This is a genomic window from Nocardioides marmoraquaticus, assembly GCF_054777915.1.
In genome coordinates this window covers 1-55,227 of sequence record NZ_BAAHAA010000005.1, presented here as the reverse complement: position 1 = coordinate 55,227, position 55,227 = coordinate 1, and the positions used below count along the sequence as shown (strand labels likewise).

Genomic DNA, 55,227 nt, shown 5'->3' with positions numbered 1-55,227 from the left:
TCGGGTCGATGCGGACCTCGCACAGCGCGGCGTTCTCGAGCCGCGGGAAGGTCCGGCGGTAGTCGCCGACCCGAAGACCCAGCAGGTCGCAGAGCGCCAGCCGCAGCAGCGTGTTGTGGGCGACCACGAGCACGCGCCGTCCTGGTCGCTCGGCGGCGATCCGGTGCAGGCACGCGGCTCCGCGCGCGGCGGCGTCGGCGGGGGGCTCGGCGCCCGGGAAGGGGTGGGCGGCGGGGTCGTCCCGGAAGCGGGCCAGCGCCTCGGGGTCGAGGTGCTCCAGCTCGGCCGCCGAACGTCCCTCCGCCTCCCCGAAGCCGACCTCGCGCAGGTCGTGCGCCACGTGCGCGACCAGGCCGGTGACGGCCTCGACGGGCGCGGCTGTCTCGCGGGCGCGGCGCACGGGCGAGACGACGAGGTGGTCGAGCCCTGCCCCGGCGGCCCAGCGAGCCAGGGCGTCGGCCTGGTCGTGGCCGCGGTCGGTGAGGTCGACGTCGCTCTCGGCGCCGGCGTAGCGGTTCTCGGCGTGCCACACGGTCTCGCCGTGGCGCACCAGGAACATCGTGGTCGCGTCAGGCACGAGGGCCCCTCTCGGTCGGCAGGCGGTCGGGGTCGAGCCAGCCGCCCTCGACCAGGGCGCTGACGAAGTGGTCGTACGCCGGCGCCAGGGCCGCACCGCGCCCGACGCCACGCTCCGGGTCGGGCTCGAGGCGCTGCTCGTGGCGCACCATCCGGGCTGCCGTGGTGGTGAGCCCACCGGGCTCGGCGGCCGCCAGGACGGCCATGCCGAAAGCCGCGTCCGTGGTCGACGTCAGCACCGCCGGGCGCCCGAGCACGTCGGCGCGCAGCTGGTTGAGCCAGGCGTTGCGTGTCGCCCCGCCGCTGAGGGTGACCTCGCCGCTGGTGTCGGCGCCCAGCCCGGCGAGGACGTCGTAGGCCAGTCGCTCGACGAGGGCGAGGCCGAGGCACACCGACGCGAACCGCTCGAGCTCGTCGCGGGGGGCGGGGCCGGTGGACGGCGCCGTGTCGCTGAGGAAGGGGAAGCGCTCGCCGCGTCCCACCAGCGGGTAGGTCGCCCGCTCGAGCCGGGGGTCGCCCTCGCGCAGCAGCCGCTGCGTGAGGGAGTCAAGGTCGGCGTCGGGCAGCAGCTCGCCCAGGACGCCGGCGCCGCTGGTGGACGCACCGCCCGGCAACCAGCCACCGTCCGGGTGTCGGTGGCAGTAGACGGCACCGGCGGGGTCGCGGACCAGCTCGGCGGTGGCCCCCTTGAGCACGAGCGTGGTGCCGAGCGCCGAGCTCCAGCTGCCGTGGGACAGCGCGCCGGTGGCGACCTGGGCCGCGCACCCGTCGGTCATGCCGGCGCGCACCTCCGCCCCGGCGGGGAGCCCGGTCTCGCGCGCTGCCGGCCCCGAGACCGTGCCGAGCACCGTGCCGGGGAGCACGACGTCGGGCAGCACCCGCCGCGGGACGCCCAGCCGGTCGAGCACGTCGCCGGACCAGTCGGCCGCCCGGAGGTCGACGCCGGTCTTGAGCGCCTGCGAGGTGTCGGTCGCGACCGGCCGACCGACGAGCCGTCCGGACAGGTGGTCGCCCTGGTGGACGACCGTGTCGGTGGCACCGACGTGGCCGTGGCGCAGCAGCCACAGCACCCGGGGCAGCGCCCAGGTCGGCGCGATGGCGTGGCCGAGCGAGGCCCAGAGCTCGCGGCCGACCGCGTCGGCCTCGTCGGCGAGGTCGGCGGCGCGGCGGTCGTCGTACATCAGCGCCGGTCCGCGAGCGCCGCCGTCGGCGGCCTGCACCAGGATCGTGCCGGAGGTGGAGTCGATCGCCACCGCGACGACCTCGGCGTCGCCCGCCTGGTCGGTGGCGGCGCGCGTCGCCGACGTCAGCGCCTCCCACCACGCCCTGGGGTCCTGCTCGTGGCGGCCGTCGTCGGTGCGGTGGGAGCGCAGCGCCGCCGAGCCGGTGCCGACGACGGTGCCGTCGGCCAGCGCGACGACGGCTCGGACGCCGGAGGTCCCGACGTCGACGCCGCACGTGGCCTGTGCCATAACGTGGCCCCCTACTGTTATAAATCACATCTGTCATGTGATTTCTAACACGACGTGAGCGCCGTCACAAGAGTCCGTCGGCACGGAGCTCTCCCCAGGACGGGCGGGCGAGCCGGAGGAGCTCCGCGTCAGAGCGCGGCGACGCGCACGTCGTCGCAGGCCTCGCGCAGCTCGGCGAGGTCGGCGGCGTCGATGCCCTCGTCGACCACGACGGTGTCGAAGTCGGCGACCCGGCACAGCACGTGGGGAGCGGGCCGACCGAACTTGGCGTGGTCGACCAGGAGGACGTTGTGCGCGCTGTGGGCCATGAAGGCCTGCCGCACCGTCACCGTCGGCTCGGAGCGGTGCAGCAACCGCCCCCCGCTGATCGCGGTCGTGGAGGTGAAGAAGACGTCGGCGTGCAGCCGCTCGATCGCGGCCAGGGTGTGCATGCCGAGGCAGCACTCCTGCTGCCGGTGCACGGCGCCGCCGAGCAGGATCACCTCGGTGCCGGGAAGGTCGCCGAGCTGGTCGACCGCGGTGAGGAAGTTCGTCGCGACCACCATCGGTGGACGCTGCCGCAGGTGCTCGACCATCGCCAGGACCGTGGTGCTGTCGTCGAGGAAGACGGTCTGTCCGGGGGAGGTCATCGTCGCAGCCTCGCGGGCCACCGCCGCCTTCTCCCGCTGCATGCTGCCCTGGCGCTGCGCGACGCCCGCCTCGACGAGGGCACCGGGGTTGGCGGTCGCTCCCCCCCGGATCTTGACCAGCCAGCCCTCGGCCTGCAGTGCATCGAGGTCGCGGTGCATCGTCATCACGCTGACGTCGTGCTCCTGCGCCAGGTCCTCCATCGCGGCGTACCCCTCGCGCAGCACGCGCTCGCGGACCGACCGGCGGCGTGCCGCCGGCCCACGCGCCTCCCCGCCCGTCGCGACCACGCGCCGGACTCTAGTCCCCGCCGCTACTCCTCGCCCGGCACCCAGAAGCCGCGGCCGCCGTACCAGTCGCTGAGCTGGCCCCACGACAACCGCTGGTCGCCGTACGTCGAGCCGTAGCCGCCGCCCCGGCCCCCGAGGTAGCTGCCGACCACGGCCGCGCCGAGGTCGTCGAGCTCGGGCGCGATCACGCGGCCCTCGACGCGCGAGGCGAGGTCGTCGAGGAACCGGGCGAGGCCGGGGTCGTCGCCGAGCCGGAAGATCGTGGTCTGGGCGCCGAGCCGGCGCGAGGCGTCGAGCTCGCGCACGGTCCACGCGATGGTGCGGGGGTGGGGCGGGTAGTCGAACCACGGCTCGCCGTCGGGCTCGAGGTGCGAGGTGGGCTCGCCGTCGGTCACGACCAGCAGCACCGGCTGCGCCGCAGGGTGGCGGCGGAAGAACCGGTTGGCGAGCAGCAGCGCGTGGTGGAGGTTGGTGCCCTTCTGCATGCTGCCGTCGAGCGCCGTCAGCTGCTCGATCTGCTGCACCTGGGCGACCCGGCCGAAGCCGATCAGCTGCATCGCGTCGTTGCGGAACCGCGTCGAGACCAGCTGGTGCAGCGCCAGGGCGGTGCGCTTCATCGGCACCCAGCGGTCGGCCAGCACCATCGAGAACGACGTGTCGACGAGCAGCGCCACCGCCGCCTGGGTGCGGGCCTCGGTCTCCTGCACCTCGACGTCGCCGATGCGCAGCCGCACGCCGGACGCGGCCGACCCGCCCTCCGAGACCGTGCGCAGCACGGCGTTGGTCACGGTGCGGGTGACGTCCCACGGCTCGGTGTCGCCGAAGGCCCACTCGCGGGTGGCGCCGGTGGGCTCGCCGGCCGCGCCCGCCCGCCGTACGTCGCGCTGGCCCTGGCGGCCCGACAGCCGGTCGGCGGCGTCCTTGAGCAGTGCCTTGCCGAGCTGGCGCATCGCCTTGGGCGAGAGCCGCAGCTGGCCGTCGGAGGCGCGGGTCATCAGGCCCGACTCCGTCAACGCCCGCTCGAGCGACGACAGCGTGCGGGCGTCGACCCCGGCCTGCTCGCCGAGCTGTCGCTCGAGCGCGTCGAGGTCGACGTCGTCGAGCCGCGCGCCGCGGTAGGACTGCGAGAGCTGCTCGGAGAGCGCGTCGAGCTCGGCGAGGTCCTGCAGCAGGCCGGTGCCCTCGCCGAGTCCGAGGCCCTCGTCGCCGTCGAAGTCCTGCGAGCCGCTCCAGTCCTCCCCCGGCCGCAGCGCCTGCAGGTGGCTGTCGAGCTGGGCGAGCTGGTCCTGCAGCCCCGGCCCGCCGAAGGCCTGCTGGGCGAGCGCGTCGAGCTCGGCGCGCTGCTCGGCGGTCATGCTGTTGCGCATCCGCTGCGCCGCCGCCGCGCGCTGCGCCAGGGCGTCCATCAGCTCGTCGAGGTCCTGCGGCTGCTCGGGGAAGTGCTGGCCGTGCTTCGCCATGAAGTCGTCGAAGTCGGCTTGCGTGTCCTCGCCCAGCCGCCGCTTCTCGAGCAGCTGGTTGAGGTCGGCCAGCATGTCCTGCACGGCCTGGCGGTCCTCGTCGGTGGCGCCCTCGAGCGCCTGCTTCATGCCCTCGAAGCGCTGGTCGAGCAGCTCGCGGCCGAGCAGCTCCTTCACCTCGTCGTACGCCGCCTGCGCCTCGGCGCTCTGCCAGTCGTAGTCGGCGAGGTCGCGCACGGCGGCCGCGGGGCTCGGGGGCACCGAGCCCATCCGCATCTCGCGGAACGCACGGTCGGCGTCGTCCATGTCGACGTCGCGGGCGAGCTGGCCGCGCTCGGCCAGCACCGCGCGCTCGAGCAGCTCGCGGACCTGCTCGAGGGTGCCGTCGAGGGAGTGCTTCTCGAGCAGCTCGCGCCGCTTCTGCGACACCTGCCGGGCGAGGTCGTCGAGGCCGCGCTGGTCGCGGCCACCGCGCCGGAGGAACTCGCGCATCGCCCGCTCGGGCGAGACCCCGCCCATCACGTCGTCGCCGATCTCCTGCAGCGCCTCGGCCAGGTCGACCGGGGGCGCCAACGGGTCGCCGCCGGTGTAGCGGCCGTAGCGGCTGCGCTGGCGTCCGGCCCGCCCGACGCCGCCGGCGCTGCGGTGGCGGCGCGAGCCGTCGTCGGCCCCGGGGCTCACGCGTGCCCCACGCGGCGTACCTCGATCCCGCCGTGCATCGACGCGGGCAGGTGGCCGACTGGGTCGACCGACGCCACCAGGGCGTCGACGTCCTCGGGGAGCATCGCGGAGTCGACGGCGACGGAGTACTCGACGGCGACGCTGTCGTCACCGGCGTCACCGTCGCCGCCGCCGGTGCTCTCGACGGCACCCTCGACCCGCACCATCGCGCCGTGGAGCGGTCGCCCACGCTCGATCGCGCCGCGCCACACCTGCCCGACGACCGTGGCGGCGACCGCCATGTGCACCACGTGGGTGCCGGTCTCCTCGCAACGCACGCTGATCCCCTCGGGGATCAGCTCGTGCGCCATGACGGAGCCGCCGGGCTCCATCAGCGAGCCGGCGCTCATCACCACCACGTAGCGCTCAGCCATAGACGGTGCCTTCGGCGTCGGAGTCCTTCCCGATGCGCTGGGCCAGGAAGAGACCCTCCAGTGCGAGCTCGATGGCACCCGCACGCCTGCCGTCGTCGTGGGCGTCGAGCCGGGCGAACAGGTCGTCGTAGAGCTCGGACTCGCCCAGCGGCGGCAGGCCGGCGAGCACGTCGCGCGCCGGCACCTGCGGTCCGGTCACCACCATCGCGCCGCCCTCGACCGCCTCGACGAGCAGGGCGAGGTCGAGCCCGCCGAGGTGGGCCCGCACCGTCTCGGCGGTGGCGCGACGCAGCAGGTGCTCGAGCACCTGCTCCTCGCGACCCTCCTCGCCGCTCTCGAACTCGACCTTGCCGCCGAGCACCTCCACGGCCGTCTCGAGGTCGACCACCCGGGCGACCGCGGTGTCCTCGCCCTGCGAGGTGGCGCGGTGCAGCGCGGCAGCCGCGATGGTCTCGGCTCCGGCGATCGCGAAGCGGGCCGAGACCCCGGACCGCTGGTCGACCGAGCTCGACGCCCGCAGCGCCCGGGTGAAGCGAGCCAGCACCTCGACGAGGTGGTCGGGCACGTCGGCGACGAGGTCGGCCTCCTGGCGGACCACCGCGACCTCGTCGTCGAGCTCGAGCGGGTAGTGCGTGCGGATCTCGGCGCCGAAGCGGTCCTTCAGCGGGGTGATGATGCGCCCGCGGTTGGTGTAGTCCTCCGGGTTGGCGCTCGCGACGACGAGGGTGTCGAGCGGCAGCCGCAGCACGTAGCCGCGCACCTGGATGTCGCGCTCCTCCATCACGTTGAGCATCGCGACCTGGATCCGCTCCGCCAGGTCGGGCAGCTCGTTGATGGCGACGATGCCGCGGTGCGAACGCGGGATCAGGCCGAAGTGGATGGTCTCGGGGTCGCCGAGGCTGCGGCCCTCCGCGACCTTCATGGGGTCGACGTCGCCGATGAGGTCGGCGACGCTGGTGTCGGGGGTGGCGAGCTTCTCGGCGTAGCGCTCGTCGCGGTGGCGCCAGGCCACGGCGAGCTGGTCGCCCTCGGCCTGCGCCCGGCGCTGCGAGGCGACCGTGATCGGGTCGTAGGGGTGCTCGCCGAGCTCGGAGCCGGCGATGACCGGGGTCCACTCGTCGAGCAGGCCGACCAGGGTGCGCAGCAGGCGGGTCTTGCCCTGGCCGCGCTCGCCGAGCAGCACGACGTCGTGGCCGGCGATGAGGGCGCGCTCGAGCTGCGGCACGACCGTGCTGCCGAAGCCGTGCAGGCCCGGCCACGGGTCGCGCCCCTCGCGCAGGGCGGCGAGGAGGTTGTCGCGGAGCTCCTGGCGCAGCGGCTTGTGCACGTGGCCGCCGGCCCGCAGCTCCGCGACGGTGCGCGCGGCAGGAGGGGCGGAGCGGGTGCTGGACGGTGCCGAGGACGTCACGCGTTCACGGTAGTACCGGAGCGCAACCGTCCGACCGGGGGCGGCACACTGCTCGGGTGCTGGTCGGTCCCCCGTGCCCCTGCGGCTCCACGGCGTCGTACGACGCCTGCTGCGGCCCGCTGCTGCGCGGCGAGCAGCAGGCGGGGACACCCGAACGGCTGATGCGCTCGCGCTACACCGCCCACGCCGTCGGCGACGCGGCGTACCTGTGGCGCACCTGGCACCCCCGCCACCGGCCCGCCGACCCGGCCGACCTCGTGCTCGACCCCGCCACCCGGTGGATCGCTCTGGAGGTGGTGGCCGCGTCCGGCGAGCGGGTCCACTTCCGGGCCTCCCACGACGGCGGCGTGCTCGAGGAGGAGTCGCTCTTCGCACGGCGGGCCGGGCGCTGGTTCTACGTCGGTCCCGCATGAGCGTCGTGGTGCGCTCCCGGCGCGCGGCCGACGTCGACGGCCTGGTGGCGATGCTGACCGAGCAGCGCGAGGCCGAGCCGTCGTCGGAGTACCCGCTGCGCTGGCCGCTGCCGTTCCCCGTCCGCGACTTCGTGGTGCGGACGACGGAGGAGCACGCCTGGGTCGCCGAGGACCACGAGCGACTGCTCGGCCACGTCGCGGTGACGGGCCTCGGCGACCTCGCGCCGGCCTTCGCAGCGGCGCTCGACACCGACGCCGCCGGCCTGCGCGCCGTCTCCGGCCTCTTCACCCGGCTCTCGGCACGCGGCACCGGGCTCGGCGCGCGGCTGCTGGAGGTCGCCGTACGACGCATCCGCGACGCGGGCCACCGGCCGGTCCTCGACGTGGTGCCGACCCACACGGCCGCGGTGTCCCTCTACCGCACCCGTGGGTGGCGCGAGGTCGGGCGGCTGCGCCCGGAGTGGCTGCCGCCGGAGCGGCCCGACCTGCTGCTCATGACGCTCGACCGACCGTAACGACCCCTTGTGGGAACCTTGTCGTCGTGTCGCCCGTCGCCTGGACCGCGCTGGCCCTGGGCGTCGCGCTGGTGACCATGACGGCGCTGCTGCTGCGCACGCGTGGCGAGCTCGCCGCGGCGCGACGTCGCATCGGGGAGCTCGAGCAGCTCGAGTCGCGCGTCGCGCTGATCGACACCCGCAGCCCCCGAGCCGTCGTGGCGGCGTCAGCCGCGGTGCGTGCGGCCGCCGAGACCGTCAACCGGGTCCGCGAGCGCGGCGTCCGCGGCATGCTGCTGTCGTCGATCGACGACTTCACCGCGTGGGCCTCGGAGCAACGCCACGAGATCGTGCGGGTGGCCGACGAGGACGGCAACGTCACCATCCTGTTCTCCGACATCGAGAGCTCCACGGCCCTCAACTCCGAGCTCGGCGACGACGTGTGGGTCAAGGTGCTCGAGGCGCACGAGCAGCTGGTGCGACGTCAGGTGGAGCGCCACCGGGGCCACGTCGTCAAGAGCGCCGGCGACGGCTTCATGGTCGTCTTCCCCACCCCCGAGCTCGGCATCGCAGCGGCGACCGGGGTGCAGCGCGCCCTGCAGGCCAAGCGCCAGCGCAACCGTCGGCTGCGCGACCACCCGGTGCGGGTGCGGATCGGCCTGCACACCGGACGCGCGGTCGAGCGGCGCGGTGACTTCTTCGGCCGCAACGTCGCCAAGGCCGCCCGGGTGGCGTCGATGGCCGACGGCGGCGAGGTGCTGGTCAGCACCGAGCTGGCGGCCCGGCTGCGGGAACGGGCGGCGGCTGCGGACCAGGAGCTGCCGTTCCGGCTCACCCGCACCGAGACCGTCGAGCTCAAGGGCCTGCCGGGCGAGCACACGCTGTGGCTCGTCGAGCCGCTGACCGAGGACGAGTGAGGTGGGCCGGCTCGTGCTCGTCGTCGACGGCGCCAACGTCGTCGGAGCCCGTCCCGACGGCTGGTGGCGCGACCGGGCCGGCGCGGCGGCCCGGCTGCACGGTCGCCTGGCGGTCGCCGACACGTCGTACGACGAGATCGTGCTGGTGCTCGAGGGCCAGGCCAAGGGCGGCGTGCCCGCCGGCCGTGACGCCCACCTCCGCACGGTGCACGCCCCGCGCGACGGCGACGCCACCATCACGGCGCAGGTCGAGTCCGCCGTGGAGCGGGGCCACCAGGTCGTCGTGGTCACCGCCGACCGGCTGCTCGCCCGCACCGTCGAGCTGCGCGGGGCACGTGTGATGAGCCCGACCTGGCTGCTCAGCCTGCTGGAGGCGTGAGCGCCGTCCGGAGCAGCCGCAGGGCCGTGGCGCGGGCCCGCTCGAGCGCGCGGTCGTCGACCCCCATGCCGCCGACCACCAGCGCCCCCTCGTGCAGCAGCATCAGGTCGGCCGCGAGGCCGTCGGGATCGGGGGCCCCGGCGCGTCGCAGGACGTCGCGGAAGAGGTCGCGCTGCCACGCCTTCTCCCCCACGACCACGTCGTACGCCGGGTGCGCCGGGTCGCTGATCTCGGCGTGGGCGTTGATCATGCTGCAGCCCTTCCAGCCCACCCCGTCCGCCCAGTCCGCGGTGCTGCGCGTCGTGGCGTCGAAGACGGCGAGCACCTGCGCCTCCACGTCGTCACCCGCCGCGACCATCCGCTCCGCTAGGTCCGCGCGCCACACCCGGTCGCGCTCGCGGAGGTACTCCACGACGAGGCGCTCCTTGGACCCGAACCGGTCGTAGAGCGTCTTCTTGGTGACGCCGGCACGCGCTGCCACGGCGTCGACGCCGACGGCGGCGATGCCCTGGTCGTAGAAGAGCTCCGACGCCGCGCGCAAGACGGCTCGCGCCTTGGGGGTCCACTCGACCTCGTTGGTGGTCTGACCGCTCATGGACATCACTATACCGATCTGTATATCGTCGGGCCATGAGTAGACCGATCGGTATATCCGCCGGACGCTGGCTGCTGTCGGCGGCGTTCGTGGTGCTGTGGGCGTCGGGGTTCGTGGGCGTCAAGCTGGCGACGCAGGTCGCACCCGCCGAGACGATGCTGCTGTGGCGCTCGGTGGTGCTGACCGCGCTGCTCTCGCCGTGGCTGCTGCGCGTCGTACGGCGCCTCCGCGGGGCCGAGCTCGGGCGGGAGGTGGTGGTCGGCGTGCTCTCGCAGGCGGTCTACCTCGCGGCGGTCTACGCCGCCATCGACCTCGGCGTCAGCAGCGGCACCACCTCGCTGATGGACGGCCTGCAGCCGCTGGCCGTGGCCGCGCTCGCCGGCCCGCTGCTGGGCGCCGCGGTCTCCGCGCGGCAGTGGGCGGGGCTCGCCCTCGGCCTCGTCGGGGTGGTCGTGGTGTCGGCGGCCGACCTGCTCGCGCCCACCACGACCGCGCCGTGGTGGGCGTACGGCGTGCCCCTGGTCGGCATGGCCGGTCTCGTGGCCGCCACCTTCGTCGACCGGCGCCGGCCCCGCCGCGCCACCACCTCCGAGGCGCTGGCGATCCACTGCGCGGTCACCACGGTCCTCACGCTCGGCGTGACCCTCGCGACCGGTGCCGTCGTGCCGCCGTGGACCGGTGACTTCTGGTTCGCCATCGCCTGGATGACGCTGCTGGCGACCTTCGGCGGCTACGGCCTCTACTGGCTGCTGCTCGAGCGGCGCGGCGTCACCGAGGTCAACACCCTGCTCTTCCTCGTGCCCCCGACCACCGTGCTGTGGGGTGCGCTGTGGTTCGGCGAGCCCGTCGGGCCGCTCACCGTGCTGGGCCTGGCGCTGGCGCTGACCGCCGTACTGCTCGGGCGGCCCGCGCCGGGACCGACCGATGACACCGAGGCCGTAGCCGGGTCGGTCCCTCGTGATCATCGTCTGCGGACACCTGCAGCTCCGGCCGGGCACGCGTGAGGCCTACCTCGACGGGTGCCGCGAGGTGGTGCGCCTCGCCCGCGCCGCCCCCGGCTGCCTCGACTTCGCCCTCGCGCCCGACCTCGTCGAGCCCGACCGTGTCGTCGTGCTCGAGGTCTGGACCGACCCCGACTCCCTGGCCGCCTTCCGGGGTGACGGCATCGCCGACGACCAGGCCGCCGCCATCGTCTCCGTCGCCGTCAGGGAGCACGACGCCTCGCCCCGTTGAGGTGCTCGGTCGTCGGGCGATGCGTCTTCCCGCGCGGGAGGACGCATCCCTCACCAGCCCTGCTGACGCTTGAGCCGGATCACCTGCTCCAGGTCGAGGGAGTGCTGGGAGCGCCAGCGGGCGACGCGGTCGAGGTCGGCGGCGAGCTGGTCGGCGGAGCTGCCCTGGCGGCGGTGGTGCCAGCCCAGGGCGTCGTCGGCGTACGCCGCGTAGGCCTCGGGACGGGCGACGCGGATGCGCTCGAGCGCCTCGACGGGGTCGGTGCCGAGCGCGAGGAGCACGGCGAAGCCGAGGGAGGGGCCACGGTTGATGCCCATGTGGCAGTGGGTCAGGACGGTGCCGCCGGACTCGAGGGCCTCGAGCGCCCAGCCGACCGCCTCCTCGAACCACGCGTCGGGGACCGCCTGGCCGGCGTCGTCCATGCCGTGGTGGAGGTAGGCGACCGCGGGGGCCCGCTCGGCGACCCACGCGGCGTCGTCCCACTCGACACGGCAGTCGACGAGGTGGGTCAGCCCGACGTCGAGCAGCTCGTCGAGCTGCCGGCCGGCGAGCTCGTCGTCCTGCGTGTCGAGGTCGCCCCCGACGAGGAGCCGGTCGGCGACGAACGCCGCGTCGGCCACGCGCAGCCGCGGGGTCTCAGCCACCGGCGGGCTCGGAGCCGGCGCCCGGCTCGGCGACATCGGTCTCGACGCCCGGGTCGGTGACGACGGTGTCCGGCGGCCCGGGGTCGGGGGGCTGCTCGGCGTCCGGTGGGGCGGGCTGATCGTCGACCGGAGGCTGCTCGTCGACCGGAGGCACCTCGCCGGGCGCGTCGGACCCGTCCGGCCGCGGCGGGAGCGACGCACGGGGGCGCTGGGGGTGACGCGGCCCGGGCGGGGCGGCGAAGGCCGGCGGCGCCGACACGGGTGCCCGGACGGGCAACGGCAGCGGCCGCTCCTCCGTCTCCTCCGGCTCCTCAGCGGGCGCAGCCGGCGGGGCCGCCGCGGGGTCGGTCGGTGGCGACGGCCGGTCGGGTCGGTCAGGTCGCTCCGGGCGGTCGGGACGCTCGTCGGAGCGGCCGGGCCGGACGGGGGCGGACGACGCGGTGGCGCCGCCGCTCGTGCTCGACGACGTGGCGGGGCGCTCGGCGTCGGCGCGGACGCTGCCCCGCGAGGGGCGAACGTCGAGGCGGCCGTCGCCGTCGCCGACGAGGTCGACGTCGCTCGGACGAACCGGGGCGGGCGGGTCCGTGGCGGGCGACGGCACGGCACGACCCCCGTGGGCGTCGCTCGGCGCGTCGGGCCGCCCCGCCGACAGCGGCCCGAGCTCGCGTCGCTCGGCGGGCGTGGGGAAGTCGAAGGGCAGGTAGGCGCGCGAGAAGCCGGCGACCCGCTCCTGCAGCCGCTCCGGCAGCGTGTTGGCGGCGGCCGAGAGGCCGGTGGCGCCGAGGCTCGAGACCAGCACGACGACAGCGCCGCCGACGGTGCCGCCCCGACGGGCCCAGGCGCCGTTCGTCCCGCGGGGGCGCAGGACGGGCGGGGCGTCGACACGTCCGAGCAGGGCCGCCAGCTCGGCCGAGGGGGCGGGCGCGGCGTCGGCGAGCTCGCGCAGCCCGCCGAGGTCGCGCACCACCGCGTCGGCCTCCGGCGCGGAGGCGCCGAGGTCGCGCAGCTCGTCGAGCAGCTCGTCGAGGACGTCGCTCATCGCACCTCCTCCGCGCTCGCCATCAGCTCGCGCAGCCGCAGCAGCCCGCGGCGCTGCAGCTGCTTGACCGACGCCACGGTGCGGCCGGTGACGGCCGCGGTCTGCTCGAGGCTGAGCTCCGCCACCACCCGCAGCTGCACGACGGTGCGCTGGTCGTCGCCGAGGTGCGCCATCAGCGCCACCGCCCGGCCGGCCTCGAGGGAGCGGACCGCGTGCTGCTCGGCCGACTCGCTGGTGCGGACGTCGTGCTCCGGCTCGTACGGCGCGCTGCGGGGACGCCGGGCGCGCCGGCGGACGTCGTCGACGGCGCGGGCGTGGGCCACGGAGAAGACGAGCGTGCGCAGCCCGTCGGCGCCGCCGCGCAGCTGCGGGAGCCGGGGCCACACGCCCAGGAAGACCTCGCTCGTGAGCCCCTCGGGGTCCTCGACGCCACGGGCCCGCAGGTAGCCGAGCACCCGCGGCGAGAGTGCGTCGTACACCGCGGCGAAGGCGAGCTGGTCGCCCGTCGCGGCGCGCTGCACGACGTCGTCGCTGAGGTCCACGTGCTCCTCGTCCGGAGAGCCGAAGTAGCCTGCCGGCCACCAACGGGGGGTAGGGGTGGCCGACAGGCTACGTCATCGGGGGTGCCGGTCGCGGGGGCCCTGAGGCACCGGTGCGACACCACGGAAGCAAGCACGGGGCTCCTCGCCGCGGGGGGTCGGACGACCCCGACGCGCGGCACGTCGGGAGTCGAGTCCTCCCCCTCGCAGGGCCCAGGACCTCGGTCCCGTGTCCTTCCACCCCTGTCATCGTCGGGGAGCCACGGAGGTTCCGCAGGGGCTCGGAGTTTTTTTCCGGGTGGGCGGCGGGCTCACTTGCTGAAGCGGCGGTCGCGCTCCTCGGCGTTGTGGTCGGCCTGGGCCTGGTAGCGCATCACGACGTCCATGAAGACGGGCCAGTCGACGTCTCGGGCCTGGACGACCGTCCAGTTGTCGCGGTAGTGGCCGAACGCCACGGAGCCGTCGCGCACGAGGAGGTCGACACCGGGGTCCTCGAGGTCGTAGGTCTGCGAGCCGGCACCGCGCTTGATCTCGATCGTCGACCCGGTGATCAGCACCCGCTGCGGCGTGCTCACCGCGAGGTAGACCCAGCACACGACGGCGAGGGCCGCCGACCCGAGGGCGAGCACGAGCAGGTCGACCGACTCCGAGCGCCACGCCACCCAGCCCACGGCGACCGCGCCGACGACCGCCAGCGCGGTGACGACGCCGACCGCGTGGCGCCACCCGCTCGGCGCGACGAAGACGTGGTCGGGCGGCTTGTGACCGGGACGTGTGCTCACCCCCCGAGGATCGCACCGAATCCGGGGACAGGTGAACGGTTCGGCCAGCTCTGGGGAACCCTCACCGGATGAGCCACGACCCGCCGCCGCTGGTGCTCACCCTCGGGCTCGAGCCGGAGGCGCAGCAGTGGTTCGAGGAGCAGCGTCGGCGCTGGTTCCCCGCCGGGCGCACGCGGGTCGGCGCCCACGTCACGTTGTTCCACGCCCTCCCGGGCCGGCTCGAGGGGGAGGTGCGCGAGGAGCTGGCGACGCTCGGCGAGCTGCCGGCACCCGAGGTCGCCGTACGGCCACCGCGGTCGCTGGGCCGTGGCGTCGCGTTCGACCTCGACTGCCCGGAGGTCGAGCGGCTGCGCGAGCGCTGGCGGCGACGGTGGGCGGCACAGCTGACCCGCCAGGACGACCAGGGCCTGCGGCTGCACGTCACGGTGCAGAACAAGGTGGAGCCGGCCGAGGCGCGGCGTACCCTCGCGACGCTCGAGCGCGACCACCGGCCGTGGACCTGCCGGGCGAGCGGCGTGCGGCTGTGGCGCTACGACGGCGGCCCGTGGACCCACCTCGCCGACGGTGACTTCGACGACGCCTGACCGCCGTGTCGTCGCCCGCGACGCCGGGTACGCCGAGCGCATGGCTGCTGCCACCTCGTCCCCCTCGTCCGAGCACCTCCCGCCCCACGTCCTGGTCCTCTTCGGCGCCACCGGTGACCTCGCTGCCCGCAAGCTCTTCCCCGGCCTCTACCGGCTGGCCGCGGCAGGTCGCCTGCCCGAGGAGCTGCGCGTCATCGGCAGCGGGCGGCACTCCCCCGGCACCGACGCCGAGTTCCGCGAGCAGGTCGCAGACGGCCTGCGCGACACCGTCGGCGACGACCTCGACGACGACCTGCTGAAGGACTTCCTGAGCCGGGTCTCCTTCCAGACCTCCAGCGCCGACGACGGCAGCGACCTCGCCGCCGCCGTGCGCGACGCCGAGGACGACTTCGGGTCCGACACCGCCGACGTACGCCGCCTCGTCTACCTTTCGGTGCCGCCCGCCGCGATGGAGGGGATGATCGGCATGCTCGGCCGCGAGGGCCTCACCGAGCGGGCACGGCTGGTGCTCGAGAAGCCCTTCGGCCTCGACCTCGAGAGCTCCCGCGAGCTCGACGCGGCCGTCAAGGAGGTCGCCGACGAGGAGCAGGTCTTCCGCATCGACCACTTCCTCGGCAAGGAGGCGGTGCAGAACATCCTGGCGCTGCGCTTCGCCAACGGCCTCTTCGAGCCCGCGTGGAACCGCCACAGCATCGCCTCGGTGCAGATCGACGTGCCCGAGGAGCTCGGCATGGAGGGGCGGGGCTCGTTCTACGAGTCGACCGGCTGCCTGCGCGACATGGTCTCGACCCACCTGTGCCAGCTGCTCGGCTTCGTCGCCCTCGAGGACCCCCGTCGCTTCGAGGAGGGCGCGGTGCGCGACGCCAAGCACGCCGTCTTCGAGGCGCTGCAGCCGCTCGACCCGTCACGGGTCGTGCTCGGGCAGTACGACGGCTACCGCGACGAGGACGACGTGGCCGACGACTCCGACGTCGAGACCTTCGTCGCGATCGAGGCCCACGTCGACAACGACCGCTGGCGCGGCGTGCCGTTCTACCTCCGCACCGGCAAGCGCATGGCGGCCACCGACCGGGTCATCACGCTGCGGTTCGCGTCGCCCGACTGCACGATGTTCGACGTCGACGACGAGGGAGACTGCCCCGCGCCCGGCTCGCTGCCCCCCAACGACCTGGTGCTGCGGCTCTCCGACGACGCCGAGGTGCACGTCGAGGTGCGCGCCAAGCGCCCGGGCCCCGACATGGAGCTGATCCCCGCCGACCTGCACCTGCAGCTCAGCGAGGACGCCCAGGGCGCCGACCCGCTCGAGGCCTACGAGCGGCTGCTGCTCGACGTCATCCGGGGCGACCAGACGTTGTTCACCCGCGCCGACGAGGTCGACCGGCTGTGGCAGGTCGTCGCCCCGGTGCTCGAGCACCGGCCCGAGGTCCAGCGCTACGAGCCGGGCAGCTGGGGGCCGCAGGCGGCCGTCGACCTCCCGCAGGGCGGGTGGCAGCTCGGTGGTTGAGCAGGAGCCGTTCCTGCCCATCGCCCAGCACGGGCTGATCGGCGACCTGCGCACCTGCGCCCTGGTCGGCACCGACGGCACCATCGACTGGTTCTGCGCCGGCCGCTTCGACTCCCCCAGCGTCTTCGGCTCGATCCTCGACCCCGAGCAGGGCGGTTGCTGGCGGCTCGGCCCGTCCGACGAGGGCGTGACGACCAGCCAGTTCTACTACCCCGACACCAACGTGCTCGTCACCCGCTTCATGACCCAGCGCGGGGTGGCCGAGGTCCACGACTTCATGCCGGTGCTGCAAACCAAGGACCCCGCGCACCGCCAGCGCATCGTGCGCCGGGTCACCGCGGTCCGCGGCAGCGCCGACCTCGAGATGACGCTGACCGCCCGGCCCGCCTACGGACGTCTCGGCTGCGACGTACGGCCCGCCGAGCACGGCCTGCTGATGACCGGCGACGGCGTCCGTCTCGGGCTGAGCGCGACGGTGCCGCTCGAGGTCGCCGACGGGTCGGCCACCGCGCGGCTCTCGCTCGAGCCGGGCGAGGAGCACCTGTTCGTGCTCGAGGTGCTGCCCGAGGGCGCCGACGAGTCCGACGTGGCCTCGCCGGAGGAGATCGACAGCGACCGGCTCTTTCACCGCACGGTCGAGTTCTGGCAGGCGTGGATCGCGCGCTCGTCGTACCGCGGCCGCTGGCGCGAGACCGTGCACCGCTCCGCCCTGACGCTCAAGCTGCTGACCCACGAGCCGAGCGGTGCCGTGATCGCCTCGCCCACGACGTCGCTGCCCGAGGCGATCGGCGGCGAGCGCAACTGGGACTACCGCTACGTGTGGATCCGCGACGCCGGCTTCACCCTCTACGCCCTGCTGCGGCTCGGCTTCACCGAGGAGGCCGCCGACTTCATGCGCTGGCTCTCCGAGCGCATGGGCGACCCGAAGGACGCCGAGAACCACGAGGGCGCCGACGGTCAGGACCTCGGGCCGCTGCGTGTGCTCTACACGATCGACGGCGACCTGCCCCACGAGGTCGAGCTCGACCACCTGCGCGGCTACCGCGACTCCCGGCCCGTGCGCGCCGGCAACGGCGCCGTCGACCAGCTGCAGCTCGACATCTACGGCGAGCTGATCGACTCGGTCTACCTGTTCAACAAGTACGGCGACGGGCTCTCGGCCGACGCGTGGGCCGACCTGACCCGCGCGCTGGAGTGGCTGATCGACAACTGGGACCGCCCCGACGCCGGCATGTGGGAGATCCGCGACGAGCCCCGCCACCACACCACCTCGTTGCTGATGAGCTGGGTCGCGATCGAGCGGATGATGCGCACCGCCCGCCAGCGTGGCCTGCCCGGCGAGCTGGCCCGCTGGGGCGAGGTGCGCGACGAGATCTACCACCGGATCATGGACCGGCACTGGAGCGACGAGATCGGCGCCTTCACGCTGCACGACGAGGGCACCGACCTCGACGCCGGCATCCTGCTGATGCCGCTGCTGAAGTTCCTCGCCCCCAACGACCCGAAGTTCCTCTCGACGCTGCGCGCGGTCGAGGAGCACCTCGTCTCCGACACGCTGGTCTTCCGCTACGACGTCTCGGCCTCCCCCGACGGCCTCGACGGCAACGAGGGCACCTTCTCGCTGTGCTCGTTCTGGTACGTCGAGGCCCTCACCCGCGCCGGTCGCCTCTCCGACGCCCGCCTGGCGCTGGAGAAGATGTTCACCTACGCCAACCACCTCGGCCTCTACGCCGAGCAGATCGGCCTCGCCGGCGAGCAGCTCGGCAACTTCCCCCAGGCCTTCACCCACCTGTCCCTGATCTCCGCCGCCCTCAACCTCGACCGCGAGCTGGGGTGAGGTCGGGCGCTCCTGCGGCGGCAGAGTCACTGGTTAACCAGTGACTTTGCCGATGGTCCACGTCTCGCAGGGCGGAGACCCTCTGGAACCTGCCAGGCGTGGACCGTCGACGACGACCGGGGCCAGAGGGGGTCCTCCGGCGACGACGTCAACGGTCGACCAGTGACGTCACCGAGGTGACCGTCAGCCGCGCTGCCGCTTCACCCGGCGGCTGAACTCGCGCTCGATCTCGCGGCGGGCGTCGCGCTCGGCGAGCGACTGGCGCTTGTCGTACTCGCGCTTGCCGCGGGCGAGAGCGAGCTCGAGCTTGGCGCGGCCGCCGGCGAAGTAGAGCGAGAGCGGCACGAGGGTGGTGCCCTTGGCGTCGAGGCGGCGGGCGATGCGGTCGATCTCGCGGCGGTGGAGCAGCAGCTTGCGCTTGCGGCGTACGGCGTGGTTGGTCCAGGTGCCCTGGGCGTACTCCGGGATGTGCACCTGGTGCAGCCAGACCTCGAGCACGCCGCCGGGGCCGGCCTCGAGGTCGGCGAATCCGTCAATCAGCGAGCAGCGGCCCGCGCGCAGCGCCTTGACCTCGGTGCCGGTGAGCACGAGGCCGGCCTCCCAGGTCTCGTCGAGGTGGTAGTCGTGCGCCGCCCTGCGGTTGCGTGCGACGACCGGCTCGCGCTGCTGCTGCTTCACGCCTCCACGATGTCGCGGATCCTGGCCAGCGTCACGGGGATTCCTTCGTGGGCGGCGCGGGTGCGGTCGTCGATCTGGGCGGGCGCCTCGTCGCCGTACAGCTCGACGAAGCGCTCGTAGCCCGCGGTCAGGAAGTCCCAGGTCTGCGTCAGCTGGGTGCCGCCCTCGCCGGCTCCCATCCTGAAGCCCCACCGGACCCAGGCGCCCCCGACGAGCCAGGCGAACTCACGCCCCCGCGAGGCGACCGCCACCTGCGAGCGGGTCTCCCAGGTGCGCGACGGTGTCGCGTTGCGCCCGACGAACCACGCCCCGACCTGCCCCGCCTCGGTCTCGTCCTCCCACCAGGCGGCCTCGCACTGCACGCTCCACTCGCCGGTGCGGGTGATGTCGCTGACGACGTCGTAGACCTCCTCGGGCGTGGCCTGCACGAGCACGGACTCCTGGTGGTGGCGCGGCGCCGTGGGTACGCCCCCGGTCTCGGTCGTCATGGCGCCAGCCTGCAGCATCGACCCATGACCACGCTCGCGACCTACCCCACCCCGGTCGAGCCTGCGCCGCGCCTGGCGGTCGCGCTCGGGCTGCGGGAGGACGACCTGCTCGTCAAGCGCGACGACCTGCTGGGGCTCGGTGCGGGCGGCAACAAGGTGCGCAAGATCGAGCGCACTGCCGCGGCGGCCGTGGGGCGCGGTGCCACCCGCCTGGTGACGACCGGCGCCGCGCAGAGCAACCACGCGCGCGTGACGGCGGCCGCCGGGGCCCGGCTCGGGCTCGGGGTCGAGCTGGTGCTGCGCGGCGAGGAGCCCGACCAGGCGCGCGGCAACCTGCTGCTCGACCGGCTGCTCGGCGCCGAGGTGCTGTGGGCGGGAGACGTCCCGACGACCGAGCTCGAGCGGGTCGCCGAGGAGCGCGTCGCCGAGCTGGGACCCACCGCCGCGCTGGTGCCGTACGGCGGCTCCGACGCCGTGGGCGCAGCGGCGTACGCCGACGCGGGTCGCGAGCTGCTCGACCAGGTGCCTGACGTGCGGCACGTGGTGGTCGCCGTCGGGTCCGGCGGGACCCAGGCGGGCCTGGTCGCCGCCCTCGGCACCGCTCGCGTGCTGGGCGTCGACACCGGCGCCACCGACGACCCGGAGGCGCGGGTCGCACGGCTCGTCCGCGAGCTCGGCGGCGACCCCGAGGGCCTTCGGCTGCGGCGCGACCAGGTGGGCGACGGCTACTCCACCTTCCCCGCCCCCGTGCGCCAGGCGGTGCTGCTGGCCGCACGCCGTGAGGGCCTGCTGCTCGACCCCGTCTACACCGGTCGCGCGCTGGCCGGGCTGCGCGCCGCGGTGGCGGAGGGCGACGTACGCCCGGGCGAGCGGGTGGTGCTGCTGCACACCGGCGGGCTGCCGGGCCTGTTCGGGTCGGCACCGGTCGACGAGCTGGTCTCGACCATCCGTGCCGACGGTTCCGTTCCGGACGCCCCGGTCTGAGAGCATGGCGCCGCTGTGGCCCAGTCCGGGCTCGTACCGTCTCGGGAGGTCGGGAGCAGTGACGGACCCGTCGCGGCGCGAGAGCGTGGAGGATGCCCTCCGCGCCGAGGTCGTGCGCTTCCGGGCCTTCTTCGACGACAACCCCCACGCGGCGTTCTCGCTGACGCCCGACGGCCGCTTCGACGAGGCCAACGCGATCACCGAGCAGCACACCGGCTACACCCTCGAGCAGCTGCGCGGCATGCGCTTCGACGAGGTCGTCGACCCCGTGCGGCTGCCGCAGGCCCACGACACCTTCGCCGCCGTGCTGGCCGGCGAGGCGCAGAAGGTGCAGACGGTGGTGCGCACCAGCACCGGCGAGACCGTCGACCTCAACGTCACCCTGGTGCCCGTCGTCGTCGACGGCGTCGTCGTGGCGGTGCAGGGCCTGGCCGAGGACATGACGGTCGAGAACACCGTGCTCCGAGCGCTGGAGCAGGCCCGGCGCGAGGCCGAGGCGGCCGACTCCGCCAAGACCGACTTCCTGGCCAACACCAGCCACGAGTTCCGCACGCCGCTCGCGAGCCTGCTCGCCGCGGCCGAGCTGCTCGCCGAGCACGACCTCGACGGCGAGCAGGCCGGTCTCCTCGAGGTGGTGCAGCGCTCCGGGCTGCGGCTGCTCGCCCTGGTCGACGACGTGCTCGACGCCTCGCGGCTGACCGCGGGCGACGTGCGGCTGCGCACCGAGCCGGTCGGCGTCGCCGCGGTGCTCGACGCGGTCGCGGCGTGGGCCGTGCCCCGTGCACGCGCCCGCGGGATCGGCTTCCGCGTGGTGCGCTCGGACGATGCGCCCGAGGAGCTGCACGGCGACCCGGCGCGCCTCCAGCAGGTGCTGGGCCACCTCGTCGACAACGCGCTGAAGTTCACCGACTCCGGCGCCGTGACGCTCCGGGTCGCGACCACCGACGACGGCGGCGGCCGCGCCGTCGTCTTCGAGGTCGAGGACACCGGCACCGGCTTCCCCGAGGCCCGGCTCGAGTCGCTGTCGCGCCCGTTCGCCCAGCTCGACCCCACCGCCACCCGCCGCCACGGCGGCGCCGGCCTCGGCCTGACCATCAGCCGGGGGCTGGTGAGCCTCATGGGCGGCCGCCTCACTGCCAGCAGCACCCTCGGTGTCGGCAGCACCTTCCGCCTGGTGCTCCCGCTGACCTGCCCGCTCGCGGACGCCCCGTGACGCTCCTCGACGGGTTCGCCGCCCGCGACGTCGACGTCGACGGCGTCCGGCTGCGGGTCGCCGTGGCCGGCGACGGACCGCCCGTGCTGCTGCTCCACGGCTACCCCGAGACCCACGCGATGTGGCACGCGGTCGCCCCCGCGCTCGCGGAGCGCCACACCGTCGTGGCGCCCGACCTCCGCGGCTACGGCGACTCGGCCCGCCCTGCGTCCGGCCCCGACCACGCGGCGTACGGCAAGCGCGCGATGGCGACCGACGTGATCGGGCTGATGCGCGCGCTGGGTCACGACCGCTTCGCCGTCGTCGGCCACGACCGCGGCGCCCGCGTCACCCACCGGCTGTGCCTCGACCACCCCGACGCCGTCACCCGCGCCGCCGTGCTCGACGTGGTGCCGACGCGCCACGTGCTGCACCACGTCGACCTGACCCTCGCCCGCACCTACGACCACTGGTTCTTCCTGGCCAAGGAGGGCGACCTGCCCGAGCGGATGATCGAGCCGGTGGCCGAGCTCTGGCTGCGCCGCAAGCTCGCCGGCTGGGCCGCGCCCGGCGCCACCTTCGACGAGGCCGTCGTCGCCGACTACGTCCGCTGCTTCGACGCCGACTCCGTGCACGCGACGTGCGAGGACTACCGAGCGGGCCTGAGCTGCGACCTCGCCGACGACGAGGCGTCGTACGACGCCGGCGAGCGCGTCGGCGTGCCGCTGCTCGTGCTGTGGGGCGCCCACGGCCTGCTGGAGGCGGCGTACGACGTGCTGCAGGTCTGGCGCTCGTACGCCGCGTCGCCCCACCTCGTCACCGGCCGTGCCCTCGACTGCGGGCACTTCCTGCCCGAGGAGGCCCCGGCCGCCACCGCCGAGGAGCTGCTGGCCTTCCTCGCCTAGCCCTGCAGGGTGTGCGCCAGCAACCGCTCGTAGACCGGCACGGCGGCGTCGTACGCCGCTCGCAGCCGCGGCTGGTCGGGCCCGGGCGGGTCGGGCGTCGGACGCAGCGGCGCGAAGCCCGTCGAGCGGGCGGTGGAGGCGTGCCACTCCTCCCACAAGTGCCACTCGGGGCGCATGCCGGGCTCCCACGTCAGGGCGTCGGGGTCGTGCTCGAGGCCCATCCGCTCGCACCAGTCCTCGACGACCGGGCCCGGGTCGGCGCAGACCTGCTCGGCGTCGACGACGACCAGCGGGTCGCCGGCGTCCTCCACCAGGTCGGCGACGCGGTCGAGGTGGGCCCAGCCGGTCTCGTCGTCGGTGAAGTCGGGCCAGGTGCGGGCCAGCGAGCGGATGGTCGCGGCCGGGTGGCGCACGAGGAAGCAGCTGCGCACCTTCGGCACGAGCTCGTCGAGCACGTCGGTGGCCTGGTAGGCCATGTCCTTGACGAAGACCGGCCGCTCCCGGGCCGCCTGCTCGAGCTCGTCGACGATCTCGTGGGGCGCACTGTGCGCGATGGTGCGGTCGTAGCGACCGGAGTGGCGCTCGGGCCCGAAGTAGTAGGCCCGGGAGAACGGCTCGTCGACGACGGTGTGGTCGCCGCGCTCGCTGATCATGCGCTCGAACGACGTCGAGACCGAGCGGGGCACGGTCCACATCACGGTCACGGGGTGGCTCACGCCGTCCACCCTGCCGAGCCGTCCGGCCCCTCGGGGGGCCGTCCGCATGGTGGGCCTCAGGCCGCGCGCTCCTCCAGCGCCGCGGTGAGCAGGCCGACCAGGGCCTCGAGCTGCACGTCGACCGAGGTGGCGACGTCCTCGCCCGCGCCGTCGAGCGCCCGCGCGGCCAGGCCGGCCTTGCGGTCGATGACCTCGGCGATGCGGGTGTCGATGGTCTGGGTCGCGATGATGCGCCACGCCGTGACGGGCATGTCCTGGCCGATGCGGTGCACCCGGTCGATGGCCTGGGTCTGCTCGGCGTCCGTCCACGACAGCTCGGCCAGCACCAGGTCGGAGGCGACCTGCAGGTTGAGGCCCACGCCGGCCGCGGTCAGCGAGCACACGATGACGCTGACCTCGGGGTCGTTGACGAAGGCGTCGATCTGCTGCTGCCGCGACGTCGTGGTCTGGTCGCCGCGCACGGCGCTCCAGCGCAGGCCGCGCTTGTCGAAGACCTCCTGCGCCGCGTCCATGACGTCGACGTGCTTGGCGAAGAACACGACCTTGCCGACGTTGCGCGCGAGCTGGGCGGCGTAGTCGGCGGCGAGCCCGGCCTTGGCCTGGCCGATGCGCCGGAGCATCCCGAAGACGTTCTCGCCCGAGCTGGCGTCGGCGTCCTCGCGCTCCCAGGTCGCGACGCGCCGCACGAGCTCGTGGTCGACGCCCTCGACGGTCTGGCCCGACTGGCGCGTCGCGATGGCGCTGTCGTAGCGGCGTACGAGCCGGGCGGCCAGCTCGCGCTCGGCGGCCCGGATCGAGCGGCCCGCCTCGTCGTCGAGCTCGACCGGCAGGTCGGCCACGCGACGCGCGGGGATGTCGGCGGCCACGTCGACCTTGCGGCGCCGCACGATGCCCATGTCGACCACGCACTGGCGTGCCGCCGGGTAGAAGCCCGGGTCCTGCGGCGTCATGCCGGTGGCCTCGAGCCGGGTCATCAGCGAGGCGAGCGGCTTCTTGTCGTCGATCCAGCCGAGGAACTCCCAGATCGCCTGGAAGTCCTCGATGTCGTTGATCAGCGGCGTGCCGGTGAGCGCCATCAGCAGCGGCTTGCCCGTGCGCGCCCGGATCCTCTCCGACAGCTGCAGCACGAACTGCGAGCGCTGCGACTGCTTGTTCTTGATGAAGTGCGCCTCGTCGACGACCATCCCGCCGAAGCCCAGCTCGCCCAGCCAGCCGACGTGGCGGTCGAGCACCTCGTAGTTGACGACCACGATGTCGGCGAAGCCGTCGACGTCGTCGCCGTCTCCGTGGATGACGGTCACCTCGCGCTGCGGCACCCACAGGCCCACCTCGCGGGCCCAGTTGGTCTTGACGACGTTGGGCACCACGACCAGCAGCGGGAAGGCGTCGGCGGCCTGCGCGGCGAGCAGCGCCTGCGCGGTCTTGCCGAGGCCCGGCTCGTCGGCCAGCAGGAAGCTGCGGTGCCCGGCGGCCGCGGAGGCCACGAGCTGCGCCTGGTGCGGCATCAGCTGCCGTCCGTCGGGGGCCTTGAAGGCGCTCGCCTCGGGCAGCGCCATGCACGCCGAGGCGCCCTCGACGGCGTACTCGAACGAGCGGAAGAGCGGCCCGAGCAGCTCCCAGCCGGCGAGCCGGCGCGCGACGGGGCGGCGCTCCTCGGCGGTGCTGAAGTCGGGCACGAGGAAGGGCTTGGAGAGCCGGCGCTGGACGACGGAGCGCGGCGTCACCTGGCGGTGCGCGTGGGGCAGCTCGACCTCGGGGGTCTCGGGCTCCGGCTCGTCGGCGGCCTCGAGGCCGGCGGCCTCGATCATCTCGCGCTTGATGATCTTGGCGGCCTCGCTGACCTCGGCGTTGGCGTCGAGCAGCGTGAAGAGCGTGCTGTCGCGGGCCGCGGTGGTGGCCATGATGGTGGCGATGCCGTCGAGCCGCTTGAGCTGCTCGGCACGACGGGCGTCGCTGAGGGAGTCGTCGGACTTGACCCGGGCCCGCTCCTCGCGGGCCAGCAGGCCGATGACCTGGAACTTCGCCCGCACCGAGGGCATGGCAGAGCCCCGGGCGACGGCGTTCTCGACCTCGCGCACGGTGCGCGCGAGGACGGGGATGATCCCCTCGTTGTCGCGTCCGGCCGGTCCGCCGTTGCGGCGGCGCTGGCCGCCCCGTCGGGCGTTCTGGCGCTGGCCTCCTCGGGCCACAGGCTCCTCCTCGTACGCCGCACGACGTGCGGCGCGGCTCCACGTGCCTCTCCCGGTCGGCACCGACGACCACCCGAGAGCTCCGGGCGGTCTGCTGCCGCGTGTGCCCGGACCAGCCGGCCCGGGACGCTGCCGCTCGACGCGAGCCGGTGACCAGACGGGTCACCCTGCGGGAGCGACGCCGGCCGCCGGAGAGGGCAAGGGCAGCCGGGCTGACCTCAGCGTACCCGAGGTCGCCCCGGTTGGCGGCCTCGACCACTCACCGGGTCAGCTGATGAGCTTGAGGCCGCCCACGCACCCCACGATGCCGAGCAGCAGGAGCACCCGCAGGGCCGAGACGGGCTCCTCCCCCGAGATCATCGCGATCGTCACGGTGAGCACCGCGCCGATGCCCACCCACACGGCGTACGCCGTCCCGACCGGCAGGTCGCGCATGGCGACGCCCAGGCCGACCATGGAGAGGGTCAGCGCGACCCCGAAGACGACCGACGGACCGGGGCGGCTGAACCCCTCGGAGCGACCCAGCGCGGTGGCCCACACGGCCTCCAGCACCCCGGACACGACCAGCACGATCCACGCCACGACGACACGCTCCTTCGCAGAGCATCGTCTTGTCGCTGGTCCGGGTACGACGCGCCTCGTCCGGGTGGCCGCCGTGCGCGACCACCCACCCACCATGGCACGTTCGGTGCCGTCTCGTGACGGATGGTGACCTGTCGGACCCGCCCGCCCACCACTCGTCGGTCGAGCCTGTCGAGACCACCGCTGTTCGCTCGCTGGTCGAGCCTGTCGAGACCACCACGCTCGGGCCACCGGGTCTCGAGGCTCGTCGCCAGGGCTCCTCGCACCTCGACCAGCAGAGCCCGCCCCTCGCTGGTCGAGCGTGTCGAGACCACCACTGATCACTCGCCGGTCGAGCCTGTCGAGACCACCACGCTCGGGTCACCGGGTCTCGAGGCTCGTCGCCAGGGCTCCTCGCACCTCGACCAGCAAGACCCGCCCGCTCACCACTCGTCGGTCGAGCCTGTCGAGACCACCGCTATTCGCTCGCTGGTCGAGCCTGTCGAGACCACCACGCTCGGGTCACCGGGTCTCGAGGCTCGTCGCCAGGGCTCCTCGCACCTGGACCAGCAGAACCCGCCGCTCGTCCAGCGGGTGCCGCGGCTCGTCGGTCGCCGTGGACCCCCTCGTGACCCGAGGGGACGTGTCGGTATATTCACCGCGTTCCCATCAGCTCCGCCCTGTGTCCGCGGACATGTGTGCAGCGGAGGGTGACGCATGTCTGGCGTGCAGTCCGAGCGGTTCCCGGACCCGGTCGAGCCGACCACAGCGGTCGGCGAGGCGGGCGACCACGCCGCGCTCGTGGCGCGGGTCGCCGCCCTCGAGGCCGACGTCGAGAACCTGGAGGCGGCGCTCGAGACGCGCACGCGCATCGGCACCGCGATCGGCCTGCTCGCGGAGCGCTACGACACCGACACCGACCGCGCCTGGGCCCTGCTGACCCGGCTGTCGAACCACTCCAACCACAAGGTGCAGGAGGTCGCACGGCTGCTGGTCGCCGTCACCGACGGCACCCTCGACGCCCACGAGGTCGACACGGTGGGCGCCCTCGCCCGCAACCTGCCGCGGGCCGCGGCCGCCGTCGGGCTGGGTGACGATCCCAACGCGCCGCGACCGCCGCGACGTCGGCGGTCGGCCCCCCGCACCCGGGTCGTCGCGGGCCCGGTGCCCCGGGGCCGCCAGGAGTCGCCGTCCGCCGACGGGTCCGAGGTCGTCGGGGCGCTCGACGCGACCGAGCCGGACCCCACGTCGTGACCGGTGACGGCGAGGCCCTGCGACGTGCCCTCGGACCCCTCGTCGACCTCGTGGCCCGGACCCCCGCTGCCGACCGCGGGGAGCTCGTGGCCCGTGTCGAGCGGGTCGTCGCGGCCGCGGTGCCGGTGCTCCAGGTCGACGCGGTGGGCCTCACGCTGCTCGACGACGCCGACCGGCCCCGGGTCGCCGCCGCGTCGGACGAGCAGGCTGCCCTGGTGGAGCTCGAGCAGCTCGCCTGCGACGAGGGCCCCGGGATCGACGCGGTCCGATCGGGTATCGCGGTGCGGATGGAGGACGTCGGGGCAGCGGGGCGCTACCCGGCGCTGGCCGCGCGGCTCGAGGAGGTCCCCGCGGCGGCGCTGCTGTCCACGCCCGTCCACGTCGACGGATCGGTCGTCGGCAGCCTCACGGCCTCGATGCGTGCGCCCCACCGCTGGACCGATGCGCAGGCGCGAGCCGCGGCGGCGTACGCCGACGTGCTGGGGCTGGCGATGCGGGTCAACGCCCGGGCCGGCGCCGCCGGTGAGCACCAGCACCGCCTGCAGCAACAGCTCGACCTGACCCCCACCGACACCCCGACCGACACCCCGACCGACGAGGAGCAGCCGTGAGCCTGGACGCCGAGGCCGTCAACGCGAGCCTGCGCCGCCTCACGACCCACGAGGTCGCGCGGGGCGAGGACGACCTGCTCGCAGCGCTCAGCGAGGTGGTCACGGCCTGCGTCGACATCTTCGGGGTCACCGGGAGCGGCGTGATGCTGGCCGACGAGACGAGCGAGATCCACTACGTCGCGGCCAGCGACGGCCAGGGCCGGCTGCTGGAGAAGGCCGAGTCGCAGACCGGGCAGGGCCCCTGCACCGACGCCTTCGTGCAGGACCGCGTGGTGTGGACCGACGACGTGCGCGCCGACGCCCGGTGGCCCGACTTCCGCGCCGTGGTCGGGGGCCAGCCCGAGCTGCGCGCCGTCATGGGCGTCCCGGTCAAGCTGGGGTCGGTGCGGGTCGGCACGCTCGACGTCTTCCTCGACCGGCCCCACGCCTGGACCGAGGCCGAGCGCGACGCGCTGTCGCGCTACAGCACCGTCGTGCAGGCCACCCTGACCGCCGCCCTCGCCGCGCACTCCGCGGGCGAGCAGGCGGCCCAGCTTCAGTACGCGCTCGACTACCGGGTGGTCATCGAGCGCGGCGTCGGCTTCCTGATGGCCCGCGAGCACCTCGACGCCGCTGCCGCCTTCGAGCGGCTCCGGCAGGCCTCGCGCAGCAGCCGCACCAAGATCGGCCTCGTCGCGCAGTACCTGCTCGACACCGGCCGGCTGCCCCCGCGGGAGCCCTGAGCCACCCCTCGGAACCAGCTCGACGGCCGGCGCGTCGTAGGACCGTGATGCGACGCGTGCTGCCGGTCCTGGCCCTCGGGATGCTGCTGTCCGGCTGCGGGAGCTCCGGCGGGGGCTCGTCCCAGGAGGAGCACGACGGTGACGTGCGCTGGGTCGGCGCCGGCAGTGTCGCGGTGGCCGTGCCGGCGTGGTGGACCACCGGCGAGACCCGGTGCCTGAAACCGATCGAGACGACGGTGTACGCCGAGTCGGGCGCGATGACCGACTGCGCCGACGAGCCGACCGACGCCGAGCTCGCCGAGGTGTCCTCGTTGGCCGTCATCCGCACGGACTCGGCGTTGGGCGAGGGCCTGCTCCGTGAGATGCGGCCGGCCGGGTCGGTCGACGGCCGCGAGGTGCTCGAGCTCGACGGGTGCGCGGACTTCTGGGACGCCGTGTGCCGTCGGGTCTTCGCGGTCCCCTCGGCGGGCGTGGCCTTCGGCGTCGTCATCGCCGACGACGCCGACGGCAGCTTCCGCGCGGTGCGCGACTCGCTGCGCGTGCTGCCCGACGACACCACGACGGTGCCGACGACCTACGGCCGCTTCGAGGAGACGCCCGGGTGGGGGGCGCCACCCGGGGTCGTCGAGCACTACGCCCGCGCTCTCGACGCCGCCGGGCTCGTCGTCGAGAGGGTCGTCGCGCCTCTCCCCGGCGCGGACGACGCCGGAGCCGGCGGCTCGATCGCCGACCTGCCACCCGGCAGCCTGCTCGACGTCGACCCCCAGCCCGGCACGCCCGTGCCGCGAGGCTCGAGCGTGACCGTGACCGTGATGCCGAGCGTGCCGAGCGGCTGACGCCTACGACAGCCCGACCACCGTGCCGTCGTCGAGCAGGTCGATGCGAGCGGCCGCGGGCTCCTTCGGCAGGCCGGGCATGGTCATGACGTCGCCGCACACCACCACCACGAAGCCCGCGCCAGCCGCCAGCCGGACCTCGCGCACGTGCAGCTCGTGGCCGCTCGGGGCGCCGGTCGCGGTGGGGTCGGTCGAGAAGGAGTACTGCGTCTTGGCGATGCACACCGGCAGCCGGCCGTGGCCCTCGCGCTCGATCCGCTGCAGCCGGCGTCGCGCCTTGGCGTCCCACGTGACCTGCCCGGCGCCGTACACGCGGCTGGCGACGGTCTGCACCTTCTCGGCGAGCGACTGGTCGTCGCCGTAGGTGAAGGAGAAGGAATACGGCGACGGCTCGTCGAGGGCGGCCAGCACGCCCTCCGCGAGCGCCCGCGCGCCCTCTCCCCCGTCGGCGAAGTGGGTCGCCGGGAAGGCCCGGACACCCTCGGCCGCGACCAGCTCGACGACCGCGTCGACCTCGGCGTCGGTGTCGGTGGGGAACCGGTTGACCGCGACGACGCACGGGACGCCGTAGACGTGGCGCACGTTGTCCAGGTGCCGCCGCAGGTTGGCCATGCCGGCCCGGAGCGCGCCGAGGTCCTCGGTCGCGAGGTCGGCCACGGCGACGCCGCCGTGGTACTTCAGCGCGCGCACCGTCGCCACCACCACCGCGACGTCGGGCCGCAGCCCCGAGCTGCGGCAGACGATGTCGACGAACTTCTCGGCCCCGAGGTCGGCGCCGAACCCGGCCTCGGTGACGACGTGGTCGGCCAGACGCAGGCCCGCGCGGGTGGCGACCACCGAGCTGCAGCCGTGCGCGATGTTGGCGAAGGGGCCGCCGTGCACGAAGGCCGGAGCGCCCTCGAGGGTCTGCACGAGGTTGGGCGCGAGGGCGTCGCGCAGGAGCACCGCCATCGCCCCGTCGGCGGCCAGGTCGCGGGCGGTCACGGGCTCCATCGCGCGGGTGTGGGCGACGACGATGTCGCCGATGCGGCGCTTGAGGTCGGCCCACGACTCGGTGAGGCAGAAGATCGCCATCAGCTCGGAGGCCACGACGATGTCGAAGCCGTCCTCGCGGGGAAAGCCGTTGCCGTGCCCGCCGAGCCCGATGGCGAGCTGGCGCAGCGCGCGGTCGTTGGTGTCGAGGACCCGCTTCCAGGTCACCGTGCGCACGTCGATGTCGAGGGCGTTGCCCTGGTGCACGTGGTTGTCGACGAGCGCGGCGAGCAGGTTGTTGGCGGCCGCGATGGCGGCGAAGTCGCCGGTGAAGTGCAGGTTGATGTCGGTCATGGGCACCACCTGCGCCCACCCGCCGCCGGCCGCGCCGCCCTTCATCCCGAAGACCGGGCCCATCGAGGGCTCGCGCAGGCAGGCCACGGCGCGCTTGCCGAGTCCGTGGAGGGCGTCGGTCAGCCCGACGGTCGTCGTGGTCTTGCCCTCGCCCGCGGGCGTGGGCGAGATCGCCGTGACGAGCACGAGCCGGCCCAGCGGCCGCCCGGCCAGCGAGGCGAGGTAGCCCAGGTCGACCTTCGCCTTGTGGTGGCCGTACGGCACCAGGTGCTCGGCGTCGATGCCGAGCGTCTCCTGCGCGACCTCGACGATGGGCCGCAACGTGGCGGCGTTGGCGATCTCGATGTCCGACTGCACGTGCGTCTCCCTCGCTCCGGCGCTCCCCGCGCTCGTCGTACCCCCGCCCCGGGCTCAGCCTCGCGTCGGCCCGGTGCCCACGAAGCCCGCGAGCTGCCACTGGTGCTCCTGGGCGACCATCTCGGCCGCCTTCTCGCCGATCATGATCGACGCGGCGTTGGTGTTGCCGCTGACCACGGTCGGCATCACGCTCGCGTCGGCGACGCGCAGCGCGGCGACGCCCTCGACCTTGAGCTCGGCGTCGACCACGCTGCCGATCCGGCAGGTCGAGGTCTCGTGGTAGACGGTCAGCGCGTAGTGGCGCGCCATCGCCTCGACCAGCTCGTCGCTCGGCTGCTGGCCCGGCTGGTGGCCGTGGGCCTCCGCGAGCGCGGGCGGCACCATCAGCTCGCCCAGGCCGTCACCCGGCCAGTGCGCGACGACGTCGAGCGCGCGTCGTACGACGGCCACCATGACGGCGACGTCGTGCGGGTCGTCGAAGTAGTTGAGCTCGATGACCGGGGCCTCGGCAGGGTCGCTGCTCGCGAGCCGCACCTGTCCCTCGGAGTGCGGCTGCACCGGGTTGGGCAGCACCACCACGGTCTGGGCCATCGGCGACAGCGCCTCGTCGGCGTCGGCGAAGTAGGCGTCGGGGTCGACGCGGAAGAGGTGGCGCCAGATGTCGGGCGTGTAGCCGCAGGCGAGCAGCCCGATCTGCGCGTCGTGGGTGTGCTCGTCGCCGAGCCCGGTCGAGAAGAACGCCACGGCGTCGTAGAACGACGACGACGCGAGCCCCTGGCCGGTGGTCGCCCACTCGGTCACCTGGCGCTCCGCCTCGGCCTTGAGGGCGGCGAGCTCGGGCGGCAGCGACGCGTCGTCGGCCGGGTCTGCGGGCAGCGGACCCGCCGGCGCCCGCAGCGCGTCCGGACCGAGCCCGATCGCGATCTCGGTCATGGTCAGCGCGACACCGGGGGCGGGGAAGGCCAGCGGCAGGTGCAGGTGGTCCTTGAGGTGCTTGCCGACGTGGGGGTTGTCGAGGCGGCACTCGACGCCGACCTCGGCGAGCTCCTCGCCCGGGCCGATGCCCGAGAGCAGCAGCAGCTGCGGCGAGCCGATGGCGCCGGCGCTGACCACGACCTCGCGCTCGGCGCGCAGCTCGGCGACCGTGCCGTCACGGTCGCGGTAGCGGATGCCGGTGGCCCGCAGGCCGCCACCGGTCTCCTCGAGCAGCACCTGCTCGACGGTGGCGTGGGTGACGATCGTCAGGTTGTCTCGCTCGAGCACCGGCTCGAGGAAGGCGTGGTACGTCGAGGACCGCTTGCCGTCGCGGGTGGTCGTCTGGAACAGCGACGACACCCCGACCGGCCCGCCCCGGTCGCGGCCGTTGTAGTCGCCGCGCGGGATGCCGGCTGCCTCGGCGGCGGCGACGAACTGCTGGGCCGCGAGCGTGCGCGGCGTACGGACCGAGACGCCGAGCGGGCCGTCGGTGCCGTGCGCCTCGGCGTCGATCGGCGCGTCGGGGTCGTCGCCCGGGTCGACGAGGCCCTCGCTCTTGGCGAAGTACGGCGCCACGTCGTCGTACGACCACCCCTTGGCGCCGTCGGCCGCCCACCCGTCGAAGTCGCCGGGGTGGCCACGCACGTAGGCCATGTAGTTCAGGCCCGAGGAGCCGCCGAGCATCTTGCCGCGCGGCACCATCATCCGGCCGTCGGCCAGGCCCTCGCCCGCCCCGCCCGGGTCGCCGGTGAACATCCAGTCGACCTCGGGGTCGAGCTGCAGCGTCGCCACGGCCGCGGGCATGGCCTCGTGCGGGGGCGGCGTGCCGCCCGCCTCGACCAGGGCCACCCGCACCGAAGGATCCTCGCTCAGCCGCGCGGCGACGACCGCGCCGGCCGAGCCGCCCCCCACCACGACGACGTCGAAGGACTGCTCGCTCTGCTCGCGCATGTGTGACGTGTATCACCACGAGGTTGCCCGGCGGTTGGCCCGACGGTCGGTGCGGCAGCTGGTCCGGCAGCTGGTCCGGCAGCGGGGCCGAGGCCGTGGGCTCAGCCGCCGACGAGGCGGGCCAGCAAGGACAGGACCGCGGTGGCGGACGCAGCGGCACCGAGGAGCAGCGCACCGCCGAGGCTGCGCGGAGGGTGCGACGGGTGGTTCATGGCCTCAGCCTGCGTCCGCGACGGCCCGTGCACGAGAGGCCCGTCGGGATCCTAACGGGTCCTTGACGCAGAGCTTCCCGATCCTGACGGGTCCCTGCCCCACACTGGCCCCGTGCTGCACCTGCGCGTGACCGTCCCGACCGAGCTCACCGAGCCCGTGCTCGACCTGTTCACCGGCAACCCGTCGGTCAGCGCGCTCGCCGTGCTGCGCGGCGCCTCCGTCGAGCCGGTCGGCGACGTGGTGCTCGCCGACGTCGCCCGCGAGGGAGTGGACCCGTTGGTCGACGCCCTCGACGAGCTGGGCGTGCCGGAGTGCGGCACCCTCCACGTCGACCCGGTGACGACCTGGGTGTCGCGGCAGGGCCTCGCCGCCGAGAGGATCACGCCGGGCGCGAGCGCCGACGCGGTGGTGTGGGCCGAGGTCACGCAGCGGGCCTACGAGGAGACCGAGCTCAACTGGACCTACCTCGCCTTCATGACGATGGCGACGCTGCTCGCGGCGGTCGCCATCGTGCTGGACTCCCAGATCCTCGTCATCGGGGCGATGGTCGTCGGCCCCGAGTTCGTCGCGGTGGCGGCGCTGGGCCTCGCGCTCGTACGCCGCCGCCCCGCGCTGCTCGGCTACGCCGTGCGGACCCTGGTCGTCGGGTTCGCGGTGGCCATCTCGCTCGTCGCCGTGCTGAGCGCAGCGGCCAGGGCGCTCGGGTGGGTGGTGCTCGACGACCTCACCACCGGGCGCACCGGCACCGCGTTCGTGTACACCCCCGACAAGTGGTCCTTCATCGTGGCACTCGTGGCCGGCGCCGCCGGTGTGCTCTCGCTGACCTCGTCGAAGGTGGGTGGGCTCTCCGGTGTCTTCATCTCGGTCACCACCGTCCCCGCCGCCGGCAACATCGCGCTCGCGATCCCGTTCGGCGTCTGGCACGAGGTGGCCGGCAGCAGCCTGCAGCTGGTGGTCAACGTCGTCGGCATGGCGCTCGCCGGCTGGACTGTGCTCGCGCTGCAGCAGGCGGTCTGGACGCGGCGCATCCACCGCCGCCCGGCGCCGCAGCCGACGTGAGCGCCTGCAGCCGCTTTCCGAGACCGACGGTCCGTTACTCGTCGGTACAGACCAGGTCACCGCGCGATTCGGCGACGCCGCGACCGGTTGGTTGAATCCGTGCAGCGGACGCTCCGGGCACCCCCCGTACCGGAGCGTCCGTCCCGAGCGTCGTCAGCGCGACGACCCGACCAGGGCGGCGAGCCGCTCGACCCCGGGGCCGACGCTGGCCGCCAGCCGCCCGAGCACCTCGTCGAGCTCGGGCGAGGCAGGCTGGCCGGGCGGCACGCGGGAGGGGTTGATCGCGACACGATCGGCCCAGGCCTTGATGTCGGGCTCGGCGTTGTAGGCCGTTGTCGCGCGCATCCCCAGCACGTTCATCCGCGCCCAGTCGGCCAGGGAGTTGCCGAACGACGACGGCGGGCAGAGCCGGTTCTTGGTGGCGTCGTCGTGGCGGGTGGCCTCGACGTAGCCGACGAGGCCCGCGGCGAAGCACGGGAAGCCCGCGCGGACCGGTTGCAGCGTGATCGCCTGCTCGCCCCAGACAGGGACCCGTCGGCGGTTCCTCAGGCCGTCGGCCGCGCAGCTGACCACCAGGGCGTCCGGGCCGGTGCCGACCGAGCCGTCGTCGAGCTCGAGCCGGTCGCGCCCGGCACGGCGCACGCGGCCGCGTCGTACGACGTCGCCGACCTGCCGCAGCCGCTCGAGCTCCCAGCGTCCCAGGGTCGGTGCCTTGGCCATGGTCGGCGTGACGCCGTCGTCGATGCGGAGCATGATCCCGGCGTCCTCCAGGGCCAGGAAGAGCCGGTCGAGGTCGTCGGCCTCGCCCGCGAGCCGCATCATCTCCGCGACCATGCCGAGGTAGACGACGGGGTCGGGCTGCACGACGGCCCGGTCGAGCATCCAGGGGTCGCGCGGCCGCACCCAGGTGATCCGGTCGGGGTCGATCCCCCGCCCGACCTCGGGGTCGGTCAGCCAGACGATGGCGTCGGTGGCGGTCTTGCCGGAGCCGACCACGACGTAGCGGCGCGGGTCGTCGTCAACGTCGGGCAGCTCCCCGACCGGCACGACGCGGGCACCGTCGACCGCGAAGGGCGGCGGCACCTCCGCGGGCACCTCGGGGGCGAGGTAGCGCGCGTCGACCACCCGGCAGCGCTCCGGCACCGCGATCCGCTCGCCCGTCGCGCGCGAGACGACCGTGCGGCCCTCGACCTCGTGGCCGGCCAGCAGCTCCGCCCGGCCGGTGGCGCGCAGCTGCGCGAGCACCTGGTCGTAGTAGGCGAGGATCGTGACGCGGTCGGCGCGCTCGTGCAGGCCCGCCTCGGGTCCGGCCTGCTGCACCCGCCCGCCGCCCAGCACCGTCGACTGCACGCCGTAGAACTGGGAGGCCTGGTGCAGCCGCACGAAGGGGTACGCCGCCCGCCAGTGCCCACCCGGACCCTCGCGGCGGTCGACCAGCACCACCCGCGCCTCCGGGTCGAGCTCGACCAGCGCGTCGACGAACCCCATCCCCATCGCGCCCGCGCCGACGACCAGGTAGTCGGCCTCGATCGTGCTGCTCACGCCCCGAAGTCAAGCACGTCGCTCGACATAGCCGGGCCTATGGTCGAGCACCCCCTAGCTCCGGTGGTCGAGGGCCCTCGCTCCGGTGGTCGAGCCTGTCGAGACCACCGGCCCCTCGCTCACCCCGTGACGAATCGCGTCGCGACCTCGTCGGCCAGCGCCGCCGCGACCCGCTCGCGCATGTGAGCGGCGACCGGCGGGTCGAGCTCGTCGAAGGCGTCCGGGGCGCACCAGCGCACGGCGACCGACTCGTCGTCGCCCACCCGCGCCTCGCCCCCGACCCACGTGCACGCGAAGGTGAGGTCGAGGTAGACCGACCGGTCGCCGTTCGGATACGTCACCTCGTCGGTCACCCCCACCCGCGACAGCCGGTCGACGGTGATCTCGACCCCCGCCTCCTCGCGGGCCTCCCGCACCGCCGCGACCGCCGGCTCCTCCCCGGGGTCGACGATCCCGGTCACCGGCGTCCACGCCCCGTTGTCGGAGCGCTTCACCAGCAGCACCTCTCCGCCCTCCCGCGTGATGACCGCGGTCACCCCCGGCAGCCACAGCAGGTCGTGCCCGATGCGGGCGCGCAGGTCGGCGACGAAGTCGGGGACAGCCATGCCGCGACGCTAACGGCCGCGCCGCGCCGCGAAGCACGAAGGCCCTCGCCGTGGTGGCGAGGGCCTTCGGATCTTGTAGCGGGGGCAGGATTTGAACCTGCGACCTCTGGGTTATGAGCCCAGCGAGCTACCGAGCTGCTCCACCCCGCGTCGGTGAACCCCACGTTACCGCCCGGTGCGGGAGCGGGCCAAATCGGGGGGCCACACCCCGCGAACCGGGACGATCGCGACGCCGGACCCGTCATGATGTGGTCCGTGCGTGCCCTCCCCAGCTACGAGGAGGCCCTGGCGTTGCCGTCGGGGCCGCGGCTGCGCGTCCCCGCCGAGCGTGTCGACACCAACGGCCACCTCAACGTGCGCCACTACCTCGGCACCTTCGACGACGCCGAGTGGACGCTCTTCGAGGACCTCGGGCTCGCGGCCGACGGCGCGGGGGGTGGCAACGTCTTCGCGCTGGAGCAGTACCTCACCTACCGCCGCGAGGTGCTCGTCGGCGCCGAGGTGTCGGTGCACCTGCGGGTGGTCGGTCGCGACGAGCGGATGCTGCACCTCGTGACCTACCTGCTCGACCACGGCGAGCGCCGCGTCGCTGCCAGCCTCGAGGGGCTGGAGGCGTACGTCGACCACGGCACCCGCCGCATGGCGGCCTTCCCCGACGACGTCGCCGCCGCACTCAACCGGTGGGCGAGCGAGCACGCCGCGCTGGCGTGGTCGCCGGAGCTGAGCGGTGCGATGGGCCTGCGAGGGGCGAGGTGAGCGCGGCCGACGCGAAGCCGGCGTACGGCTCGGTGCTGCTCGGTCCCGCCGAGCAGCGGCCGCGCCGCCTGCGCGTGCGGATCCAGCTGCTGCTGACGGTGCTGCTGGTCAGCACCAACCTCATCGGCGCGGGCGTGGTCTTCGTGCTGTCGGCGCTCGTCATCCCCGGTCCGGCCGCGACCGTCGGCACCGTCGTCTCGCTGTCGATCGCTGTGCCCGTCTACATCGCGGTGGCGGTCGCGATCGGCGTCGTGGTCGGCACGTACGGCGCGCTGCGGCCGCTGCGATGGGCCACCCGCGACGAGGAGCCCACGCAGGAGCAGCGCGAGCAGGCGCTCGGCGTCCCGTGGTTCCTCACCAAGGTGCAGGCGACGCTGTGGGGCATCGCGGTCGTCCTGTTCACCGGGCTCGCCCTCGCCGTGCAGCCCGCGCGAGCGCTGAGCACCGCCTTCACCGTCGGCATCGCCTCGGTGGTCGTGACGGCCATCGCGTTCCTGTTCAGCGAGTTCGTGCTGCGCCCGATCGCGGCGCGGGCGCTCTCGGGCGGCGAGCGCGTGCGCGCGAGCCGGCTCGGCGTACGACGCCGCACGATGTTGTTCTGGGGCCTCGGCACCGGCGCCCCCGTCATCGGTCTCATCGTGGTGTCGCTGCTCGCGCTGACCGGCATCGAGACCGACCTGACCCGCACCCGGCTGGCCGTGATCATCCTCGTGCTCGGCACCGTGATCCTCGTCTTCGGCGCCCTCGTGACCTGGCTCAACGCCCGCGCCGTCGTCGCCCCGATCCTCGCCGTCAGCGAGGCGATGCAGGAGGTCGAGCGGGGAACGCTGGAGCGCGAGGTGCAGGTGTACGACGGCTCCGAGCTCGGCCAGCTGCAGGCCGGGTTCAACCAGATGGTCAGCGGCCTGCGCGAGCGCGAGCACCTGCGCGACATCTTCGGTCGCCACGTCGGCCGCGACGTCGCCGAGGCGGCCTCCCGCGGCGAGGTCGAGCTCGGCGGCGAGACCCGCGAGGTCAGCGTGCTCTTCATCGACATCGTCGGCTCCACCACCATCGCCAACGAGCAGGACCCCGCCGACGTCGTCGACCTGCTCAACCGCTTCTTCGGCGTCGTCGTCTCCGAGGTCGCCGAGCGCGAGGGGCTGGTCAACAAGTTCATCGGTGACGCCGCGCTGGCGGTCTTCGGCGCCCCCGTCGAGATGCCCGACCACGCCACCCGCGCCCTCGCCGCCGCCCGCGCCATGGCCGCCCGACTCGCCGAGGAGGTGCCCGAGGTCGCCGCCGGCATCGGCGTCTCGACCGGCGAGGCCGTCGCCGGCAACGTCGGCGAGGAGAGCCGCTTCGAGTACACCGTCATCGGCGACGCCGTGAACGCCGCCGCCCGGCTCACCGAGCTCGCCAAGGACGCCCCCGGCAAGGTCCTCGTCGCCATGGCGTCCGTCGAGGCCGCCGACGCCGACGAGGCCGCCCACTGGACCCGCCACGGCTCCGTCACCCTCCGTGGCCGCAGCAGCGAGACCGAGACCGCCGTGCTCGCCGACGCCGACTGAGGCGCCACCCGGGCTTTTCGAACGAAACGCACCCACTCGGCGACTTTCCGACCGACCCGCTCCTCCAGACACGGCGTGTCGGGAGCGTTTCGTTCGAAAGGCGCGAGCCGGGCACCGGGCGCCGCCACCCGCCGTACGACGACGGGCCCGGCACGAGGCGTGCCGGGCCCGTCGTCACGAGCAGTCGGGGAGGTCAGCCGCCGGAGGCGTCGCCCCCGCCGTTTCCGGAGCCGCCCCCGGAGCCGGCCCCGGAGCCGCCCCCGGAGCCGGCGGCCGAGCCGCCACCGCCGGCGGTGCCGCCGGCCTGGAGGGCGCGGTCGACCAGGGCACGGGCCTCGTCGACGGCCTGGGCGTAGCCGTTGAGGTCGCCGTCCTCCAGGGCCTGCTGGGCCTCGGCGAACCTCTGGTCGGCCTGCTGCAGCAGACGCAGCGCACCCACCGGCAGCGGCTCACCCGGGTCGGCCGGGGTCTCGCCGCCGGAGTCACCGCCGCTGTCGCCGCCGTCGTCGTCGGGGGCGGGGGTGTCGCTGCCGGACGACCCGAGCACGTCCTCGAGCGCCGCGGCCAGGTTGGTGCCGATGCCGACCTCGTCACCGAACGACGCCACGACGTAGCGCAGCAGCGGGTAGGCGCCGTCGCCACCGGAGCGGACGGTGTAGAGCGGCTGCACGTAGAGCAGGCCGCCGCCGACCGGGAGCGTGAGCAGGTTGCCGTACTCGACCTCGGCGTTGCCCTGGATGAAGGGGCGCAGCGCCGTCGCGACCTTGGGCTCGTTGTTGAACTGGTTGGCGATCTGCGACGGACCCGGCACCTGGGTGTTGCTCGGCAGCCGCAGGATCTCGAACTGCCCGTAGGTGTCTGGGTCGGAGGCGTCCGCGCCGACCGACATGAACGCCGCGAGGTTCTGGCGGTTGTTGGGCGTGTAGACCGACGTCAGGGAGAACGTCGGGTCGTCCTGGCCCTGGCGCGTGACCGAGAGCCGGTACGGCGGCTGCTTGTTCGTCGAGCGCGCCTCCACCGGGTTGGACGGGACGGCCCAGGCGTCGCTGGCCTCGTAGAACGTGCGCGGGTCGAGCACGTGGTAGCGGGCGAGGATCTCGCGCTGCACCTTGTAGAGGTCCTGCGGGTAGCGCATGTGCGCGAGCAGCTCCTCGGGGATGTCGGAGCGCGGCTCGACGACGCCGGGGAAGGCCTTCGCCCAGGTCTGCAGTACCGGGTCGGACTCGTCCCACTCGTAGAGGGTCACGGTGCCGTCGTAGGCGTCGACGGTCGCCTTGACCGCGTTGCGCATGTAGTTGATCTGGTCGGTCGGCAGCGTGGCGAACTGGGTCTGCGGGTTGATGGCGTCGCTGGTCATGTCCTGCAGCGAGTTCTTCTCGGCCTGCGGGTACTTGTCGCTGACCGTGTAGCCGTCGAGCACCCACACCATCCGGCCGTCGACGACGGTCGGCAGCGCGTCGGAGTCGACAGTCAGCCACGGGGCGACCTTCTGCACCCGCTCGCGGGGGCTGCGGTCGTAGAGGATCTTGCTGTTCTCGTTGACGCGTGACGACAGCACGATGTTGGCGTCGCCGAACTTCACCGCGTAGAGCAGCTTGTTGAAGATGTTGCCCACGCCGACGCCGTCGGCGCCGTCGTAGGTGTTGGTGGTGCCCTCGTCGGTGTCGGTGCCACCGGTCGGGATGTCGAGCTCGATGTCGCTGTCGGAGCCCTCGGGCTGGCCGACGATGGAGTACTCCGGCGAGTTCTCGCCGAAGTAGATGCGCGCCTGGTAGGAGCCGTCGGGCTGCTTCTCGCTGATGGCGCCGCGGGGCGGGAGGTCCTCCTCGGCCCACACCGGCGCACCGTCGGCGTCGTTGGTCTCGTCGGCGGCCGCGCTCTGGTTACCGTAGGCGCCGATCAGGCCGTAGCCGTGGGTGTAGACGGTGCGGAGGTTGGACCAGGTCTGCTGGCTCTCCGGCAGGCCCGACTGGTCGAGCTCGCGGGCCGCCACGACGACGTCGCGCTGCTGGCCGTCGAGCTCGTAGCGGTCGACGTCGAGCACCTCGGGCACGCTGTAGTAGCCGCGCACCTGCTGCAGCTGCTGGAAGGTGCGCGAGACCAGCTCGGGGTCGACCAGTCGGACGCCCTCGGTCGCGGCGGGGTTCTCCTCGACCTCCTGCGCGGTGAGGTCGGTGCTGGCGTCGTACGACGTCGTCTCGGTCTCGGCGACCCCGAACGCGTCCCGGGTCGCCCTGATGTTCTCCCCGATGTAGGTGCGCTCGCGGTCGGGCTCGCTCGGGCGGACCTGGAAGCGCTGCATCAGCCCCGGCCACACCGCACCCAGCAGCACGGCGGAGACGACGAACAGTGCCAGGCCGACGCTGGGCAGCAGCCAGGTGCGGCGCAGCACGTTGACGAAGAACAGCACCGCGCAGATGATCACGACGAACATCAAGATGGTCTTGCCCGGCAGCACCGCGTTGTCGCGGGTGTAGGTCATGCCGGTGACGATCCCGCCGGTCTGCGAGGTCAGGTCGAAGCGGTCGAGGTAGTAGTCGGCGCCCTTGAGCAGCAGGAACAGACCGGCGAGCACCGACACGTGCGCGACGGCGGCGGGGGTGAACTTGTCGCCGCTCTGCAGCCGGATGCCGCCGTAGAGGTAGTGCACGACGACGGCGAGGGCGGCCGCGATGAAGACCGCGGTCATCGAGAAGTCGACCAGGAAGTGCAGCCACGGCAGGTCGAAGACGAAGAAGCCGATGTCGCGGCCGAAGAACGGGTCGGCCCGGTCGAAGTCGGTGCCGTTGCGCCACAGCAGGTAGGTGCGCCACGTGCCCGTCGCGGAGATGCCGGCGAAGATGCCGAAGACCAGCGAGACGCCCACCAGCAGCCAGCGGCGCAGCGGGGTGACCACCTCGCGGTAGCGCTCGAGGTTGGCCTGCTCGGGCGAGGCCGGGCGGAACAACGGTCGGAACCGGAAGGCCAACCAGAGGTTGAGCCCGACGACGAGCGCCATCAGCAGCCCGAAGGCCACGAAGAGACCGACGCGGGTCCACAGCAGCGTGCTGAACACCGAGCCGTAGCCGAGGCTGTTGAACCACAGCCGGTCGGTCCAGATGCCGGCGAAGATCGAGAAGGCGACCACGAGGCCGGCCACGACCACGATGGTCAGCGCGAGCGGCCCCGGGCGGCGGGGGCCGGGCGGCCGGGGGGCGGTCTGCGGTCGACCCGAGCGCCCGTCACCCCCGCTGCCGGACGGCTGGTCGGCGAAGAAGTCACTCATCGGGATCGGTGGGGCCTTCCGGCTCGGGGACGAACGTGGTGTGGAGGAGGTCGAGCAGCGACGGGACGAGGTCGGCACCGCTCATGACCATGGTGTCGTCGTCGTGGGCGCGCTGGCGGATGGCGCACCAGCTCTCGCCGGTGCGGAGCACCCCCGCGACCACGCGCGCCTCCTCGCGGTCGGGGTGCTCGGCCGCCCAGCGGGCGGCGCTCTCGGGGTCGTCGGGCACGGCCCCGGCGGCCCGGTCGGGAGGCACGGTCGTGGCCTCGACGACGACGGCGCAGCCGGCGACCTCGTCGGGCCAGGCGATGGTCGGCAGCAGCTCCTCGAGGCTGTCGACCGCCGCCTCCTGCTCGACGGGGGTCAGCCCGGCGGCGTCGGCGTCGTCGACACCGAGCACCGCGGCCAGCTGCGGCTCGCGGCGCAGCAGGTCGGCGGTCTCGACGAGCGCGAACACCTGGGCGGGCCGGTCCCAGCCTGCGGCGGCGGCGTGCCGCTCGACCTCCAGCACGGAGGTGCGCAGCTGGTCGGCCGCACTCTCGGGAGAGGGAGAGGTGGTCACGTGGCTCCTCCTGGCTCGCACGAGGGCAGGTCGGCGTCGGGGTCGGCGACCCAGCCCTCGACGTCGCTGATGGCCTGCTGCAGGGTGTCGGCGCGGACGAGGCGCATGCGGTCGGGGTCGTAGTCTCCGGTGAGCGCCTCGGCGCAGTTGTCACCGGGGACGAGGAAGAGCCGGGCGCCGTCGTCCTGGGCCCCCACGAGCTTCTGGCGGATGCCGCCGATGGGGCCGACCCGACCCTCGGTGTCGATCTCGCCGGTGCCGGCGATGACCTTGCCGCCGGTCAGCGAGCCGGGTGTCAGCACGTCGTAGATGCCCAGGGCGAACATCATCCCGGCCGACGGGCCGCCGATGTTCTCGCCGAGGTTGAGGCTCACGTCGACCGGGAAGTCGTAGCAGCAGGGCGAGATCCCGACGAGGACGGCGCTGCCCTCCTGGCCGCCCGGGGCGGCCACGGTCGTGATGCGCTCGCGCTCGGTCTCGCCGTCGCGCCGCACGGTGACCTCGACCTGCGACCCCACCGGCCGCGAGCGCACGGCGTCGATCAGCCCCTGTGTGGACGTCACCGGCTCCCCGTCGACACGGAGCACGCGGTCACCGGGCTCCAGGCGGCCGGCCGAGGGGCCGTCGGGGTCGACCTGCGAGACGCCGACGCCGGAGGTGAACCGGATGTCGAGGGCGTCGAGCGCCGCGGCGACGGCGTTCTCCTGCGAGCCGCTCATCTGGGCGGCGGACTGCTCCCGCACGCTCGAGCGGGTGTCCTGCGGCTGGTAGACGGCGTCGTACGGCAGCACGTCGATGGTCGGGTCGATCCACGCCCGCAGCAGGGAGACGAGGTCGACCCGGTTGCCCGGGCCGCTCGGGACCACCGTGACCAGGCGCAGTGCGCCCTCGTCACGGTAGGACCGGCGCCCCTCGACCTCGATGATGGGCTCGTCGCCGGAGTCGCCGAGCACGTTGACGGTCGGCCCGGGCGAGAAGGTGACGTACGGGACCGGCTGGCGCAGCGCCTGCCACCCGGTCAGCGCGAGCAGCACCACGGCGAGCAGCACGGCGACGGTCCAGCTCGACGCGCCGAGGCGCCGACGTCGACGAGGGCCGGGGCTCGGCTGCGCCGCCTGGCCGTCCGCGGGGACGCCAGGGTGACGCTCCGTCCCGCCGATCATGGCGTCACCTTCTCATCCGGCCCCAACCCCGGTCCGCGAGGTGCCGGCGCGGAGGCGGATCAGGCCGAGCGACGCTCGTCGCCCGGCAGCGGTCGCTGGCTGGGGCGCACGGCGATGCCGGTGCTGCGGTCCGGCGGGCGCGTCGTCGTACGTCGCGCGCCCTGCGGCAGGTCGCGGCCCAGGGCCTGCGCCATCCGGGCCTGGGCGGCCTCGGAGCGGTCGGGCGCCTCGTCGCGGGACCGGCCGTACCAGCTGACCCAGAGCATGGCGCCGAGCGTCACCAGCGCCGGGGGCAGCCACCACAGCATGATCTCCACGCGCCCATGGTGACCTCTGTCGGGCCGGCAACCGGGCAGGACACGCGCCGGGCAGCACCGGGACGACGATCGTGACGGCCTCAGGGGGTGCCGACCCACTCCTCGCGACCGTCGTCGAAGACCTGGTGCTTCCACACGGGCACCTGGGCCTTGAGCCGATCGATCAGGGCGCGGGAGGCGTCGTAGGCCTGGCCGCGGTGCGCCGCCGAGGCTGCGACCAGCACCGCGGTGTCGCCGATGGCCAGCCGCCCGACCCGGTGCACCGCCGCGACGGCGACGAGGTCGAAGTCGGCGACGACGCCCTCGGCGACCTCGCGGAGCCGGTCGATCGCGGTGGGGTGGGCGGAGTAGTCGAGGTGGGAGACCGCCTCGCCGCCGTCGTGGTCGCGCACGACCCCCACGAACAGGTTGACCCCGCCCGCGTGCGGGTCGGCCACGCTGGCGAGCACCTCTGCCGGGTCGAGCGGCGTCTCGCGCAGGTCGAGCAGCCGCACGGCGGGAGCAGGGGTGTCGTCGGCCACGCGGCCAGGCTAGGCCGTGACGGCGCGGGGCGTCAGAACCTGAGCCGGGTCGGCTCAGGTCCGGTTCAGGGATCGCGGCTACCGTGGTGCCATGAGCAACACTCCCGGCGGACCCGGCGACCAGCCCGGTGACAACCCCTTCAAGGGCACCCCGTTCGAGCAGATCTTCAACGCCATGGGCGGCCTCGGTGGTCTGGGGGGCGCCGCGGGCCAGGGCGGGCAGATGCCCGACCTGTCGTCGCTGATGGCCCAGGTGCAGGCGATGATGGCGCCCTACGACGGCCCCGTGAACTGGACCCTCGCCACCGACGTCGCCCGGCGCACCTGCGCCCAGCAGCCCGACCCGAGCCCCGACGCCGCCGACCGCGCCCGCGTCGCCGACGTGGTCCGGCTCGCCGACCACTGGCTCGACACCGCCACCGTGCTGCCCTCGGGCGTCACGCAGGCCGCGGCCTGGAGCCGCGCCGAGTGGATCGAGAAGACCACCGACGTCTGGCGCACCCTCGTGGAGCCCGTTGCCGAGCACGTCGTCGGGGCGATGGGCAACGCCCTGCCCGAGGAGGCCAAGGCGATGGCCGGGCCGCTGATCGGCATGCTCGGCAAGGCCGGCGGTGCGATGTTCGGCAGCCAGGTCGGCGGTGCCCTCGGCGGGCTCGCCGGCGAGGTGCTGAGCGCGAGCGACATCGGGCTGCCCCTCGGTCCCGCCGGCACCGCCGCGCTGCTGCCCGCCAACGTCAAGGTGTTCGCGAGCGGGCTCGACGTCACCGAGGACGACGTGCTGCTCTACCTCGCACTGCGCGAGGCCGCCCACCAGCGGCTGTTCGCGCACGTGCCCTGGCTGCGCCAGCACCTCATCTCGGCCGTCGAGGACTTCGGCCGGGGCGTGACCATCGACGTGTCCGGCATCGAGCAGGCCATGGGCAACCTCGACCCGTCCAACATGGAGGCCATCCAGGAGGCCCTGCAGGGCGGGCTGTTCGAGCCGCAGCAGACGCCGCAGCAGCAGGCGGCGCTGGCGCGCCTCGAGACGATCCTGGCGCTGGTCGAGGGCTGGGTCGACGAGGTCGTCGGCCTCGCGACCGCCGAGCGGATGCCCGCCGCGGGCAGGATGCAGGAGGCGATCCGTCGCCGCCGCGCGGCCGGTGGCCCCGCCGAGGAGACCTTCGCCGCGCTGGTCGGCCTCGAGCTGCGGCCCCGGCGGCTGCGCGACGCCTCCACGCTGTGGGGCTCGCTGCGCACCCGGCAGGGCCAGGAGGCACGCGACGCGGTCTGGGCGCACCCCGACCTGCTGCCCACCGCGGCCGACCTCGACGACCCGCTCGGCTTCCGCGAGCACATGGGCGAGGTGCCCGAGATCTCCGACGAGGACTTCGACCGCGAGCTCGGCAAGCTGCTGGGCGAGGTGCCCGGTGACGACACCGCTGACGACCAGGGCGACGAGACCGGTGAGGGCGGCACGACCAGCGACACCGACGGTCGGTGAGCCTGCACGACCGGTCGCGGACGCTGCTCGCGGGCTGGCACGCGCCCGGCCCGGAGCAGGAAGCACTGCGAGCGGCGTACGTCGCCCACCTCGACGCGCACCCCGACGGCACCTGGCGCTCCTGCGTCCCGGCCCACCTGACGGCGAGCACGCTGGTGCTCTCCCCCGACGGCGGCCAGGTGCTGCTGCAGCTGCACGCCAAGGCCCGGCGCTGGTTCCAGCTCGGCGGCCACCTCGAGCCCGGTGACGCGTCGCTCGCGGCCGCGGCGCTGCGGGAGGCCACCGAGGAGTCCGGTCTCGGCGGGCTCGCGCTCGACCCGGAGCCGGTGCAGCTGTCGCGGCACGAGGTGGGGTTCTGCTCCCCCGACGGTCCGGTCGACCACCTCGACGTCCGCTTCGTCGCCCGGGCCGCCGGCGAGGTGGTGCCGGTGGTCAACGAGGAGTCGCTCGCGCTGCGCTGGTGGCCGGCCGACGACCTGCCGACGGACGACCCCGACGTGCTCGAGCTCGTCGACCTCGCGCGCGCCCGCTAGTCGACCGCGCCCTGCGCCTCGCGCTCGGCGTGGCTGACGCCGTCGAGGAAGCCCTGGGCCCGCTCGGCGCGCGGGTAGCCGTTGACCAGGGCCCAGAAGTCGGCCCCGTGGTCGGGGTGCACCAGGTGGGCCAGCTCGTGGACGAGCACGTAGTCCTGCACCCACGTCGGCATGGTGCGCAGCCGGTCGCTGAGCCGGATCTCACCGGTGCCGGAGGTGCACGACCCCCAGCGGGTGGTCATGGTGGCGACCCAGCGCACCGAGGTCGGACGGACGCCGGCGGGCAGGTACGCCGCTGCCAACCGGTCGGCACGCGCGTCGAGGTCGGCGTCGGTGCGTCGTCGGCGGCGCTCCGAGCGCTCGAGCCGCTCCAGCATCCGCTCGACCCACCGCTCCTCCTCGGCGCGGCTCAGCCGCGCGGGCAGCAGCACGACGACGCGACCGTCCTTGCGGTAGGCCGAGACGGTGCGCTTGCGGCGGGCGGAGCGGCGTACCTCCACCTCGGGACGACCGGCCGCCGTGGCGTCGCCGCTCACGGCGTCGCCCAGGCGAGCAGCCGCTCGCGCGGCCACGTGTTGACGATGCGGTCGGGGTCGAGACCGACCTCCTCGGCGCGGGCGCACCCGTAGACCTGGAAGTCGAGCTGGCCGGGGGCGTGGGCGTCGCTGTCGATCGAGAACAGGCAGCCCATGTCGACCGCCAGCCGCAGCAGGTCGGTCGGGGGGTCGCGGCGCTCGGGCCGGGCGTTGACCTCGACGGCGGTGCCGCTGTCGACGCACGCCGCGAAGACGGCCTCGGCGTCGAACTCGGACTGCCGCCGCGTGCCGCGGTTGCCGGTGACGAGGCGGCCGGTGCAGTGCCCGAGGACGTTGGTCAGGGGGTGGCGCACGGCGTTGACCATGCGTCGGGTCATCGGCCCCGCGTCCATGGCGAGCTTGGAGTGCACCGACGCGACGCGCACGTCGAGGCGCGCCAGCATCTCGTCGGTCTGGTCGAGGCTGCCGTCGTCGAGGATGTCGACCTCGATGCCCTTCAGCAGCCGGAACCCGTCGGTGCCCGCGCTCGCGCCGAGGTGCTCGTTGACGGCGTCCACGACGTCGAGCTGGCGGGCCAGGCGCGCGGCGGACAGGCCGTTGGCCACCCGGAGCCGGGGCGAGTGGTCGGTCAGCACGAGGTAGTCGTGGCCGAGCTCGAGCGCGGTGAAGGCCATCTCCTCGATCGGCGAGCCGCCGTCGGACCAGTCGCTGTGGCTGTGCAGGTCGCCGCGCAGGGCGGCCCGCACCCGCTCGCCGCCCTCGACCAGCGGCCCGCCCACCTCGCGCTCCAGCTTCGCCAGTCGCGCCGGGACCTCGCCCCGCACCGCTGCCTCGATCACCTCCGCGGTCGACGCGCCGATGCCGGGCAGCTCCCGCAGGGTGCCCGCCGCCACCCGCTCGGCCAGCTCGTCACCGAGCGGCAGCACCGTCGCGGCCGCGCTCCGGAACGCCTTGACCTTGTAGGTCTCCGCGCGGCTGCGCTCGAGCAGGAAGGCGATGCGACGCAGGGCCGCCACGGGACCGAGGGCGGTCTCGGACCCGGGCGACGGTGACGACGACGGCGGCGACGACGACGGAGGGGGCACGGGGTCAGTCTGCTCCGCCGGACCGACAGCCACACGGGGCGGCGTCGCGTCCACAGCCGGGCGTCGTCGCTCCACAGGGCCGCACCCCTGCGTCCACAGCCGTCCCCAACCTCGTCCACAGGGTCGTCCACAGCCGGTGCACGACGAGCGACGTCGACGGGACCTGGCCGGTGGTCCGACGGGACGGGTGGTCCAGGTCGCGTGGTCCAGGTCGGGTGGTCCAGGTCGGGCCGACCTGCGCATTGACCCGCACGGCGCTGGCCCCTAGCGTTCGGGCCACAGGGGCTCCCGACGGTCACCGCCGCATTCGCAAGGGGAAGGCAAGTGCGCTGGTGGCCTCGGGAGCCCCGACTGGTTTTCTCGGGCGCGTCTCGTTATTCGCCCCCGCGGGTGCGCAGTCGTTGGCAGACTCCGCCGTGCAGGATGTGCTTCGAGCGAAGGATGTGACGCGTGACCGGCTCCGTGCAGGGAGTGGCACCGCTGGAGAAGGCGCCGACCGGCATCACCGGGTTCGACGACGTCACCCGCGGCGGACTACCGCGCGGCCGACCGACGCTGGTGGCCGGCTCGGCCGGCGCCGGCAAGACGCTGTTCGGCATCGAGTTCCTGGTGCGGGGCGCGCTCGACCACGGCGAGCCGGGCGTCCTGCTCGCCTTCGAGGAGCTGGCCCCCGACATCGCCACCAACGTCGCCTCGCTCGGCTACGACCTGCCGACGATGGAGGCCGACGGCCTGCTCGTCATCGACGCCTTCGAGCTCGACCCGGCCGACTTCGTCGAGGCCGGCCAGTACGACCTCGAAGGTCTCTTCCTGAGGCTGCAGCTGGCCGTCGACTCCATCGGCGCCAAACGCGTCGTGCTCGACACCCTCGAGGTGCTCTTCGCCGCCCTGCCCAGCACGGCCGTGGTGCGCAGCGAGCTGACCCGGCTCTTCCGGTGGCTCAAGGAGCGCGAGCTCACCGTCGTCATCACCGGCGAGCGCGGCGGCGCCGCCGACCAGCTGACCCGCATCGGCATCGAGGAGTTCGTCTCCGACTGCGTGGTCGTGCTCGACCACCGCGTCGACAACGGCAGCTCGACCCGACGCCTGCGCATCACCAAGTACCGCGGCTCGCTGCACGGCACCGACGAGTACCCCTTCCTCATCACCGACCGGGGCATCAGCGTGCTGCCGCTGTCGACCCTGGGCCTCGACTACGAGGCGTCCGACGACCGCATCTCGACGGGCGTGCCGGCCCTCGACGAGATGCTCGGCGGCGGCTTCTTCCGCGGCACCTCGTGCCTCATCAGCGGCTCCGCAGGCACCGGCAAGAGCAGCATCGGCGCCTCGATCGCCGTGGCCTCCTGCCAGTCGGGCGAGGCGGCCCTGCTGATCTCCTTCGAGGAGTCGCCCCGCCAGATGGTGCGCAACATGCGCTCCATCGGCCTCGACCTGCAGCACTGGATCGACGCGGGGCTGCTCCACATCCACTCGGTGCGCGCCACGGCCTTCGGCCTCGAGGAGCACCTCTCGCAGCTGCACCGGCTCGTCGACGAGCACGAGCCCCGCCTCGTGGTCCTCGACGCCGTCGTCAGCCTGCAGCACAGTGGCGGCACCGACGGCGAGCTGACCTCGGTGCTCGCCCGCGACATCGACCTGCTCAAGAGCCGCGGCATCACCGGCGTCATGACGCTGCTCGGCGGGGGTGACTCCACCGGCGAGCTCGGGATGTCGTCGCTGGTCGACAGCTGGCTGCTGCTGCGCAACCACGAGAGCAACGGCGAGCGCAACCGGCTGATGTTCGTCATCAAGAGCCGCGGCACCGCGCACTCCAACCAGGTGCGCGAGTTCGTGCTGGGCTCCGACGGGCCGCAGCTCGTCGACGTGCTCGTCGGGCCCGAGGGCGTCCTGACCGGCTCTGCCCGCGAGGAGCACCTCGCGAAGACGGAGGCGGCTCGCGTCGCCGAGCAGGAGGAGACCCACCGACGCCGGCGCGCGCTGGCACGTCGTACGTCGGCCCTGCGGGCGCAGATCGAGGCGCTGCAGGCCGAGCTCCAGTCGGAGCACGACGAGCTCTCCGAGCTCGAGCAGGCGGAGCACGCCGCCGCCAGCGCCCGCGCCCACGACCGCCGCGAGCAGGCCGACCGGCGCACCCAGGGGGCGCCGTGACGAGCGAGCCCTCCGCCAGTCCCGCGGGCGCCGGCTCCACCGAGTACGAGCTGCGGCTCTACGTCGCCGGTCAGTCGCCCCGGTCCGTGCGCGCCATCGAGAACCTCCGCCGCGTGTGCGACGAGCACCTGCCCGACCGCTACCGCGTCCACGTCATCGACCTGCTCGCCGACCCGGCCGCCGCCCGTCGCGACGGCATCGTGGCCGTGCCCACGCTCGTGCGCACCCTGCCCGACCCGGTCCGCAAGATCATCGGCGACCTCTCCGACACCGAGAAGGTGCTCGTCGGCCTGCAGCTCACCCCGGGCGGCGGGGCGTGAGCGACGAGACCGACGACCTCGCGGTCGAGGAGCTGCAGGCGCTGGTCACCGACCTGCGGCGTGCCCTCGCCGAGGTGGGCGGCGGGCTCGACGCGCTGGTCGTGGGCGACCCCGCCGACGACGGCAGCACCGAGGTCTACACCCTTGCCTCGGCCGACCGCCCCTACCGGGTCATCGTCGAGAGCATGGGTGAGGGCGCGCTGACCGTGTCCGAGCAGGGCGTCGTGCTCTACGCCAACCCCCGGATCGCGCAGGTGCTCGGCTCCTCGCCGACCGACATGGTCGGGCGCGACCTCGTCGACTTCGTGCCCGTGGACCAGCTCCCGGTGCTGACGCAGGTGCTCGGCGCCCGGGGCGAGACGGCCCGGCGGGGCGAGATCCTGCTGCCCGCTGCCGACGGTGCCAGCACGCCGTACCTCGTCACCGCCACCGACGTCGAGGGCGGCGAGGTCGAGCTGCGCTGCGTCGTGTTCACCGACCTGACGATGCAGAAGACCCTCGAGGGCCGCATCGCCGACGAGGCCGCCCGCAGCGAGCGGCAGCAGGTCGCGATCGAGGTCAACGACACCATCGTGCAGGGCCTCGTCGCCGCCGAGATGGCGATGGACCTCCAGCAGTTCGACTTCGCCCGCCGCGTCGTCAGCCGCACCAGCGAGCACGCCCGGCAGTGGATCGGCCAGCTGTCGTCCGACGGCAACCTCCGCGCCGGCGAGGCCCTGCGGAGCCATCCCGCCCGCGTCGGGGAGGAGACCCCGTGACCACCGCCACCGACGACCTCGCCGTGCTGGTGGTCGACGACTCCGACGACCTGCGCGCGTTGATCACCATGGTGCTCAAGCGCGCCGCCAGCGGCTGGCGGGTCGTCAGCACCGCCGCCGAGGGCCGCCAGGCCGTCGACGAGGCCCGCGAGCACCAGCCCGACCTCGTGCTGCTCGACATCGCGATGCCGGTGATGGACGGCATGGAGGCCCTGCCGCTCATCCGCGAGGCCGCGCCGGAGGCGACCGTCGTCATGCTCTCCGGGTTCCCCTTCGAGACGGCAGGGCGCGGTGCGCTGGCGGCCGGAGCGCACGGCTACCTGGAGAAGACCGACCTCGTCCGCAGCCTGGTGCCGCGTCTCGAGGAGATCCTGCTCGAGCAGCGCGGCGCGTCCGACTGACCCGGCCGGTGCCTACCGGCCGGTGAAGCGCGGCGTACGCCGCTCGCGCGAGGCCGCGATGCCCTCCTGCAGGTCGTCGGTGGCGAGCGTGACCGGCTGCGCCAGCGCCTCCCACTGCAGGCACGCCTCGAGGTCGCGGTGGCCCTCGCGCAGCGCCAGCGTGGTGTAGCGGCTCGGCACCGGTGCGGTGGCTGCGACCTGCTCGGCGATCGAGAGCACCTCGTCCTGCAGGGCGTCGGCGGCGTACGCCCGCGTGGCGAGCCCGATGCGCACCGACTCCTCGGCGTCGACCACCCGACCGGTGAGCAGCAGCTCGCGGGCCACCGCCGGCCCGACGACGTCGGGCAGCAGGTGGGTCGCGGCCATGCCGGGGTTCATGCCGAGGCGCACGAAGGGCGCACCGAGCCGCGCGCCCTCACCGACGTAGCGCAGGTCGCACGCCAGCGCGAGGCACAGCCCGGCTCCGATGGCGGGCCCGTTGACCGCGGCGATGGTCGGCACCTCGAGGGAGCGGACCGACAGCCAGGCCCGGTAGAACGCCATCATCCGCGTGCGCAGCGCGTCGACGGGGGCGTCGGGCTCGCTCGCGATCCAGCTCGTGTCGCCGCCCGAGCAGAAGGCGGGGCCCTCGCCGGTGACGACCACGACCCGCACGGACCGGTCGTCGCGCAGCCCCGCGACCGTCTCGACCCAGGCCGACGTCATCGCCGCCGACATCGCGTTGCGCTGGCCCGGGTTGTCGAGCACGAGCCGGACCACGCCGTCGGCGGGTCGCTCGACGCGCAGGTGGGTCTCGGGGGCGGCAGCGGGCTCGGTCGGCGGCTGGGTCGGCATGGCCGGAGGCTACCGGCCGGTCACCACGGCGCCCGTGGAGGTACGGCGCTTCCTCGGCGGTCCGGGCGCCCCGGTGGACTAGCCTCGCGAGCAGCCCGGGTCCCCGGGCACCACCTGCGACCGAGGAGTCGACGATGTCCGAGACCTGGAGCGGCGAGTTCTACTGCGTCAAGTGCAAGGACAAGCGCGAGGCCGACGGCGAGGTCAAGGTCAACGACAAGGGCACCCGCATGGCCAAGGCCGTGTGTCCCGTCTGCGGCACCAACCTCAACCGCATCCTCGGCAAGGCCTGACCCCGGCGGAGCCTGTGGACGACGTCGGCGAGCGAGGTCGACGCCGCCTACCGTGACGGCCGTGTCCTCGGCCCGTCGCGCTCCCCTCGTCGATCCCGCGCCCGTGCGTCTCGCCCCCGGCCTCCGGGTGGTGCGGCGCGGTCGTGACCTGCTCCAGGTCGGCCTGCACCCCGAGCGCCGGCTGGTGCTGCCGCGCCGGCCCGGCACCGAGCGCCTTCTCGAGCAGCTGGGCGCGGAGCTCGACGACGACGGCGCCGGCGCCGGCGATGCCGCCCCCGCGGCGCCCGCACCGTTGCTCGACCGGCTCGCCGAGCGCGGCCTGCTCGTGCCGAGCGAGCCCCCGCCCGCGACGCGGCTGGGCCTGCGCACCTCGCCACCCGACGCCTCCTGGCCCGTCGAGCTCGACCCGCTGCTCGACGGACCCTCACCCCCGCTCCGGCGGGTGCCGAGCCGTCCCGACGCGGTGCTCGTGCTGGGGCTCGGCGAGCCCGACCGGACCGTCCTCGACCCCCTGGTGCGCGACGGGGTGCCGCACCTGGTGCTGACGCTGGTCGACGGCGGCGCCCGGCTCGGTCCGCTCGTCGTGCCGGGACGCACCGCCTGCCTGCGCTGCGTCGACGCCCACCTCACGACCGACGACCCCGACCACCTCGCCGTGCTGACCCGCTACGCGGCGGCCTCGCGCGCAGCCCGGCCCGACGACACCGACCCGGTGCTCGCCGGCCTGGTGACCAGCTGGGCGTTGCGCGACCTCGCGCTGCTGCAGCGAGGCGAACGCCGACCGGCGACGTGGTCGGCGACCCTCACCTGGCACCCCCGCTCCGGCACCCCGGTCACCCGCACCTGGCTGCGCCACCCGGGCTGCGGGTGCGGCTGGGCGGCGTACGACGAGCCGGGCGACGAGACGGGTGGGCCGACCCGCGCATCCGGTGCCCGCCCGTCGGGCACCATGGAGGCATGACCGAGCTGCCGCGCCGCGCCGCGCGTCGTACGGCACGGCTCGCCGCGCTTCCTCTGGGCTACGCCGGCCGGCAGGCGCTCGGCCTCGGCAAGCGCCTCGGTGGCGCACCGGCCGAAGCGGTGCTGAGCGAGGTGCAGCTGCGCACCGCCGAGCAGCTGTTCCGCACCCTGGGCGAGCTCAAGGGCGGGGCGATGAAGTTCGGCCAGGCGATGTCGATCTTCGAGGCCGCGCTGCCCGAGGAGCTGGCAGCGCCGTACCGCGAGCAGCTGACCCGGCTGCAGGACTCCGCACCGCCCATGCCGACCATCACGGTGCGCGAGATCCTGGGCCGTGAGCTGGGCCACGACTGGCGGCAGCGGCTCGTCGAGCTCGACCCGGTGCCTGCCGCGGCCGCCTCGATCGGCCAGGTGCACAAGGGCCGGTGGGTCGACGGGCGCGAGGTCGCCGTCAAGGTGCAGTACCCCGGCTCCGCCGAGGCGATGGCCTCCGACCTGCGGCAGCTCTCCCGCGTGGCGCGGGGTCTCGGCCCCCTCGCACCCGGCCTCGACGTCAAGCGGCTCGTCGAGGAGGTGCGCGAGCGCGCCCTCGAGGAGCTCGACTACGAGCTCGAGGCCGAGGCGCAGCGCGTGTTCGCCGCCGAGTACGCCGACGACGACACCATCGTGGTGCCCGACGTGGTCGCCACGTCCGGCACGGTGCTCGTCACCGAGTGGATGGACAGCCGCGCGTCGCTGGCCCACGTCATCCGTGACGGCACCCAGGCCGAGCGCGACCACTACGGCACGTTGATGGTCCGCTTCGCCCTCGACGCCCCGCGCCGCACCGGCCTGCTGCACGCCGACCCGCACCCCGGCAACTTCCGGCTCGTCGACGGTGACGACGGGTCGCTGGGGCGCCTCGGCGTGCTCGACTACGGCGCCGTCGCCCGGCTCCCCGAGGGCGGGCTCCCCCGCTCGATCGGCTCGCTGGTGCGCATCGCGCTGACCGACGACTACGACGACTTCGTGGCCGCGCTGCGCGCCGAGGGCTTCATCCGCGACAAGGTCCGCATCGACCCGCAGGCCGTGCGCACCTACCTCGGCCCCTTCATCGACCCTGCCGGGCACGAGGAGTTCACCTTCTCCCGCGAGTGGATGCAGGAGCAGTTCCAGCGGGTCAACGACCCCCGCAGCGACGCCTACGCCACCATGGTCCGCCTCAACCTGCCACCGTCGTACATGCTCATCCACCGCACCTTCGCCGGAGCCGTCGGCGTGCTGAGCCAGCTCGGTGCCACAGTGCCGTTCCGGCGGATCCTGGAGGAGTCGCTGCCCGGCTTCGCCGACTGATCGACGGTCACCACCACGCCGAGTCGAGCTTGCCCTCCATCGAGCGCAGGTGGGTGCGCGAGCAGGTGTCGCAGAAGCGGCGCAGGGCGCCGTCCTCGATCGCGGTCGTCCACGTCAGCGGCGGCACCTCGTCCGGCGCCGTCGCGCCGCAGAAGTCGCACACCACGGGATCCACCGGTCCACGGTAGCCCCGCGGCGCCGCGTCGGTCCCGGGACGCAGCACGACCCCGGCAGGACGACGTCCTGCCGGGGCCGTGCTTTCTCGGACGACCTGGCGTCGGCGCTCAGAGCGCGCGTGCCAGCGCGACGCGCGCGCGGGCAGCGGCGCGCTCGGACCGCGCGGCGGCACGCTCGGCGCGCTG

The 55,227-nt window shown here is 74.1% G+C and carries 57 protein-coding genes, 1 tRNA gene and 1 riboswitch (1 of these 59 only partly in view); of the genes, 28 read left to right on the top strand and 30 right to left on the bottom strand.

Annotated elements, in window-relative coordinates:
• The 6 genes from ACYU8I_RS05245 to ACYU8I_RS05220 form a co-directional block, all read right to left on the bottom strand.
• Window positions 1–577 carry the 5' portion of a histidine phosphatase family protein gene (locus tag ACYU8I_RS05245; protein ID WP_460838216.1) on the bottom strand. It extends 110 nt beyond the left edge of the window, so only the first 577 of its 687 coding nucleotides appear in the window; it begins with the start codon at window positions 575–577; the stop codon falls past the left edge of the window.
• Window positions 570–2,048 (bottom strand): FGGY-family carbohydrate kinase, encoded by a 1,479-nt coding sequence (locus ACYU8I_RS05240; protein WP_460838214.1) that lies wholly within the window; start codon window positions 2,046–2,048, stop codon window positions 570–572. The genes ACYU8I_RS05245 and ACYU8I_RS05240 overlap by 8 nt, the downstream gene beginning before the upstream one ends.
• Window positions 2,049–2,176: 128 nt before the next feature.
• On the bottom strand, window positions 2,177–2,965 hold the full coding sequence (locus ACYU8I_RS05235) for a DeoR/GlpR family DNA-binding transcription regulator (RefSeq protein ID WP_460838212.1): 789 nt from the start codon (window positions 2,963–2,965) through the stop codon (window positions 2,177–2,179).
• A gap of 23 nt (window positions 2,966–2,988) precedes the next feature.
• Window positions 2,989–4,998, bottom strand: a complete 2,010-nt coding sequence (locus ACYU8I_RS05230; RefSeq protein ID WP_460838493.1) for a vWA domain-containing protein — start codon at window positions 4,996–4,998, stop codon at window positions 2,989–2,991.
• Between the two features lie 104 nt (window positions 4,999–5,102).
• Window positions 5,103–5,519, bottom strand: coding sequence for a hypothetical protein (locus tag ACYU8I_RS05225; protein ID WP_460838210.1), 417 nt, complete (start codon window positions 5,517–5,519; stop codon window positions 5,103–5,105).
• Window positions 5,512–6,927 (bottom strand): magnesium chelatase, encoded by a 1,416-nt coding sequence (locus ACYU8I_RS05220; RefSeq protein WP_460838208.1) that lies wholly within the window; start codon window positions 6,925–6,927, stop codon window positions 5,512–5,514. Before ACYU8I_RS05220 ends, ACYU8I_RS05225 begins: the two co-directional genes overlap by 8 nt.
• A gap of 56 nt (window positions 6,928–6,983) precedes the next feature.
• Between ACYU8I_RS05220 and ACYU8I_RS05215 the strand changes: the two genes are divergently transcribed.
• Genes ACYU8I_RS05215 through ACYU8I_RS05200 form a run of 4 tightly spaced genes read left to right on the top strand, consistent with a single transcriptional unit; the run spans window position 6,984 to window position 9,130 of the window.
• A complete protein-coding gene (locus ACYU8I_RS05215) occupies window positions 6,984–7,340 on the top strand; it encodes a YchJ family protein (RefSeq protein ID WP_460838206.1) in 357 nt (118 codons plus the stop codon).
• Complete coding sequence (locus ACYU8I_RS05210; RefSeq protein ID WP_460838204.1) at window positions 7,337–7,855, top strand: GNAT family N-acetyltransferase; 519 nt, start codon at window positions 7,337–7,339, stop codon at window positions 7,853–7,855. Before ACYU8I_RS05215 ends, ACYU8I_RS05210 begins: the two co-directional genes overlap by 4 nt.
• Before the next feature lie 26 nt (window positions 7,856–7,881).
• On the top strand, window positions 7,882–8,751 hold the full coding sequence (locus ACYU8I_RS05205; protein ID WP_460838202.1) for an adenylate/guanylate cyclase domain-containing protein: 870 nt from the start codon (window positions 7,882–7,884) through the stop codon (window positions 8,749–8,751).
• Between the two features lies 1 nt (window position 8,752).
• Complete coding sequence (locus ACYU8I_RS05200; RefSeq protein WP_460838200.1) at window positions 8,753–9,130, top strand: NYN domain-containing protein; 378 nt, start codon at window positions 8,753–8,755, stop codon at window positions 9,128–9,130.
• Here ACYU8I_RS05200 and ACYU8I_RS05195 read toward each other — a convergent pair.
• A complete protein-coding gene (locus ACYU8I_RS05195; RefSeq protein WP_460838199.1) occupies window positions 9,111–9,725 on the bottom strand; it encodes a TetR/AcrR family transcriptional regulator in 615 nt (204 codons plus the stop codon). The genes ACYU8I_RS05200 and ACYU8I_RS05195 overlap by 20 nt on opposite strands.
• A gap of 35 nt (window positions 9,726–9,760) precedes the next feature.
• Between ACYU8I_RS05195 and ACYU8I_RS05190 the strand changes: the two genes are divergently transcribed.
• Complete coding sequence (locus ACYU8I_RS05190; RefSeq protein WP_460838197.1) at window positions 9,761–10,729, top strand: DMT family transporter; 969 nt, start codon at window positions 9,761–9,763, stop codon at window positions 10,727–10,729.
• Window positions 10,683–10,958, top strand: coding sequence for a putative quinol monooxygenase (locus tag ACYU8I_RS05185; RefSeq protein WP_460838195.1), 276 nt, complete (start codon window positions 10,683–10,685; stop codon window positions 10,956–10,958). Before ACYU8I_RS05190 ends, ACYU8I_RS05185 begins: the two co-directional genes overlap by 47 nt.
• A gap of 50 nt (window positions 10,959–11,008) precedes the next feature.
• Here the strand turns inward: ACYU8I_RS05185 and ACYU8I_RS05180 are convergent, their stop codons facing one another.
• The 4 genes from ACYU8I_RS05180 to ACYU8I_RS05165 form a co-directional block, all read right to left on the bottom strand.
• Window positions 11,009–11,602 (bottom strand): protein-tyrosine phosphatase family protein, encoded by a 594-nt coding sequence (locus ACYU8I_RS05180; protein ID WP_460838193.1) that lies wholly within the window; start codon window positions 11,600–11,602, stop codon window positions 11,009–11,011.
• Window positions 11,595–12,641, bottom strand: a complete 1,047-nt coding sequence (locus ACYU8I_RS05175; RefSeq protein ID WP_460838191.1) for a hypothetical protein — start codon at window positions 12,639–12,641, stop codon at window positions 11,595–11,597. The genes ACYU8I_RS05180 and ACYU8I_RS05175 overlap by 8 nt, the downstream gene beginning before the upstream one ends.
• Window positions 12,638–13,183 carry an RNA polymerase sigma factor gene (locus ACYU8I_RS05170; RefSeq protein ID WP_460838189.1) on the bottom strand — a complete coding sequence of 182 codons (546 nt, stop codon included), beginning with the start codon at window positions 13,181–13,183 and terminating at the stop codon, window positions 12,638–12,640. Before ACYU8I_RS05170 ends, ACYU8I_RS05175 begins: the two co-directional genes overlap by 4 nt.
• 308 nt (window positions 13,184–13,491) lie before the next feature.
• Window positions 13,492–13,962 carry a hypothetical protein gene (locus ACYU8I_RS05165; protein ID WP_460838187.1) on the bottom strand — a complete coding sequence of 157 codons (471 nt, stop codon included), beginning with the start codon at window positions 13,960–13,962 and terminating at the stop codon, window positions 13,492–13,494.
• Window positions 13,963–14,030: 68 nt separating this feature from the next.
• Here ACYU8I_RS05165 and ACYU8I_RS05160 point away from each other — a divergent pair, with 68 nt between their 5' ends.
• The 3 genes from ACYU8I_RS05160 to ACYU8I_RS05150 are packed head-to-tail and all read left to right on the top strand — an operon-like array spanning window position 14,031 to window position 17,887.
• A complete protein-coding gene (locus tag ACYU8I_RS05160) occupies window positions 14,031–14,546 on the top strand; it encodes a 2'-5' RNA ligase family protein (RefSeq protein ID WP_460838185.1) in 516 nt (171 codons plus the stop codon).
• Window positions 14,547–14,586: 40 nt separating this feature from the next.
• Window positions 14,587–16,050 (top strand): glucose-6-phosphate dehydrogenase, encoded by a 1,464-nt coding sequence (gene zwf / locus ACYU8I_RS05155; RefSeq protein ID WP_460838184.1) that lies wholly within the window; start codon window positions 14,587–14,589, stop codon window positions 16,048–16,050.
• Window positions 16,043–17,887 (top strand): glycoside hydrolase family 15 protein, encoded by a 1,845-nt coding sequence (locus ACYU8I_RS05150; RefSeq protein ID WP_460838183.1) that lies wholly within the window; start codon window positions 16,043–16,045, stop codon window positions 17,885–17,887. The genes zwf and ACYU8I_RS05150 overlap by 8 nt, the downstream gene beginning before the upstream one ends.
• 183 nt (window positions 17,888–18,070) lie before the next feature.
• Here the strand turns inward: ACYU8I_RS05150 and smpB are convergent, their stop codons facing one another.
• Both smpB and ACYU8I_RS05140 read right to left on the bottom strand, forming a co-directional pair.
• The gene (gene smpB, locus ACYU8I_RS05145) at window positions 18,071–18,565 is read right to left on the bottom strand and encodes an SsrA-binding protein SmpB (RefSeq protein WP_460838181.1); all 495 of its coding nucleotides are present in this window, start codon (window positions 18,563–18,565) and stop codon (window positions 18,071–18,073) included.
• Window positions 18,562–19,053 carry an SRPBCC family protein gene (locus ACYU8I_RS05140; RefSeq protein WP_460838178.1) on the bottom strand — a complete coding sequence of 164 codons (492 nt, stop codon included), beginning with the start codon at window positions 19,051–19,053 and terminating at the stop codon, window positions 18,562–18,564. Before ACYU8I_RS05140 ends, smpB begins: the two co-directional genes overlap by 4 nt.
• Window positions 19,054–19,077: 24 nt before the next feature.
• Here ACYU8I_RS05140 and ACYU8I_RS05135 point away from each other — a divergent pair, with 24 nt between their 5' ends.
• The 3 genes from ACYU8I_RS05135 to ACYU8I_RS05125 are packed head-to-tail and all read left to right on the top strand — an operon-like array spanning window position 19,078 to window position 22,134.
• The gene (locus ACYU8I_RS05135; RefSeq protein WP_460838176.1) at window positions 19,078–20,037 is read left to right on the top strand and encodes a 1-aminocyclopropane-1-carboxylate deaminase/D-cysteine desulfhydrase; all 960 of its coding nucleotides are present in this window, start codon (window positions 19,078–19,080) and stop codon (window positions 20,035–20,037) included.
• A 58-nt stretch (window positions 20,038–20,095) separates the two neighbouring features.
• On the top strand, window positions 20,096–21,250 hold the full coding sequence (locus ACYU8I_RS05130) for a PAS domain-containing sensor histidine kinase (RefSeq protein WP_460838174.1): 1,155 nt from the start codon (window positions 20,096–20,098) through the stop codon (window positions 21,248–21,250).
• Window positions 21,247–22,134, top strand: a complete 888-nt coding sequence (locus ACYU8I_RS05125) for an alpha/beta hydrolase (RefSeq protein WP_460838172.1) — start codon at window positions 21,247–21,249, stop codon at window positions 22,132–22,134. The genes ACYU8I_RS05130 and ACYU8I_RS05125 overlap by 4 nt, the downstream gene beginning before the upstream one ends.
• Here the strand turns inward: ACYU8I_RS05125 and ACYU8I_RS05120 are convergent.
• From ACYU8I_RS05120 to ACYU8I_RS05110, 3 genes are all read right to left on the bottom strand, one after another.
• On the bottom strand, window positions 22,131–22,850 hold the full coding sequence (locus ACYU8I_RS05120) for a sulfotransferase-like domain-containing protein (RefSeq protein ID WP_460838169.1): 720 nt from the start codon (window positions 22,848–22,850) through the stop codon (window positions 22,131–22,133). The genes ACYU8I_RS05125 and ACYU8I_RS05120 overlap by 4 nt on opposite strands.
• Window positions 22,851–22,906: 56 nt before the next feature.
• Window positions 22,907–25,039 carry a DEAD/DEAH box helicase gene (locus ACYU8I_RS05115; RefSeq protein ID WP_460838168.1) on the bottom strand — a complete coding sequence of 711 codons (2,133 nt, stop codon included), beginning with the start codon at window positions 25,037–25,039 and terminating at the stop codon, window positions 22,907–22,909.
• A 267-nt stretch (window positions 25,040–25,306) separates the two neighbouring features.
• A complete protein-coding gene (locus ACYU8I_RS05110; protein ID WP_460838165.1) occupies window positions 25,307–25,621 on the bottom strand; it encodes a DMT family transporter in 315 nt (104 codons plus the stop codon).
• Window positions 25,622–25,639: 18 nt separating this feature from the next.
• Window positions 25,640–25,708, bottom strand: a riboswitch (guanidine-III (ykkC-III) riboswitch).
• A gap of 609 nt (window positions 25,709–26,317) precedes the next feature.
• On the opposite strand from ACYU8I_RS05110, the gene ACYU8I_RS05105 reads away from it, so the two are divergent.
• The 4 genes from ACYU8I_RS05105 to ACYU8I_RS05090 are packed head-to-tail and all read left to right on the top strand — an operon-like array spanning window position 26,318 to window position 29,023.
• Window positions 26,318–26,854 (top strand): ANTAR domain-containing protein, encoded by a 537-nt coding sequence (locus tag ACYU8I_RS05105; protein ID WP_460838162.1) that lies wholly within the window; start codon window positions 26,318–26,320, stop codon window positions 26,852–26,854.
• Window positions 26,851–27,465 carry a GAF domain-containing protein gene (locus ACYU8I_RS05100; RefSeq protein WP_460838160.1) on the top strand — a complete coding sequence of 205 codons (615 nt, stop codon included), beginning with the start codon at window positions 26,851–26,853 and terminating at the stop codon, window positions 27,463–27,465. Before ACYU8I_RS05105 ends, ACYU8I_RS05100 begins: the two co-directional genes overlap by 4 nt.
• Complete coding sequence (locus ACYU8I_RS05095) at window positions 27,462–28,187, top strand: GAF and ANTAR domain-containing protein (protein WP_460838158.1); 726 nt, start codon at window positions 27,462–27,464, stop codon at window positions 28,185–28,187. The genes ACYU8I_RS05100 and ACYU8I_RS05095 overlap by 4 nt, the downstream gene beginning before the upstream one ends.
• Before the next feature lie 47 nt (window positions 28,188–28,234).
• Window positions 28,235–29,023 (top strand): PASTA domain-containing protein, encoded by a 789-nt coding sequence (locus tag ACYU8I_RS05090; protein ID WP_460838156.1) that lies wholly within the window; start codon window positions 28,235–28,237, stop codon window positions 29,021–29,023.
• A gap of 3 nt (window positions 29,024–29,026) precedes the next feature.
• Here the strand turns inward: ACYU8I_RS05090 and ACYU8I_RS05085 are convergent, their stop codons facing one another.
• Window positions 29,027–30,706 (bottom strand): formate--tetrahydrofolate ligase, encoded by a 1,680-nt coding sequence (locus ACYU8I_RS05085; protein ID WP_460838154.1) that lies wholly within the window; start codon window positions 30,704–30,706, stop codon window positions 29,027–29,029.
• Between the two features lie 54 nt (window positions 30,707–30,760).
• Complete coding sequence (locus ACYU8I_RS05080) at window positions 30,761–32,632, bottom strand: GMC family oxidoreductase (protein WP_460838152.1); 1,872 nt, start codon at window positions 32,630–32,632, stop codon at window positions 30,761–30,763.
• 324 nt (window positions 32,633–32,956) lie between these two features.
• Here ACYU8I_RS05080 and ACYU8I_RS05075 point away from each other — a divergent pair, with 324 nt between their 5' ends.
• Window positions 32,957–33,904 carry a DUF389 domain-containing protein gene (locus ACYU8I_RS05075; RefSeq protein WP_460838150.1) on the top strand — a complete coding sequence of 316 codons (948 nt, stop codon included), beginning with the start codon at window positions 32,957–32,959 and terminating at the stop codon, window positions 33,902–33,904.
• Between the two features lie 153 nt (window positions 33,905–34,057).
• On the opposite strand, the gene ACYU8I_RS05070 is transcribed toward ACYU8I_RS05075, so the two are convergent.
• The 3 genes from ACYU8I_RS05070 to ACYU8I_RS05060 form a co-directional block, all read right to left on the bottom strand.
• Window positions 34,058–35,446, bottom strand: coding sequence for a pyridine nucleotide-disulfide oxidoreductase (locus ACYU8I_RS05070; protein WP_460838148.1), 1,389 nt, complete (start codon window positions 35,444–35,446; stop codon window positions 34,058–34,060).
• A 119-nt stretch (window positions 35,447–35,565) separates the two neighbouring features.
• Window positions 35,566–36,051 carry an NUDIX hydrolase gene (locus ACYU8I_RS05065; protein ID WP_460838147.1) on the bottom strand — a complete coding sequence of 162 codons (486 nt, stop codon included), beginning with the start codon at window positions 36,049–36,051 and terminating at the stop codon, window positions 35,566–35,568.
• Window positions 36,052–36,127: 76 nt separating this feature from the next.
• Window positions 36,128–36,201 (bottom strand) — tRNA-Met (locus ACYU8I_RS05060).
• Window positions 36,202–36,306: 105 nt separating this feature from the next.
• Here ACYU8I_RS05060 and ACYU8I_RS05055 point away from each other — a divergent pair.
• Together ACYU8I_RS05055 and ACYU8I_RS05050 are read left to right on the top strand one after the other, a co-directional pair.
• Window positions 36,307–36,807 carry a thioesterase family protein gene (locus ACYU8I_RS05055; RefSeq protein WP_460838145.1) on the top strand — a complete coding sequence of 167 codons (501 nt, stop codon included), beginning with the start codon at window positions 36,307–36,309 and terminating at the stop codon, window positions 36,805–36,807.
• Complete coding sequence (locus ACYU8I_RS05050) at window positions 36,804–38,357, top strand: adenylate/guanylate cyclase domain-containing protein (protein WP_460838143.1); 1,554 nt, start codon at window positions 36,804–36,806, stop codon at window positions 38,355–38,357. Before ACYU8I_RS05055 ends, ACYU8I_RS05050 begins: the two co-directional genes overlap by 4 nt.
• A gap of 193 nt (window positions 38,358–38,550) precedes the next feature.
• On the opposite strand, the gene ACYU8I_RS05045 is transcribed toward ACYU8I_RS05050, so the two are convergent.
• The 5 genes from ACYU8I_RS05045 to ACYU8I_RS05025 form a co-directional block, all read right to left on the bottom strand.
• Window positions 38,551–41,622, bottom strand: a complete 3,072-nt coding sequence (locus tag ACYU8I_RS05045; RefSeq protein ID WP_460838141.1) for a UPF0182 family membrane protein — start codon at window positions 41,620–41,622, stop codon at window positions 38,551–38,553.
• Window positions 41,615–42,184: a PPA1309 family protein gene (locus ACYU8I_RS05040; protein ID WP_460838139.1), complete on the bottom strand. Its 570-nt coding sequence runs from the start codon at window positions 42,182–42,184 to the stop codon at window positions 41,615–41,617. The genes ACYU8I_RS05045 and ACYU8I_RS05040 overlap by 8 nt, the downstream gene beginning before the upstream one ends.
• Window positions 42,181–43,347, bottom strand: coding sequence for a YlbL family protein (locus tag ACYU8I_RS05035; protein WP_460838136.1), 1,167 nt, complete (start codon window positions 43,345–43,347; stop codon window positions 42,181–42,183). Before ACYU8I_RS05035 ends, ACYU8I_RS05040 begins: the two co-directional genes overlap by 4 nt.
• Before the next feature lie 59 nt (window positions 43,348–43,406).
• Window positions 43,407–43,655, bottom strand: a complete 249-nt coding sequence (locus tag ACYU8I_RS05030) for a hypothetical protein (protein ID WP_460838491.1) — start codon at window positions 43,653–43,655, stop codon at window positions 43,407–43,409.
• An 89-nt stretch (window positions 43,656–43,744) separates the two neighbouring features.
• Window positions 43,745–44,185: a molybdenum cofactor biosynthesis protein MoaE gene (locus tag ACYU8I_RS05025; protein WP_460838134.1), complete on the bottom strand. Its 441-nt coding sequence runs from the start codon at window positions 44,183–44,185 to the stop codon at window positions 43,745–43,747.
• Between the two features lie 91 nt (window positions 44,186–44,276).
• Between ACYU8I_RS05025 and ACYU8I_RS05020 the strand changes: the two genes are divergently transcribed.
• Both ACYU8I_RS05020 and ACYU8I_RS05015 read left to right on the top strand, forming a co-directional pair.
• Window positions 44,277–45,668 carry a zinc-dependent metalloprotease gene (locus ACYU8I_RS05020; RefSeq protein WP_460838132.1) on the top strand — a complete coding sequence of 464 codons (1,392 nt, stop codon included), beginning with the start codon at window positions 44,277–44,279 and terminating at the stop codon, window positions 45,666–45,668.
• A complete protein-coding gene (locus ACYU8I_RS05015; protein ID WP_460838130.1) occupies window positions 45,665–46,201 on the top strand; it encodes an NUDIX hydrolase in 537 nt (178 codons plus the stop codon). The genes ACYU8I_RS05020 and ACYU8I_RS05015 overlap by 4 nt, the downstream gene beginning before the upstream one ends.
• Here ACYU8I_RS05015 and ACYU8I_RS05010 read toward each other — a convergent pair.
• Complete coding sequence (locus tag ACYU8I_RS05010) at window positions 46,198–46,773, bottom strand: M48 metallopeptidase family protein (RefSeq protein WP_460838128.1); 576 nt, start codon at window positions 46,771–46,773, stop codon at window positions 46,198–46,200. The two genes, ACYU8I_RS05015 and ACYU8I_RS05010, sit on opposite strands and share 4 nt — an antisense overlap.
• Entirely contained in the window at window positions 46,734–47,822 is a 1,089-nt protein-coding gene (locus ACYU8I_RS05005; RefSeq protein WP_460838127.1) for a PHP domain-containing protein, read from the bottom strand. The genes ACYU8I_RS05010 and ACYU8I_RS05005 overlap by 40 nt, the downstream gene beginning before the upstream one ends.
• Window positions 47,823–48,272: 450 nt before the next feature.
• Between ACYU8I_RS05005 and kaiC the strand changes: the two genes are divergently transcribed.
• Genes kaiC through ACYU8I_RS04985 form a run of 4 tightly spaced genes read left to right on the top strand, consistent with a single transcriptional unit; the run spans window position 48,273 to window position 51,449 of the window.
• A complete protein-coding gene (kaiC, locus tag ACYU8I_RS05000; RefSeq protein WP_460838125.1) occupies window positions 48,273–49,970 on the top strand; it encodes a circadian clock protein KaiC in 1,698 nt (565 codons plus the stop codon).
• Window positions 49,967–50,290 (top strand): circadian clock KaiB family protein, encoded by a 324-nt coding sequence (locus tag ACYU8I_RS04995; RefSeq protein ID WP_460838122.1) that lies wholly within the window; start codon window positions 49,967–49,969, stop codon window positions 50,288–50,290. The genes kaiC and ACYU8I_RS04995 overlap by 4 nt, the downstream gene beginning before the upstream one ends.
• Entirely contained in the window at window positions 50,287–51,048 is a 762-nt protein-coding gene (locus ACYU8I_RS04990) for a PAS domain-containing protein (protein ID WP_460838120.1), read from the top strand. Before ACYU8I_RS04995 ends, ACYU8I_RS04990 begins: the two co-directional genes overlap by 4 nt.
• Window positions 51,045–51,449: a response regulator transcription factor gene (locus ACYU8I_RS04985; protein ID WP_460838118.1), complete on the top strand. Its 405-nt coding sequence runs from the start codon at window positions 51,045–51,047 to the stop codon at window positions 51,447–51,449. The genes ACYU8I_RS04990 and ACYU8I_RS04985 overlap by 4 nt, the downstream gene beginning before the upstream one ends.
• Before the next feature lie 12 nt (window positions 51,450–51,461).
• Here ACYU8I_RS04985 and ACYU8I_RS04980 read toward each other — a convergent pair whose 3' ends face one another.
• Entirely contained in the window at window positions 51,462–52,283 is an 822-nt protein-coding gene (locus tag ACYU8I_RS04980) for an enoyl-CoA hydratase/isomerase family protein (protein WP_460838116.1), read from the bottom strand.
• 134 nt (window positions 52,284–52,417) lie between these two features.
• Here ACYU8I_RS04980 and ACYU8I_RS04975 point away from each other — a divergent pair, with 134 nt between their 5' ends.
• The 3 genes from ACYU8I_RS04975 to ACYU8I_RS04965 all read left to right on the top strand — a co-directional run bounded on the left by ACYU8I_RS04975 (window position 52,418) and on the right by ACYU8I_RS04965 (window position 54,865).
• Complete coding sequence (locus ACYU8I_RS04975) at window positions 52,418–52,576, top strand: DUF5679 domain-containing protein (protein WP_460838115.1); 159 nt, start codon at window positions 52,418–52,420, stop codon at window positions 52,574–52,576.
• A 61-nt stretch (window positions 52,577–52,637) separates the two neighbouring features.
• A complete protein-coding gene (locus ACYU8I_RS04970) occupies window positions 52,638–53,537 on the top strand; it encodes a hypothetical protein (protein WP_460838112.1) in 900 nt (299 codons plus the stop codon).
• The gene (locus tag ACYU8I_RS04965; protein ID WP_460838109.1) at window positions 53,534–54,865 is read left to right on the top strand and encodes an ABC1 kinase family protein; all 1,332 of its coding nucleotides are present in this window, start codon (window positions 53,534–53,536) and stop codon (window positions 54,863–54,865) included. The genes ACYU8I_RS04970 and ACYU8I_RS04965 overlap by 4 nt, the downstream gene beginning before the upstream one ends.
• A 7-nt stretch (window positions 54,866–54,872) precedes the next feature.
• On the opposite strand, the gene ACYU8I_RS04960 is transcribed toward ACYU8I_RS04965, so the two are convergent.
• Window positions 54,873–55,040: a hypothetical protein gene (locus ACYU8I_RS04960; RefSeq protein ID WP_460838107.1), complete on the bottom strand. Its 168-nt coding sequence runs from the start codon at window positions 55,038–55,040 to the stop codon at window positions 54,873–54,875.
• Window positions 55,041–55,227: the final 187 nt, after the last annotated feature.

Bases quoted from the DNA above. Each gene is read 5' to 3' on its own strand.
- ACYU8I_RS05240 (WP_460838214.1), bottom strand. From the start codon at position 2,048: ATGGCACAGGCCACGTGCGGCGTCGACGTCGGGACCTCCGGCGTCCGA.
- ACYU8I_RS05225 (WP_460838210.1), bottom strand. From the start codon at position 5,519: ATGGCTGAGCGCTACGTGGTGGTGATGAGCGCCGGCTCGCTGATGGAG.
- ACYU8I_RS05210 (WP_460838204.1), top strand. From the start codon at position 7,337: ATGAGCGTCGTGGTGCGCTCCCGGCGCGCGGCCGACGTCGACGGCCTG.
- ACYU8I_RS05195 (WP_460838199.1), bottom strand. From the start codon at position 9,725: ATGAGCGGTCAGACCACCAACGAGGTCGAGTGGACCCCCAAGGCGCGA.
- ACYU8I_RS05190 (WP_460838197.1), top strand. From the start codon at position 9,761: ATGAGTAGACCGATCGGTATATCCGCCGGACGCTGGCTGCTGTCGGCG.
- ACYU8I_RS05175 (WP_460838191.1), bottom strand. From the start codon at position 12,641: ATGAGCGACGTCCTCGACGAGCTGCTCGACGAGCTGCGCGACCTCGGC.
- ACYU8I_RS05160 (WP_460838185.1), top strand. From the start codon at position 14,031: ATGAGCCACGACCCGCCGCCGCTGGTGCTCACCCTCGGGCTCGAGCCG.
- zwf (WP_460838184.1), top strand. From the start codon at position 14,587: ATGGCTGCTGCCACCTCGTCCCCCTCGTCCGAGCACCTCCCGCCCCAC.
- ACYU8I_RS05140 (WP_460838178.1), bottom strand. From the start codon at position 19,053: ATGACGACCGAGACCGGGGGCGTACCCACGGCGCCGCGCCACCACCAG.
- ACYU8I_RS05135 (WP_460838176.1), top strand. From the start codon at position 19,078: ATGACCACGCTCGCGACCTACCCCACCCCGGTCGAGCCTGCGCCGCGC.
- ACYU8I_RS05105 (WP_460838162.1), top strand. From the start codon at position 26,318: ATGTCTGGCGTGCAGTCCGAGCGGTTCCCGGACCCGGTCGAGCCGACC.
- ACYU8I_RS05090 (WP_460838156.1), top strand. From the start codon at position 28,235: ATGCGACGCGTGCTGCCGGTCCTGGCCCTCGGGATGCTGCTGTCCGGC.
- ACYU8I_RS05080 (WP_460838152.1), bottom strand. From the start codon at position 32,632: ATGCGCGAGCAGAGCGAGCAGTCCTTCGACGTCGTCGTGGTGGGGGGC.
- ACYU8I_RS05065 (WP_460838147.1), bottom strand. From the start codon at position 36,051: ATGGCTGTCCCCGACTTCGTCGCCGACCTGCGCGCCCGCATCGGGCAC.
- ACYU8I_RS05045 (WP_460838141.1), bottom strand. From the start codon at position 41,622: ATGAGTGACTTCTTCGCCGACCAGCCGTCCGGCAGCGGGGGTGACGGG.
- ACYU8I_RS05035 (WP_460838136.1), bottom strand. From the start codon at position 43,347: ATGATCGGCGGGACGGAGCGTCACCCTGGCGTCCCCGCGGACGGCCAG.
- ACYU8I_RS05030 (WP_460838491.1), bottom strand. From the start codon at position 43,655: ATGCTGTGGTGGCTGCCCCCGGCGCTGGTGACGCTCGGCGCCATGCTC.
- ACYU8I_RS05020 (WP_460838132.1), top strand. From the start codon at position 44,277: ATGAGCAACACTCCCGGCGGACCCGGCGACCAGCCCGGTGACAACCCC.
- ACYU8I_RS04980 (WP_460838116.1), bottom strand. From the start codon at position 52,283: ATGCCGACCCAGCCGCCGACCGAGCCCGCTGCCGCCCCCGAGACCCAC.
- ACYU8I_RS04975 (WP_460838115.1), top strand. From the start codon at position 52,418: ATGTCCGAGACCTGGAGCGGCGAGTTCTACTGCGTCAAGTGCAAGGAC.
- ACYU8I_RS04965 (WP_460838109.1), top strand. From the start codon at position 53,534: ATGACCGAGCTGCCGCGCCGCGCCGCGCGTCGTACGGCACGGCTCGCC.